This window comes from Streptomyces sp. ADI95-17 (genome assembly GCF_003846175.1).
GTDB classification, from domain to species: Bacteria; Actinomycetota; Actinomycetes; order Streptomycetales; family Streptomycetaceae; genus Streptomyces; species Streptomyces sanglieri.
Genome location: NZ_ML123049.1, coordinates 665,862 through 723,532, shown reverse-complemented (window position 1 = coordinate 723,532; position 57,671 = coordinate 665,862). Strand labels below are relative to the sequence as shown.

Here is a 57,671-nt window from a genome sequence, read left to right as displayed (position 1 = left end):
AACTGGCCAAGTACGACGTCCGGATGGTCGCCGCGGGCCACAACCAGCAGGCCGAATTCCGCCGGGGTGCCTTCGAACGGTCGGTGGAGATCAACAACCAGGGCACCTACGGGATCGACGGCGCCCACCCCGACTACAAGGTGCTGGACTTCACCGGGATCACGGACGATCCGCACACCCGCCGCAACGAGGACACCGGTCATGTCACCGGCGTCCACCGGCAGTTCGACATCGACGACGACAGCGCGCTGGTCAGCCCGGCACAGCACGGCGTGCACGGCTCGGCCGCCGGAGTCCCCGTCGAGGTGTACGCCGAGGACGACGGCCGCACCCCGGCCAGAGCCTTGGTGACCGTACGGGACCGCCGCGGGCACGTGGTGAAGCGGACGAGCCTGCGCTTCGGCCGGGAATCCGGCAGGCCCGGCATCGAGAACTGCTACACCCCGCCGGGCGGCAGGCCCGAGCCGTGCCCCGACGCACGCGGGGCATGGACCCGGGCGAGCGGCACACTGCACGGGCTGCGGCCCGGCACGTACACCGCGAGCACGACCGTGTACGACACCCGGGGCAAGGCGTTCCCCGCGCTTCCCGCGCTCCGGAGCACCTTCGACGTCGTACGGCAGTCGCAGCTCCCCGAGCCGAGGACCGGGCAGAACTGGCTCCGGCAGGGCGGTGACGAGGCCGGACGGTCCTCGTCCGCCGACGGGCCGGGCCCCGAGCTGGACCTGAAGTGGGCCCGGCACACCGGCGAGCAGTTCAACCTGAACGGCTCGGTGGTCGCGGACGGCAAGGTGATCGTCTCGTCCCGCGCGTTCGACTCGCCGTACAGCATGATGCTCGCCTACGACATCAGGTCCGGGCGGGAGATCTGGCGCACCTACCTGGACGGCGACGCCGAATCGGCGCCCACGCTCCACGACGGGCGGGTGTACCTGACGACCGGTGTCGGACGGATCTACGCACTGGACGTCCGGGACGGCCATGTCGCCTGGGAGTCGATCGACCGCGAGGAGCGGCACGGCGACACGGTGCGCCGTTACGGCCGCGCGGGCGGACCGGTCAGTGTCTTCGCGCTCACCGGGCAGGACCGCACGGTGGCCGTCTACCAGGACTGGGACACCGTCCGCTGCCGTGACGCGCGGACGGGCACCCTGCTGCCCGGCGGCTTCGGCGCCGCCGCCTCCTGGGGCCAGTCCCACAGCACCGCGGTGCGCGAGCCCGGCTCCGACACCGCCTATCTGCACTCCTCGTCGAGCAACACGGTCATCGCCATGGACCTGACGAGCTGCAAGCAGCTGTGGGCGAAGGACACCGCGGGCGACATCGACAGCCACTCGTCGCCCGTGCTCACCGACCCCGCGTCGGGCCCGGCGAAGCTGGTCACCTTCACCGCTTCCGGCGTCCGTGGGCACGACCCGCAGTCGGGTGCGGTGACCTGGGAGTCCAAGCTGGGCGGCGGCAGCACCTGCGAGCCGGGGCGCGCCCCGCTCAGCAGCCCGGCCGTCCGGGGCGACATCGCCTACGTGGCAGGGCGGGACGGTGTCGTACGCGCCTACGACACGAGCGCGGCCGATCCCTCGAAGCCGGTGTGGGAGACCAGGGCCGGCTATCTGCCCGGGGAGAGCCCGCTGGACGACAAGTGGCGGGTGGCCATGGGGTGTTCGGCGGGGGACGGTTCGCCGACGATGCATCCGCTGGTGACCGGGAAGCTGGTGTACGTGGGGACGTGGGACGGGCGGCTGCTCGTCCTGGACCGCGCCACCGGCCGGCAGCTCGCCGCGTACAACCTCGGCGCGGGCGTCGCGTCGGCCCTCTCCGTCAGCGGTGACTGGGTCTTCGTCCTCACGGACGACGGCACGGTCCACGCGCTGGCCTCGCGCCGGAACTGAGAGGAAGCACCACCGTGCGATCACTCCGCACCGGGGTGCTGCTCCTGCTGGCCGCCGTCCCCGCGCTGCTGTTCGGCAGCGCGGGGACGGCCCAGGCGCACCCCTTCGGCACACCCCCCGTCGTCCGGGTCGAGGCGACCGGCCCCTCCGCCGTGGAGGCGACCTGGTCCGCGCAGCAGGACGATGTCGCCGTCCTGCGGAAGCGCTCCGACGGCGATGTGACGGGCTATCTGCGCGCCCACATCGTCGTACGCCAGGACGGCAGCCCCTGCCGGACGGACCGGGTGGACGGCATGACCCTCCACTTCGCCTGCCCTAACCCGGTGGACCGGATCACACTGACGGTCACCGCGCTGACGGACATCGACCCCGCCTACCGGACGCTGTCGGTGACCGATCTGGGCGGCGGCGGGCTGCACACGGCGAAGGAGCCGACGCGCACACTGGCGCTGAAGTCCGAGGTGCGCGCCGACTCGCCCTCAGCGGGCGGGAGTTGGACCAGCGATCTCAGCTCGTTGCTCGACCGCGGGGTGGCCCTTCCCGTCGCGCTGCTCGTGGCGGCGGCCGTGGGCGCGCTGCACGCCTGCGCCCTCGGGCACGGCAAGTCGCTGGCCGCCGGATATCTGGTGGGCGGCCGGGGCAGACCGCGGGACGCGGTGTGGCTCGGGGGCATCGTCGCCGTGATGCACACGCTCTCGGTCGCCGCCCTGGCGATCGGCTGGTGGCTGGCGGCGAAGAACGCGCCGGACATGAAGGCGCTGACGGGATGGCTGCAACTGGCCGGTGCGCTGGTGGTGGCGGGGGTGGGCGTCAGCCTGCTGCGACGGAATCTGCGGCACCGAGGACACCACCATGCCCATCACCACGAGGGAGAGAACGAACACGGACACAGGCACGAACACGGACACGCGCACGATCACGGACATGGGCACAGCCACCACATTCCTGACGCCCCCTCGCTGCTCACCTGGCGGGGCCTGGTCCTACTCGGCGCCTCCGGCGGCCTGTTGCCCTCGCCGTCCGCCTTTCTGGTCCTGCTCACCGGGCTGCTCACGGGCAGGGTCGGCTTCGCCCTCGCGATGGTGGCCGCCTTCGGCTTGGGCATGGCCCTCACCCTGACGGGCGTCGGCCTGATCGTGCTGCGCGGCCGGGACGCACTGCTGAACCGCGTCTCCCGCTCCTCGCTGCTGCGTACCTGGACACCGAGGATCCCGCTGTTCGCCGCCTCGGCGGTGACGGCCGGAGGCGTGGTGGCCGCCGCGATCGCGATGGGACAACTCTCTGCGTAACACACTTAGGTTAGGCTAAGTTAAGCGAAATCGGAGATTCGGACGAACGACCAGGGTGGGGGCAGACATGGGACCGGTCGTCACGGAGTACGCGAGCGCACATCCGTCCGCGAGGCCGCATCTCCGGCGGGAGGAACCGCGAAGCGGCACGGTCGTCGTCAAGTTCGGCGGCAACGCCATGGTGGACGCGGAGCTGCAACGGACCTTCGCCCGGGACGTCGTGGAGTTGTGGCACACGGGCCTGCGCCCGGTCGTCGTCCACGGCGGCGGACCGCAGATCAGCTCGATGCTCGACCGCCTCGGCCTGGAGACCCGCTTCGAGGCGGGCCTGCGGGTCACCACTCCGGAGACCATGGAGGTGGTGCGCATGGTGCTGAGCGGCCGGGTCCAGCGGGAACTGGTCGGTCACATCAACACCCATGGGCCCTACGCCGTGGGCATGACCGGCGAGGACGCGCACACCATGACGGCGGTGCGGCGGCCGGCCCAGGTGGACGGCCGGGCGGTGGACATCGGCCTCGTCGGCGAAGTCGTGGACGTCAACCCGGGCATGGTGGGCACCCTCCTGGAGCAGGGACACATCCCGGTGGTCTCCCCCGTGGCGCGCGGCGAGGGCGGAGAGGTCTACAACGTCAACGCCGACCTGGCCGCGTCGGCACTCGCCGTGGCCCTCGACGCCGAGCGGCTGGTGATGCTCACCGATGTGGCCGGGCTGTACGCGGACTGGCCGCACAGCACCGAGGTGATAGAGCAGTTGACGGCCGATGCGCTGGACGATCTGCTGCCGGGTCTGGCAGGCGGAATGCTGCCGAAGATGGAGGGCTGCCTGCGGGCCGTCCGCGGCGGTGTGCGCAAGGCGCAGGTGCTCGACGGCCGCGTGCCGCACGCCGTGCTCCACGGCGTCCTCGGCGAGTCCGTCCCCGGCACCACCGTGGTTCCCGGCGACGGCCCGGACCACGGCGCCGACACCGCCTGACCCGGGCGCGAACCCGCGGTCAGAGGACCGTAGAGAGAATCCTCGCGTTGCGACGGGGGTCCAGGGACTCCACCCAGGACGTGGGCGCCGAACGCGCGGCCGTGGGCGCGAAACCGTACTGGACGAACAGGTCGCCGCCGCCGGTCGTCGCCGTGAACAGGGCGCCGAGCGACCGGGCGCGCGCCGTGGCCAGCGCGGCGCGCAGGAGCCCGGCGCCCACTCCGTACCCCTGCCGGTGCCCGGCCACGCAGAAGTTGTACAGAACACCCACGGCACCGCGCTCCTCCCCGGGGCCCGCCGGGTACACCCGCAGGCCGACGGCACCCTCGACGGGGCACCCCGGAGCCTGCGCCACGAGGAAGTCGGCCGCGTGGACGGCGTAGAGCGGGGCGGGCCGCTCCCGCAACGCCCCCGAACGCACGAAGGGCCGTGACAGTACGGCGAGTTCGGCAGCGTCCTCCGCACGGGCGGGACGCACGGAGTGCGTCGCTACGGGGAGCGCGGGGGGCAGCGGAGCCTGGCGCGACGGAGCGTGCCGCGGCGTGGCCGTGATCAAGACTTTCCTCACTCGGTTCACGACCGGAACCCGGCTCACGGCCGGGACTCGGTTCACGCCCCGGACTCGATTCATGCCCGGGACTCGATTCACGCCCGGGACTCGATTCACGATCGGAGATCTGCTCGTCGCGGTGCCGGTTCAGTCGGTGGCCGCCGCGAGGGACCGGGGGCGCAGATCGGTCCAGTGGGTCTCGATGTAGTCGAGGCAGGCTTCTCGGCCGTTCTCGTCGAAGGCGATCGTCCAGCCGCCGGGCACCTCGGCGAAGGAGGGCCAGAGCGAGTGCTGTCCCTCGTCGTTCACCAGGACCAGGAAACGGCCTTCGGGGTCGTCGAAAGGATTGGTGCTCATGTGTCGGGGCCTCCTCGGGGCCGACGGGCCGGTGACGGCGGCGTCGTGAGTGTGCGTCAGGGCTCGGCTGCGGGCGGGATCGGAGATGGAGGGAGCCAAGTCATTAGGTTAGGCTCACCTAATACGATCTGAGCCTAACCTCTTCCCCTTCCCTCTCACAAGGAGACGCCGATGCACCTGGTGAGCCCCTTCGCCGGGTTCGGACTGCCCGGCGAACCCGGCACCGACGAGTTCTGGGCGGCGGCCCGGACCCCCGTGTCGGTACCTGCCGAAGGCGGCGGCTGGCGGACCCTGTTCCTCTGGCGCGGCAGCGAGGCCCTCATCGACTTCGAGAGCTGGTCGCAGCCGGTCCCCCTGCGCCGGTGGGCCGGCACGGACTGCTGGTACGCCGAGGTGCGCATGCCCGCGCGGCTGCGGGTGACCTACCGGTTCATCGCGGGCGGCGCGGCCTGCGCCGACCCGTTCAACCCGGTCGGGGCCGGCGGCGACCGTTCCATCGCCGCGACCCCGGACGCCCCGGCCCAGCCGCACTGGCCGGCCGTGGGCGCCGACGACGTACTGCCGCTCCCCCGCACCCGGCTCCGCTGGGCGAGCGAGCGGCTCGGCGGGCGGCGCACCGTGCGCGTCCACCCGGTGGGCGGCGGCGGGCCGTTGGTCCTGCTGCTCGACGGGGACGACTGGCTGCATCTGCACCCGGCGATGACCGCGTTCGACTCGGCCGCCGCCGGCGGCGGGATGCCGCCCGTCACCCTGGTCTTCCTCCCGGCCAAGGACCGGCAGGCCGAATTCGGGTGCAGGCCCGAGCTGTGGGAGGCGGTCCGGGACGAACTGCTGCCGCTGGTCGCGGAGTCCGGCGTACCGGCCGACCCCACCCGGCTGGTGGTGGCCGGGCAGAGTCTGGGCGGGCTGAGCGCGCTGTACGCGGCGCTGGAGTTCCCGGACCTGGTCTCGCGGGTCGCCTGCCAGTCGCCGTCCTTCTGGTGGGCGCCGGGCGCGGAGGACCGGCCGGACCCGTTGGGCGGACCGGTCGGCGGCGCCGTCGCCGACCGGCTGCGGAGCAGCCCCGACCTGTCCGGTCTGCGCTGCGCGTTCGACGTCGGGGAGCACGAGACGCGGATGCTGCCACACTGCGAACTGACCGAGGCGCTGACCGAACGGGCCGGTGCGACGGTACGGGTGTCGCGGTCGGCCTCGGACCACGACCGGGCGGGCTGGCGCCACGCCCTGCTCAGGGACGTCGCCTGGGCTCTCGCCTGAGCGGCGGTGCCGGGGACGCACCGGAGGCACGTCCCCGGCACCGGCCTCTCAACGGGCCACGGCCAGGCAGTAGTTCTCGTCGCCGGCCAGGAGGTTGCGGTGGGTGTCCTCGGCGGTGATGACGCCCTCGTCCAGGACGAGCACCCGGTCCGCGGCGTCCAGGAGGGCCGGGCTGCTGGTGAGCACCACCGTGGTACGGCCTCGGCGCAGCTTCGCGACATTGCGGGCGATGAGCTGCTCGGTGACCGCGTCGACGGCCGTCGTCGGGTTGTGCAGGACCAGCACGTCGGAGTCGGCGGCCAGGGCGCGGGCCAGGGACAGCCGCTGCCGCTGTCCTCCGGAGAGGTTCGCCCCGCGGTCGCGGACCGCGTAGTCGAGACCGTCGCGGTGCAGGGCGACGACATCGGTGAGCATGGACGCCTCGACGGCCTCGGGGATCGTCCGGCTCGTTCCCGACGGGTCGATGTTGGTGCGGAGCGTGCCCGCGAAGATCTCCCCGTCGTACGGATTCACCAGCAGGTGCTCGCGGACCGCCTCGACCGACAGGTCCGCCATCGCCTGCCCGCCGACCCGCACCACTCCCTCGTACGCGTCGGGCGCGACGTTCACCGCGAGGACCGACGCCAGGTCGGCCGCCGCGCGCGGCTGGTAGGCGGCGATCGCCACGAACTCCCCGGCGGCCACCTCGAACTTGAGCCCGCTCAGGCCCCCGTACCGGACGCCGTCGACCGCCAGGCCGCCGCCCGCCGCCGGGCGCCGCGGACCCGGGGCCGTCACCGGCGGCGCGGAGAGCACCAGAGCCATCCGTTCGGCCGAAGCGCGCGCCATCATCACGTACTTGGGCATCTCCGAGAACATCTTGAGCGGTTCGATGATGAACTGCGCGAGGCCCACGGCCATGACGAGTTCCCCGATGGTGATCCGGCCGGCGAACGCCAGCCAGCCCGCCGTCAGGGACACGGCGGCGGCGAGGACCGCGTTGAGGGCCAGGGCGGTGCCCGCGTAGGTGCCGTTCACCCGGGCGACGGTGATCGCCTGGTGCTTCGCGTCCGTGCTGACCCTCCGGTAGGAGCCGAAGGCGGCGTGGTTGCCGCCGAAGCCGTGCAGCGGGCGCAGGCCGGTGATCAGGTCGGCGACCTTCGCGCCCGCCCTCGCCACCCTGGCCTGCTGTTCGCGGGTGCTGGCGCCGATCCGCTTCGACATCACGGCCAGGACCGACAGGATCGCGAAGGTCCCCACGACCACCAGCAGGCCGAGCCTGATGTCGGCCAGGCTCAGCGCGACCGCGGCGACCACCACCGCGACCAGGGAGCTGATCAGCAGCGGCACCACCTCGATGATGTCGGCGGTCTGGTCGGCGTCCTCGGTGGCGATGGTCAGCACTTCGCCGGACTTCAGGTCGATGTCCCTGGCCACCGGCTGGAGCCCGCAGGCGGCCACCCGCACCCGCCAGCGGTGCGCCTCGGTCGTGTTGGCCTTCTGCAGGACCCGCATGCCGAACCGCCACGACAGCGAGACCGTCGTGATGATCACGGCCAGCGCGCCGATCGACAGACCGAGCGCACCGAGGCTGCGGTCCTGCATCGTGTGCTCGACGATCAGGCCGAGCGCGATGGGGAAGGCCGTCTCCCCCGCCTGGTACAGGCCCATGAGGACGGTGCCCCGGACCATGGGGCCCACATTGCGGCGCAGCGCGGTCCGCAGGATCTCCGCCCCCGGCCGGGGGCGCTGCGTGTCAGGAGTTTTCATCAAGGTGGCGGGCAATCGCTTCCGGGGTTCGCAGGGTGAACAGATCACGGATCGTGATCACAGGACCGTATTCCCGGCGGAGCAGCCCGGTCAGCCGCACCGCCAGCATGGAGTGCCCGCCGAGGGACACGAAGTCGCTCACCGCGCTCACCTCGTCGTCGTCCAGGTCGAGTGCCTCGGCGAAGTACTCGCAGACCACGGTCTCGGTCCCGGTCTCCGGGCCGCGTTCGCCGGCCGTGGTCAGCGCGCCGAGCGGCCTGGCCTCCGGGAGTGCCTTGGTGTCGGCCTTCCCGTTCACGGTCAGCGGGATGCTGTCGACCTGGGCGTAGTGCGTCGGGCGCAGGAAGTCCGGCAGGGCCGCGCCCACTTCGCCGGCGACCCGTGCCAGGTCGGCGCCGTCCAGTACGAGATAGGCGGCCAGCCGGTACGCGCCGTCGACCTGCGGGTCGGGCTGGGCGACCGCGGCGGCGAAACGCACCGCCGGATGCGCCGCGAACACCGCCTCGACCTCGCCGGGTTCGACCCGGTGCCCGCGGATCTTGACCTGCTGGTCGGTGCGGCCCAGATAGGTCAGGTTCCCGTCGGCCCGGCGGGTCACCAGGTCCCCGGTGCGGTACATGCGCTCGCCGGGGGCGCCGAACGGGCAGGCGACGAAGCGGTGCGCGGTCTGGGCGCTCTGCCCGAGGTAGCCGCGCGCGATGCCGATGCCCGACACGTACAGCTCGCCGGGGACTCCGTCGGGCAGCGGTCGCAGCCACGGGTCCAGTACGTACACCTCGGTGTTGTCGATCGCCACGCCCACCACCGGGTCCTGGCATTCGAAGGTGCCGACGCCGAGAGTGTTGATGGTGTACTCGGTCGGCCCGTACAGGTTGTAGCCGACCGTCCCCTCGGTCCCGGCGAGCCGCTGCCAGAGCGTCGGGGTGACGGCCTCGCCGCCCAGCAGCACCAGTGCCGGGCGCCGTTCCGGGTTGTCGAGCAGGCCCTCGGCCACCAGTTGCTGGGCGTAGGTCGGGGTCACGTTGATGACGTCGATCGCGTGCTCCCGGCAGTACTCGACGAGCCGGGGGGCGTCGCGGCGCAGTTCCTCGTCGCAGATGTGGACCTCGTGGCCGTCGGCGAGCCACAGCAGTTCCTCCCACGACATGTCGAACGCGAACGACACGGTGTGGGCGATGCGGAAGACCCGGTGGCCGTGGTCGGCGAGGACCGGTTCGAAGATCCGCCGCTGGTGGTTGATCAGCATGTTGGTGAGCCCGGCGTACTCGGTCACCACGCCCTTGGGCTTCCCGGTCGAGCCGGAGGTGTAGATCGTGTACGCGGGGTGCCGCAGGCGGTCCGGGTCGTCCGGCGCGAACGTCACGTACGGATCGGCCGCGGGCAGCGGGCGGTCCAGCTCGATCAGGTCGCCGCTCAGCCGGGGCGACACCGCGCTCACGGTGAGGATCACCTCGGGCCGGGCGTCCGCGACGATCGCCGCGATCCGCTCGTCCGGGTGGTCCAGTTCCAGCGGTACGTAGGCGGCGCCGACGCGCAGCACGGCGAAGAGCGCCACGATCGAGTCGAGGGAACGCGGGATCGCGAGGCCCACGGCCGTCTCGGGGCCGATGCCGCGCGCGGCGAGCACCCCCGCCACCGCCCGGCTGCGTTCCTGGAGCCGGGCGAAGGTCAGCGCCGAGCCGTCGGCGACGACCGCGACCCGCTGCGGATCGCGGTCCGCCGCCCGGTCGAAGCGGTCGACGACGGTGTCGGTGCCGATGTCGGTGCGTACGGCGGGCCCGGGGGCCGGGGCAGGTCCCGGCAGCGCGCCCAGCCGGCCCGTGGACCGGGCCAGGTCCTCCAGCACCCGCAGGTACTCGTCGAGGAGACGGCGGGCGCCATCGGGGTCGTCGTCGCGGTGCTCCAGCTTGACCGTGAGCCGGTCGCCGGGCGTGACGACCCAGGTGAACGGGTAGTGCGTGGAGTCGTCGGCCCGCACCGAGGTGATGCCGTGCCGGGCGTTCATCTCGGCGAAGGCGTCCAGGTCCAGGAAGTTCTGGAGCACGAACAGGTTGTCGAACAGGGTGTCGTGGCCGCCGGCCCGCTGGATCTCGCCGAGCCCCAGGTGCTCGTGCTCCATCGCCTCGACCCGGGCCGCCTGTACGGCGGTCAGGTACCCGCCGACCGTGTCGTCGGGCCGGGCCCGTGTCCACATCGGCACCGTGTTGAGCAGCACGCCGACGATCCCGTCGTGGCCCTCGCCCTCCCGGCCCGAGACGGTCACGCCGAACACCGCGTCACCACGGCCCGTGCGGGCACCGAGCAGCAGGCCGAACGCGCCGGTCAGCACCGAGTTCAGGGTGACGCCGTGCACCCTGGCCGCCTCCCGCAGCAGATCGGAGAGTTCGGCGGACATCGTGTGCGTGAGGGCGCGCGGCAGCGCGTCGGAGAGGGCCGGGGCCGGTCCGGCGAGCAGGGTCGGACCGGACAGGCCGCCCAGATGTTCCGCCCAGAAGCGGTTCGACACCTCGGGGTCCTTGGCGTCGAGCGCCCGGGCGTACTCCTCGAAGCCCGGCACGGCCGGAGCCGCGACCGGCGGTTCGCCCGCCAGGACGGCCTCGTACGCGTCGAACAGGTCCCGCAGCACGATCTCGCGGGACCAGCCGTCCCAGAGCAGCAGGTGGTAGCTGAGCAGCAGGCCGTCCCGGCCGTCGGGCAGCCGCACCACGGTCAGCCGGATCAGCGGCGGCTCGCCCGGGTCGAAGCCCGACTCGCGGTCGCGGACGCGCAGCGCCTCGGCCTCGGCGTCCGTGGCGAGTTCGACGGTACGGACGCCGACCCGCCGGTCCGCCCCGAGGACCTGGACCGGGTTTCCGTCGTCGTCGGTGGTGAAGCCCGCGCCCACGGCCGGGTGGCGGCCGATCACGTACGCCATCGCCTCGGCCAGTGCGTCGGCGTCCAGGCGCCGGTCGAAGGTGAACCAGCTCTGCGCGACGTAGTGTCCGGCCGGGCCGGCCAGCTGGGCCTGGAAGAACAGGCCCCGCTGGAGCGGGGTGACCGGTGCCGTGCGCTCGGCCGTCGCGGAGGCGTCCGCGATGTGCTCCAGGGCGCCGAGCCAGTGCCCGGCGATCTCGTCGGGTATGCCCTCGGCGAGGGTGAACTCCGCGTGCAGGCTTCCGGTGGTGTCGTCGGTCCAGGCGTTGACCTCGACGGCGTACGGGCTGTCCTGTTCGCCGCCGGTGAGGCGCAGGGCCCCGGACTCGCCGCCCCGGCCGAGGTAGTTGAACAGCACCTGCGGGCGGGCGGTCAGCAGCGGGGCCGTCTGCGGGTTGAGGTACCTGAGCCGGCCGTAGGCGACGTGCCCGGACTCGTCCGGCTGGCGTTCGGCGACCTCGCGCGCCGCCGCGACGGGGTCGGTGTGCGCGGTCAGCCGCACCGGTGCGATGGCGGTGAACCAGCCGACGGTACGGGTGTAGTCGTGGTGTTCCAGGGCCGGGACCCGGCCGTGCCGCTCCAGGTCGATCGCGAGATCGGTGGGGGTGGGCTGGACGCGGGTCAGCGCGGTGCGCAGCGCGCCGCAGAGCAATTCGGTGAGGCCCACGCCGAGTGCGGCGGGGGCGGTGCGGGTCACCAGGTCGCTCGCCCGGGGGTCGAGTACGGCCGTGGTCGCGCGCAGGCCCCGGGCCACGGGCAGCGGTGCGGGCGCGCCGAGTGCGGTGATCCAGTGGCCGAGGCCGTCGGTCTCCTGGGCGGACCGGACGGCCAGCGCCTCGGCGTACTCGGCGTACGGCGTGGTCGGCGGTGCCAGGGGCGTGCCGCTCATCGCGGTGGTCAGGTCGTCGAGGAGGATCAGCCAGGACACCGCGTCGACGGCGAGGTGGTGCACGGTGACGACCAGGGTCCGGCTGGCCGCCAGCCAGGAGAACGCGATGACGTCCCCGGCTTCGGGGTCGAGCCGTCCGGCCGCCTCGTTCGCCGCGGCCGTCGCGTCGGCGGCGTCGGACGGTACGACGGTGACCTCGCGGGCGGGTTCGGTGCGCAGCGCCCACACGCCGTGCTCGGTACCCAGCCGCAGCCGGAGCACCGGGTGCGCGGCCACGACGGCGTCGGCGGCGCGCCGGACGTCGGCGAGACCGATGCCGTCGGCCACCGCCACCGCCCGGGCCTGGGCGAACCGGTCGAGCGATCCGCCCAGTTCACGCAGGCGCAGGACGATCGGGGTCGCCGGCAGCGGGCCGTCCTCGCGGTGGGACGCCGCGGGCACCGCCGTCCGCGGGGTGCGCGTGCCCAGGTGGGCGGCGAGGGCGCGCGGTGTCTTCAGCAGGAACACGTCGCGCGGTGCGATCGGCAGGCCGAGCGCCCTGGCCCGGTTGATCACGGTGATGGCGACGATGCTGTCGCCCCCGGCGCCGAAGAAGTCGGTGTCGGCGTCCACGGTGACGCCTGGCAGCGTCTCGGTGAAGATGCCGGTCAGCGCGGTGAGCGCGGTGTCGGCCGCGGCCACCGGTGCGGTGTCCGGTGCGGCCGGTGGCGTACCGTCCCCGGCGGCGCGTTCGGCCAGTGCCTTGCGGTCCAGCTTGCCGTTGACCGTCAGCGGCAGGGCGTCGACCGGCAGCACCCGGCCCGGCACCATGTGGACGGGCAGCCTGGCGGCCAGCAGGCCAGTGAGGTCGTCGGGCACCCGGCCCACGACGTGTGCGACGAGGTGGTCGCCGTCGTCCGCCACGGTGACGGCCGCGTCGACGACGCCGTCGAGTTCCCGGACCGCGGACTCCACTTCGCCCAGTTCGATGCGGAAGCCGTTGAGCTGCACCTGGTCGTCGGCCCGGCCGGTGAACTCCAGCTCCCCGTCGAGCGTGCGGCGGGCGAGGTCCCCCGTGTGGTACATGCGTGAGCCGTCGGACGCGAACGGGTCCGCCACGAACCGGCCCGCGGTGAGTCCCGGCCGGCCCAGGTAGCCGAGCGAGACCTGGTCACCGGCGACGTAGATGGCGCCGACCCGGCCCGGCGGCACCGGCCGCAGCCGGTCGTCGAGCAGATGGACGACCAGGCCGGGGACCGGACCGCCGATCGGGCTGACGTCGTCACCGGGGGCGAAGTCCTCGTCGGTCAGCACCCGGTGGGTGACATGGACGGTGGTCTCGGTGATGCCGTACATGTTGACCAGCTCGGGTGATCCGGTGCCGTACCGCTCGACCCAGCCGCGCAGCCGCCCGAGGTCCAGCGCCTCGCCGCCGAAGATGATCCGGCGCAGCGCGGTGACCGGTTCACCGGCGTGCCGGTCGGCCTCGATGAACCGGTGGAACGCCGACGGGGTCTGGTTGAGGACGGTCACCCCGCGCTCGCGGACCAGCCGGTGGAAGTCGACCGGGGAACGGGTCAGCGCGTACTCGGGCACCAGCAGCTCGCCGCCGTGCACCAGGGCGCCCCACAGCTCCCAGACCGCGAAGTCGAAGGAGAAGGAGTGGAACTGGACCCATACGTCGTCCGGGCCGAAGCCCATGTCGGGGGCGGTGTTGGCGAGGAGCGTCACCACCGCGGAGTGCGGGACGGCCACGCCCTTGGGCCGTCCGGTCGAGCCGGAGGTGTAGATCACGTACGCGGGGTCGTGCGGGGCGGCGCCGGGCCCGGTGGTGACCCGCGGCAGCTCGTCCCCCTGGACGAGCACCAGGGCCTTCACGTCCGCGCGGGCCAGCAGCCGGGTGAAGCGGTCCCGCTGTTCCCGGTCCACGAGCACGACCTGTGGGGCGGCGTCGGCGAGGATGTACTCCAGCCGCTCGTCCGGGTACGCCAGGTCCAGCGGCACGTACGCGCCGCCCGCGGTGACGGTCGCGACCAGGGCGACGACCTGCTCCACGGAGCGCGGGACGGCGACGGCGACCCGCTTGCCGGGGCCGGCCCCCGCCGCGCGCAGGACCGCCGCCAACTCGTTCCTGGCGTCGGCCAGTTCGCCGTAGGTCAGGGACCGGGTGGCACCGTCCAGGGCGCACTGGGTGACGGCGGTGGCCCCCGGATCGCGGTCTGCGGCGGCGTCGAACAGCTCGCCCAGGGTCGCCGGGGCGACCGGTGCCGGGCTCCGGACGGCGTCCGGGGCCGGGGCACCGGCCGGGGCGTCCGGGCGGTCCAGCAGACCGGTGAGGGTCTCGCCGAAGGTGCGCAGGATCGCCTCGGCGCCCGCCTCGCGCAGCAGCTCACCGTCGTAGATCAGGTTGAAGCGCGGCCTGCCGTCGGGCGTGCGCTCCACCACCAGCGTCAACGGGTAGTGCGGGGCACCCTCGTTGACGATCCCGCTGATGGTCAGGGTGTCGTCGTCGCCGCGGAGCGCGGCCACGTCGGTCGCGACGTCGAAGACCACCAGGGTGTCGAAGAGGGAGCCGGTGCCGGCCTGCCGGCCGATCCTGGCCAGTGAGACGTGCTGGTGCGCCAGCACCGTGCTCTGGTGTTCCCTCACCGTGGCCAGCAGTTCGCGCGCCGTGGTTCCGTCGGACCACCGGGCGCGCACGGGAACGGTGTTGATGAACAGGCCCACCATGTCCCCGATGCCGGGCAGTTCCGCGTCACGTCCGGAGACGGTGGAGCCGAAGACGACGTCGCGGGTGCGCAGGATGCCGCCCAGGGTCAGCGCCCACGCGCTGTGCACGGCCACGCTCAGGGGCACCCCGGCCGACCGTGCGGCGGCGTCGATGTCGTCGGCGGGCTCGACGGCGACGTCGGCGAACCGTTCGGAGGGGGTGTGCCCCTCGGCGACCAGCGAGGGGCCGGGCAGTCCGGCGAGTTCGCCGCGCCACACCCGGTCGCTCTCTTCCTGGTCGCGTCCGGCGAGCCAGCTCACGTAGTCGCGGTAGCCGCCGATGGGGTACACGGTGCCCGGCGCATGGTACTCGGCCAGCAGCGCGCGGAGCATCGGCGGTACGGACCAGCCGTCGGCGATGATGTGGTGCACGGTCTGCACCAGTACGTTGTGCCCGGAGCCGGCGCGGATGAGCGTGTACCGCATCAACGGCCCGGTGGCCAGGTCGAATCCGGCGCGGCGGTCCCGCTCGGCGTGCTCGCGGATCTCGTCGTCGGTGATGGCGGGGCGGTCCAGTGTGGTGAACGGCGCCGCCGTGCCGCTTTCGAGCACGGAGACGACCCGGCCGTCCGCGAGGGCGGTGAACCGGGCGGCCAGGTTGGGGTACAGCGTGAGCAGCCGGGTGGCCGCCGCCGCGAGCCGGCCGGCGTCCACGTCGCCGTCCAGCGTCAGCAGTTGCTGTTCGACGTAGCTGCCGGTCGCGTCGTCGTCGAAGACCGAGTGGAAGTACAGGCCCTCCTGGAGCGGCGTCAGCGGCAGAACGTCGCGCAGCGCCGGGCCGTCCAGGTCGTCGACGTCGGCCTGGGTGAGCTCCACCAGCGGGAAGTCGCTGGGGGTGTGGCCGCCCTCTTCGAGCGCGGCCAGGGTGGTCAGGGCGGACCGGAAGTACCGGCCGAGGGTGGTGATGTCCTCGTCGGTGAACATCCCCTCGGGCCAGGAGATGGTGGTGACCAGCCGGTACTCGCCGTCGGCGCCGGGTTCGGCGATCGCGTTGAACTCCAGGGCGCGCGGCAGCCGCATCCTCGGATCGCGCCTCTCACCCAACTGCCCGGTGGCGTGAGCGAGTTGCCAGTCGCCGCCGACGCCCGCGTCGAAGCGTCCGAGGTAGTTGAAGAGCACCTGCGGTGCGGGGGTGGTCGGCCCGGCCCCGGTCAGGTGGTGCAGGACGCCGTAGGAGATGCCGTTGCCCGGCACCCGGGCGAGGTCCTCCTTGACCGCCTTGAGGGCGGTGGCCAGGTACGCGGGTTCGGTGAGGTCGGCCGCCGTGCCGGGGTCCACGGTGACCGGGAACAGTGTGGTGAACCAGCCGACGGTACGGGACAGTTCGGGCTCGAAGCCGACGGCCTCGGCCACGACGCCTCCCTCGCGGCCGTGTCCCTCCAGCTCGATGTGGGCGAAGGTCTGGTCCTGGCCGCGGTCGCGGCGCCACCGGGCGAGGGTGACGGCGAGCGCGGTGAGCAGTACGTCGTTGACGCCCGCATGGAACCTCGCGGGGACGGCGCCCAGCAGCGCGGCCGTGTCCCCGGGCCCGATGCCGACGGTCCTGGTCCGCTCCCGGGCGACGGTGTCGGCCCCGGTGAGCGCACGTCTGCCCAGCGGGGCGTCCGCGCCCGGCAGCGGCCGCTCGAAGTGAGTGCGGTCCGCGTCGAAGTCCGCGCGTTCCAGCAACTGGGTCCAACGCCTGAACGACGTGCCCACCCGCGGCAGTTCGACCGGGGCGCCCGAGACGTACCGGCCCCATGCCGTGGCCAGGTCGTCCATCAGGATCCGCCAGGACACACCGTCGATCACGACATGGTGGGCGACCAGGACCAGCTGCCGCGCCTCGCGGCGCCACACCGCACGCAGCATCACGCCGTGGTCCGGGTCGAGCCCCTCGGTGGCGAGCGCGACACACTCCTGAACCGGGCGGTCGCTCTCCTGCCACCCCACGACGGCCCGGCCGGCCTCCGGGATCTCGAAGCCCCAGCGCTCGCCCCGCACCAGTTCGGCACGGAGCATGTAGTGCCGCCCCAGCAGCGCGGCGAGGATCTCGTCGAGCGCCTCGGCGGTCAGCTCCGCCGGGGTGTTGAGCACGACGGACTGCACGAAGCCGTCGATGGCGTCGGTGGTCCGGCCGAGCCACTGCACGATCGGCGATCCCACGACGGGGCCGGTCGCGACATCGCCGTGGTCCGCGGCGGAGACGTCCTCGCGGCTCGCCACCGCGGCCAGCGCCCCGAGGGCGCTGTGCGTGAAGATCTGCCGCGCGGTGACGTAGAGCCCGGCGTCCCGCAGTGCGCCGAGCAGCGAGATGGCCAGGATGCTGTCGCCGCCGAGCTGGAAGAAGTCCTGGTCGACACCGGCCTGTTCGAGCCGCAGCACCGACGCGACGGCCGCGCACACCGCCCGTTCGTTCTCGGTGACGGGCGCCACTACGGAGCCGGTGCCGATCACGGGCTCCGGCAGGGCTCCCCGGTCGAGCTTGCCGTTCGCGGTGAGCGGGAACTCCGGCATCACGACGAGGTGGGCGGGCACCATGTACTCGACCATGTGCCCGGCGGCCCACGCCTTGACGTCGTCCGCCCGCAGGTCCTCGTGACCGGCGGCGGGGATCACGTACCCCACCAGGTAGGTGCCGCCCGCGGTGTTCTTCTTCGCGACGACGCAGGTGTGCCGCACCCCGGGGTGTTCCGCGAGGCCGGCCTCGACGTCCTCGATCTCCAGCCGCATGCCGCGGATCTTGACCTGGTTGTCGGCGCGGCCGAGGAAGTCCAGCGATCCGTCCGGGGCGAACCGGGCCAGGTCACCGGTCCGGTACAGCCTGGACCCGTCGGAGGCGAAGGGGTTCGCCACGAACCGGGACGCCGTCAGGCCGGGTGCGTTGACGTAGCCGCGCCCCAGGAGGAGCCCGCCCGCGTACAGCTCGCCGCCGACCCCGACCGGCACCGGGCGCAGCTCGTCGTCGAGGACGTACAGCTGGGTGTTGGGGTTGGCCCTGCCGATCGATGTCGACAGCCGTTCGGCCTCGCCCCGGTAGATGACGTGGGAGACGCCGATGGTCGTCTCGGCCGGGCCGTAGCCGTGGTACAGCGGGATGTCGAGCTGGGTGCGGAACCGCTCGTACAGCTCGGGGGTCAGCACCTCGCCGCCGCACCACACGTGGCGCAGGCTGTCCAGGCAGCCGGAGTCGCCCGCGATCTCCAGGAGTACGTCCAGCATCGACGAGACCAGGTAGGTGAAGGTGACCCGGTGCTCGGCGATCACGCTCAGCAGGTGGTGCGGGTCGCGTTCGCCGCCGGGCCGCAGGATCACCAGCCGGCCGCCGGACACCAGCGGCAGGAAGATCTCGTTGATGGAGATGTCGAAGGAGAGCGGCGCCTTGAACAGCGAGGCGTCGTCGTGGCCGAAGCCGAGGATCTCCTCGACCTGCCACAGCAGGCGCTCGCTGATCGCCTCGTGCCGGATCATGGCGCCCTTGGGCCGCCCGGTCGAACCGGACGTGAAGATCACATAGGCCAGGGCCGTACCGGGGATGTCCGCCTCCGGACCCTCGGCCGGGTGTTCGCCGAACTTCCAGTCGCCGAGATCGACGGCCACGGCGTCGGGTTCGCCCTGGCCGCGCTCGCCCGAGTCGTCGAGCTGCAGTACGACGCGGGCGTCCTCGACGACGACGGCGCGGCGCGCGGCAGGCCACTGCGGGTCGAGCGGCACGAACGCGCCCTTCGCCCGCAGCACGGCGAGGAGCCCGACGACCATCTCGGCCGAGCGGCCCAGCGAGATCCCGACGACCTGCTCGGCACCGAGTCCGCGCGAGATCAGATGGTGGGCCAACTGGGCGGAATACTCATCCACTTGACGGTAGGTCAATGAGCGGCGCTCATCGACGACCGCGACGGCGTCCGGCCTGCTGCGGGCCTGTTCGCGGAACATCTCCACGACGGTCGGGCGGGCCCGGTCGGCCCGGGTGTCGTTCCACTCGGCCAGGGCTTCGATCCGCGCCGCCGGGCCGGACGGGCCGATGGTGCCGACGGGCCGGTCCGGGAAGTCGGCCAGGTCGTCCAGTGCTAGCTGTGCGTCGGCGAGGACCGCGCCGGCCGGGACGGTGATGCTCCGGCCGTCCTCACCGGCCTCCCAGCCCGCGCTGCCGGCACCGCCGTTGTCGACCCAGCCGAGCACGTCGGTGAACTGCGTGCCCGGGGTGAGGTCAAGGCCCTCGGGGGCGGCGCCGGTCGCCCAGTACGCCAGTGCGATGGCGCACGCTCCGGCTATGGTCCGGTCACCGTAGTCGCCGGCCCGCCGGCGTACGGCGGTCAGGCGGGCGGGAGAGAGCAGCACGCGAGGGGCGCTCGGTTCCATCATCGACGACTCAGCATCCTTCCAGGGTACGAAAGTTGGCCCGACCTGAATTCAGGCTTGCCTAACTGCCCTCGCGCCAGGCGCGCCACAGGCGTGCGTACTGGCCGCCCAGAGCCACCAGTTCCCCGTGCGTTCCCTCCTCCACCACCCGTCCCTCGGACAGCACGGCGATCCGGTCCGCCGCCATCGCCTGGGTCAGCCGGTGTGCCACGAACAGCGTGGTCCGGCCCGAGCAGGCGGCCAGCACGGCCCGTTCGAGTTCGGCGGCGCCCTCGCTGCCCGCCTCCGCGGTCGACTCGTCGAGCACCACCACCGGGGCACGGCCCAACACCAGCCGGGCCAGGGCGATCTGGGCGACCTTGGTGACATCGAGGCGCTCGCCGCCCTCGCCGACCATGGTGTTCAGCCCGTCGGGCAGCAGTTCCACCCACTCGCCGGCGCCGACCGTGCGCAGGGCGTCCAGCAGCCGCTCGTCGCTCGCGCCGGGCGCGGCGAGCCGCAGGTCCTCGGCGAGCGGACCGGAGAAGACGTGGGTCTCCTGCGTCAGGATGCTCACCAGGGCCCGCGCCCCGGCCTCGTCCAGACCGGCGAGGTCCTGCGATCCGATGCGCACCGACCCGGTCTGCGGCGTGCCCGTGCCGGCGACGAGGGCGGCCAGGGTCGACTTGCCCGCGCCCGTCGCGCCCACCAGGGCGAGTGAACCCCCGGCCGGGATGGACAGGTTCACCTCCCGCAGGACCGGTTCGTCGCTGCCCGGATAGCTGAAGGTCAGTCCCTCCACCGTCACCGGATACGCCCCGGGGTCCGCCTGCGCGACGGACACGTCGCCCACCAGCCGGTCCTCCGCGGGCTCCCCCAGCACCCCGACCAGGCGGGTGAGGCTCGCGCCCGACTTCTGTGCCTCGTCGAAGGTGAACATGATGGCGCCCAGCGGGGTGAACAGCCGGTGGAACATCAGCGGGGCCGCGGACACCTCGCCCAGACTGGCGGCGTCGGCCTCCAGCAGGGCGTATCCCACCACGATGATGAGGACCAGTCCGATGAACTCGGCGCGGTTCTCCCGGCCGACGAACCGCCCGAAGAACCGGAACACCTCGACGCCGAGATCGCGCACCCGCCACGACTCCTCGGTGACCTTCTCGCGGACGGCGCCCTCCAGGCGGTACGCCCGTACGGTGTCGATCCCGTTGAGACCGCTGATCAGCGCCTGCGCACGGTCGGCCTGGGCCGCCCGCTGCTTGCGGTAGAGCGGTGCGGAGCGGGGCAGGTACCACCGCAGGGCCAGCGCGTACGCGGGCAGTGCGCCGGCGCCGGCCAGGCCGAGCCGCCAGTCCAGTCCGAACATGCCGACCGTGGCGATGACGACCAGCACGCCCGCCGAGAAGACGGTGGGGACGGCCGCCCTGATGCCTCTGGACAGCACGGCCACGTCGTCACCGACCCGGGACAGCACATCGCCCCGGCCGACCTGTTCGACACGTGCGCTCGGCATCCCGAGCACCGCACGGACGGCGCCCTCCCGCAGCCGGGCGAGCAGATCCGCGCCCAGCCGCCCGATCAGATACGTCGAAAGCGCGGTGGCCACCGCGCCGAGCAGCGCGGCGGCCCCCATCAGCACCCCGACCGTGACCAGCACGGAGCGCGATTCGCCCTCGACGACCCCGTCGACCACCTGGCCCAGCAGGAGCACGGGAAGCACCTGGAGCGCCGCCCCGGCCACCGTGGTGAGCACGGTGGAGGCTGTCAGCCACGGGGCGCGGCGGCAGTGCGCCACGACCCACGCGGTGGCCTCGCCCCCGGTCGCCGTGCGCAGGGTTGCGGGGGCGACGGGGGCGTCTGTGGCACTCACACGAAGACCAAATCTCTCCGGGGACGGGGCAGTCCGGTCGGCATTGCTACTTGACCGACTCGACGAGCTCGTCGATCGCGTACGGCAGGGAGAGCAGGGTTCCCTGGGACATGGCGGCACCGACCGCCGGGCCCTCGCTGTCCAGCAGGTACGAGACCTTGCCGTTCTTGACGGCGGGCAGGTTGTTGAACAGCTCGAACTTCTTCAGCGCGTCCGTGTCCGCCTTGTCGTTGATGACGACGATGCGGTCGACGTCGACCAGGTCGATGCGCTCGGGGGACAGCACGGTGAAGAACTTGCCGTCCGCGACCGAGTCGATCTCGGTCTGGTACTTGAAGCCGGTGCCCGTCACCAGCCGGCCGCGCACGTCGGTGGAGGTGAACGGCGCGACGGAGTCCTTGTACCAGGACAGCGCCACGGCGGTCTGCTTCGCGAACTCCGGGTGCGCCTTCGCGGCCGCGCCGAGCTTGTCCTGGATGCCCTGCACCAGCTCGGCGCCCTCGGCCTCCTTGCCCAGCGCCTTGGCGATGTGCACCGCGTTGTCCTGCCACGGCGCGCTGAAGGGCTCCTTCTCGCCCTTGGTGCGGCCCACCGTCGGAGCGATCTTGGAGAGCTTCTCGTAGGCGGCCTTGTCGATCTCGGAGTAGACCGCGATGATCAGGTCCGGCCGCAGCGAGGCGATCTTCTCGTAATTGGGGCCCGAGTCACCGTTGTTCATGATGACCTCGGGGCGGGTGTCGCCCCACTTGTCCTTGACCCAGGGCCACTGGGTGTTGATGTCGGGGGACTTGCCCGCCGGGTTCGGGTACTGGTCCACCATGCCGACCGGCTTGATCCCGAGGGCCAGGATGGCCTGGTCGTCCGTGTAGCCCACGGAGACGACGCGCTTGGGGGCCTTGGTGATCTCCGTGGATCCGAATGCGTGTTCAACGGTGACCGGGAACGCGCCGGAGGAGGCGGCCGGAGCGTCCTCGTTCTTCTTGTCCGCCGAATCGGAACCGCACCCCGCGAGGAGGCCGACGCCGAGAGTCGCGGCGGACAGTATCGCCGCCACCCGCCGCCAGGGCTTCACTCGCGTCGTTCGATGGAGAAGCATCCGGAATCCCTTGCTTTCACGCAGTCCACTGCACCTCAATGTAAGGGCAGCCAAACCTTACCCTGCTCAAGTGAGGTCAGCCTAGCCTAACTTTTGAACTTTCCCCCGCCGGGCATCACTTGGGCCGAGCCCCCGGAACGCCGCGTTCTACGGGGCGAGCCGGACGTGCGTACGCCCGATCGGCACGATGAGCGGCCGGTCGCCCACCGGGTCGTCGATGACCGTGGCCTGCAGCCCGAACGCCTCGTGCAGCAACTCGGCGGTGATCACATCGCGCGGGTGCCCCTGCGCCAGGATGGAGCCGGCCCGCATCACGATCAGGTTGTCGCTGTAACGCGTCGCCAGATTGAGGTCGTGCAGCACCATGACCACCGTGCACCCGGACTCGTGCAGATCGTCGACCAGGTCGAGCACGTCTATCGCGTGCGCGAGGTCCAGATACGTGGTCGGCTCGTCCAGCAGCAGCAGATCGGTGCCCTGGGCCAGGGTCATGGAGATCCAGACGCGTTGGCGCTGTCCGCCGGAGAGCGAGTCGACCGGACGGTCGGCCAGTTCGGACACCCCGGTCATGGCCAGTGCGCGTTCCACCACGCCGGCGTCGTCCGAGGACCACTGCCGCAGCCAGCTCTGGTGCGGGTGGCGTCCCCTGGCGACCAGGTCGGCCACGGTCAGCCCCTCCGGCGCGACCGGCGCCTGCGGGAGCAGACCCAGTTTCTTCGCCACGTCCCTGGTCCGGAGGCTGCCGATGTCCTCGCCGTCCAGCACGACCGTTCCCGAGGACGGCTTGAGCAGCCGGGTCAGGGTGCGCAACAGGGTGGACTTCCCACAGCCGTTGGGACCGATGATCGTGGTGATCACCCCCGGGGGTATCACCACGTCGAGGTCGTCGATGACCGTCCGGCCGCCGTATCCGACCGTGACGCCCCTGGCCGCCAGCCGCGGGACGTCCTTGACCCCGGCGTCGGTCCCGGTGGTGAACTGAGCGGCCACGAGCCCCCCTTGTATAGATCTGTTCTGCATTCATACCGCCTACCTGAGGTTTGCCCGCACCAGCAGGTAGATGAGGAAGGGCCCGCCGATCGCGGCGGTGACCACGCCGACCGGGAGGGTGATCGGCAGCGCCGTGCGCGCGACCAGGTCCGAGCCGATCAGCAGCACCGCGCCGACCAGACCGGAGGCCACCATCGGCGGCGTCGGGAACCTCGCCAGACGCATCGCCACCTGCGGCGCCACCAGGGCGACGAACGGGACCGGGCCGGCCGCGCTCACCGCCAGGGCGGCCAGCAGGACCGCGCACAGCAGCAGGACGGCCCGCACCCCGGAGTACCGGACGCCGAGGCCGGCGGCGACCTCGTCGCCGAGGTGCATCGGCTTGAACTGGAAGGCGACGGCGGCCACGAGGACGACGAGGACGAGCGTGCCCCAGAACGCCACCCGGACCTCGTCCCACGACCGGCCGTCCAGCGAACCGACCAGCCACGACTGGGCCCTGGCCACGTCCCTGATGTCGGCGGAGACCAGCAGCCAGGTCGTGATCGCCTCCATCACGGCGCTCACCGAGATGCCGATGAGGATGAGCCGGAAGCCGTCGATCCCGCGCCGCCAGGCCAGGAAGTACACCAGCAGACCGGTGCCGAGACCGCCCGCGAGCGCCGCCGCGGGCAGGCCCACCGAGCCGACGACCGCCGCCGCGGTGCCGCCCGACGCCGTCACCAGGAGGACCGCGACCGCGCCGGCTCCCCCGGTGATGCCCAGGATGTCCGGGCTGGCGAGCGGATTGCGTGCGACGGACTGGGTGATCGCCCCGGACATCCCCAGCGCGAACCCCACGACCAGACCGGCCAGGGCGCGCGGCATCCGCAAGTCCATGATCACGAACTCGTCGACCTGTTCGCCCCGGCCGAGGATGGTGGCGATCACCCGGGGCAGCCCGATGGAGAAGTCCCCGACGCCGATGGAGACACAGAAGATCAGGAAGGCCGCCGCCGCCAGCAGCAGGGTGACCAGGACGAGCCAGGGCCGCCATACGAACGACACATGGCCGAGCCGTACGCCCGGCGCCACCGATGGGTTCATGTCCGTCCCGTTCATGCGCTCTTGAACTTTCCTCGCCACACGAGAACCGCGAAGAACGGGGCGCCGAGGAGCGCGACCACGACACCCGCGTCCAACTCGCCCGGCCGCACCACCAGTCGGCCCGCGATGTCGCAGACCAGCAGGACGACGGAGCCGAGCAGCCCCGCGTACGGCACCAGCCAGCGGTAGTCCGGGCCGGTCAGGTAGCGGGCCACGTGGGCCACCATGAGGCCGAGGAACGCGATGGGGCCGCACGCCGCCGTGGCCGCGCCCGCCAGCAGGGTGATGGCGACGATGCCGATGGTCCGGCTCAGCGCGATGTTCACGCCCAGCCCCCGTGCCACGTCGTCGCCCAGGTTGAGCAGGTTGAGGGCGGGCAGGGTGATCAGGGCCAGCACCAGTCCGACCGCGATGAACGCGGTGACCGGCCGGATGACGTCGAATCCGACACCGGCCACGGAGCCCGAGTTCCACAACCGCAGCGCGTTCAGCGACTTCTGGTCGGAGAGCGCGACCGCGGTGGTCATCGCCGCGAGGAAGACCGTGAGCCCCTGCCCGGCCAGGGCGAGCGTCAGCGGGTTGCCCGCGCCCCGGCCGATGCTCGCCAGGCCGAAGACGACGACACCGGCGACCGCCGCTCCGAGGAAGGCGAACCAGACGTACTGGAACGGGTCGGCGAACCCGAACACCGCGATCACCGACACCACGGCGAACGAGGCGCCGGCGTTGACCCCCAACAGGCCGGTGTCGGCTATGGGGTTGCGGGTGTACCCCTGGATCAGCGCTCCGCCGACCCCCAGGGCGAGGCCCGCCACGATCGACAGCACCGTCCGGGGCACCCGGACGGTGTGCACGATGAGCCTGATCTCGGTGAGCCGCCGGTCGGCCTCGGGCGCCGTGAACAGCCCGTGCCAGACCTCGGCGGGGCTCAGCGCACGCGCGCCGACGGCCAGCGACACCGCCGCCGCGATCACCAGGACGGCCAAGAGCGCGCCCAGACCCAGGACCCGCCGCCGACGGGCCTCCGTCGTACCCCCGGGTGCGGGGCGCTCAACTGCAATCGTGCGCATGTCGACGTTCGTCATCCCTCATGGTCCGCCGGGGCGGCACGGCCAGCCCCGGACCTCACGCGTGCGTACCGGTACCGTCGGCGACCGGCCGGGCCTCGTCGGAGGCGGACTTGACTCCCCGGTCGAGGAGCGAGTCGAGGATCTCACCCACCCGTATCGCGGTGTTGGACAGGAGGGACGTGGTGATGCCGTGGGTGTGCTCGGTGCCGCCCTGGAGGTAGATCCCGCAGCGCAGTCCGGGGTCGGTCGCTATCCGGTAGTCGCGCTCGACGCGTACCCGGCCCGCGTCGTCGCGCAGGCAGCGGTCGGCGACCTCGCCGAGCAGGCCGAGCGGATCGGCGGGGCTGTAGCCGGTGGCGAACACCACGACATCGGCGTCCAGGAGCGTCTCCTCGCCCGTGACGAGGGAGTTCACCGCGGTACGGACGCCGTCGGGCGTCTCCTGGACCCCGGTGACCCGGGAGACGTTGATGAAGCGCAGCCGTTCGGTGCCGAGGACCTTCTCCTGGTACATCTGCCGGTACAGATCGTCGATCAGGTCGATGTCCACCACGGAGTAGTTGGTGTTGCCGTGGTAGGCCATCAGCCGGTTCTTCACGCTCTCGGGCGCGGCGAAGTAGTCGTCGACCGCACCCGGGTCGAAGATCCGGTTGGCGAAGCTGCTGTCGTCGGCGGGGCTGTAGCCGTAGCGGGAGAAGACCGCGCAGACCTCGGCCTCGGGGAAGCGGCGGTGCAGGTAGGCGACGTTCTCGGCGGCGCTCTGGCCGGCGCCCACGACGACGAACCGTGAGGGCGAGGTGCCTTCCAGCGCGTCGACCTTCCGCAGCAGATCGGAGTTGTGCCAGACCCGCTCGCCCCGCTCCACACCCTCCGGCATCAGCGGGCGCAGCCCCGTTCCGATGACGAGGTTGCGGGCCCGGTGGACCGAGAGGCCCTCCGCCGAGCGGACGGTCACGTCCAGGTACTCCACGACGCCGTCGTGGACGAAAGGTGTGACGGAGACGACCTCGTGACCGTAGGAGACCATGTCGTCGACCTTGGCCGCGGCCCACTCGAAGTAGTCGTGGAACTCGACCCGCAGCGGGAAGAGGTTCTTGTGGTTGATGAAGTCGATCAGCCGGCCCTTGCTCTGCAGATAGCAGAGGAAGCTGTACTCGCTGGACGGGTTCCGGAGCGTCACCAGGTCCTTGAGGAAGGACACCTGCATGGTGGCGTCGTCGATCAGCATGCCGCGGTGCCAGCCGAAGCTCTGCTGCTGCTCGAAGAAGTGGGCGGTGACGGACTCCTGCCTGCCGACGCGGGTGTTGTGCTCGCTCAGCGCGATCGCCATGGCCACATTGGAGGGGCCGAAGCCGATTCCGATCAGGTCATGGACCAGTGGTGCGTCGCCAGGAAGAACCGGTGACATGTCACTCCCATCGTGCGGGAAATCCGCCTGTCAGGCGTAGGAAAGATACGAGAGGCGGGCATGCCGAGCAGGCCACCCGACCAAACTTAGGTGAGCCTAAGCTAATCACGCGACGTTGTCGATAGGCGCCCCGTCACGGAGTGCGCCCGACCGCCTGACGCATCGTCAACCAAGGCCCGAAATAGCCCTGTTGCAAACTAAGGTAAGCCTTGCTTTACTTGCTGCCGGTCTATCCCTGCTCTGAGGAGGAACCCCATGCGGGTCGTCATGTTCGGTTACCAGACCTGGGGGCACCGCACCCTGCAAGCCCTCCTGGACTCCGAGCACAGTGTGGAACTGGTCGTGACGCACCCCAAGAGCGAGCATGCGTACGAGAAGATCTGGAGCGACTCGGTGGCCGACCTCGCCGAGGAGCACGGCGTCCCGGTGCTGATACGCAACCGCCCCGACGACGACGAGCTGTTCGAGCGCCTCAAGGAGGCCGATCCGGACATCATCGTCGCCAACAACTGGCGCACCTGGATCCCGCCGCACATCTTCGGCCTCCCGCGCCACGGCACGCTGAACGTCCACGACTCACTGCTGCCGAAGTACGCCGGATTCTCCCCGCTGATCTGGGCCCTGATCAACGGCGAGTCCGAAGTGGGCGTCACCGCGCACATGATGGACGACGACCTCGACGCCGGCGACATCGTCCGGCAGGAGGCGGTTCCGGTCGGACCGACGGACACCGCCACGGACCTCTTCCACAAGACCGTCGACCTCATCGCCCCGGTCACCATCGGCGCACTCGGCCTGATCGCCTCCGGGCAGAGCGAGTTCACCAAGCAGGACCGCTCCCTGGCCAGCTTCTTCCACAAGCGGTCTGCCGAGGACATCCGCATGGACTGGAGCTGGCCGGCCGAGGACCTCGAACGCCTGGTCCGCGCCCAGTCGGAGCCGTACCCCAGCGCCTTCACCTTCCACCGCGGCAAGCGGCTCGAAGTCCTCGCCTCGGTGGTGTCCCAGGGCCGTTACGGCGGTACGCCCGGCCGGATCTTCTACCGCGAGGGCGAGGGCGTGGTGATCGTCGCCGGAGCCGACGCCCGCACCGGCCGCAACCACGGCCTGGCCATCACCCGGGTACGGACCGAGGACGGCCGGGAGCTGCCCGCGACGGAGTACTTCACCTCCATGGGCGGCTACCTCACAAACCGGCCCTGACACGGACGGGCCGACGGAGTGGTCTCCGCCGGCCCGCTCGATGCATTACTGACGCAATGTCAGAAGGGCTTGGTCGGCAGGTACTTGCCGTCCATGGTGATGACCGCGCGCTCGCCGCCCTCGGGGTCGGCGACCTTCTTGACGTCCAGCTTGAAGTTGATCGCGGAGATGATGCCGTCGCCGAACTGCTCGTGGACCAGGGCCTTGAGGGTGGTGCCGTAGACCTGGAGCATCTCGTAGAAGCGGTAGATGGTCGGGTCGGTGGGGATGCCGCCGGGGATCGAGCCGCGGGTGGGGATGGTCCGCAGGAGCATCGCCGCGTCCTCGTCCAGGCCGAGAAGCTCGGCGACGGCGTCGGCGGAGGCCGCCGGGAGAGCGTGCTGGCCGAGGACCGCGGCAGTGACGAACGCGACCGACAGCTCGGCGGCGTCCGCGATCTGCTGCCACGACAGGTCCTTGCGGGTCTTGGCCTCGACGGCGGCGGCGGCGAGCAGCTGGCGGGCGGTGGGGTCGAACTGGGCGTGCGTCATGAGAGGGATTCCTTTCGGTGCACCGGCCCCGGGAAGCGGCCGGGAGGTCATGGTGGTGGGGGGTGTTGTGTGGTGGGGGGTGTTGTGTGGTGGGGGGTGTTGTGGTGGTGGGGGGTGTTGTGGTGGTGGTCAGGCCGCGAGGGCGGCGGCCCTGCCGGTGGTGTCGAGTTCCTCGACGGTTCCGGTGGGAATGTCGTACACCCAGCCGCGCAGTGTGACCGCGTTCGCGGCGCTCGCCCGGGCCACCGAGGGGTGGGTCGCCAGGTTCGCGAGCTGGGCACGCACGTTCTCGCGCACCAGCGCCGCCACGCCCCGGTCGTCGGCGGCGATGCGGGCGACCGAGGCGTCGGCGTGGCGCAGCCAGTGGGCGATCGCGGGTGCGCCGGACAGGTCGTGGTGCGCGGCCAGTGCGGTCATCGCGCCACAGGCCGAGTGCCCGCACACCACGATCTCCTTCACGCCGAGGACGGCAACGGCGTACTCGATGCTGGCCGCGATGCCGTCCGGTGCGGGGGTGTAGGCGGGGACGAGGTTTCCGGCGGTGCGGACGACGAACAGCTCGCCCGGCTCGCTGCTGGTGATCAGCTCCGGGACCACGCGGGCGTCCGAACAGCTGATGAACAGCGTCGACGGCCGGTGGCTGTCGGCCAGGTGGGCGAAGAGCTCCGCCTTTGCCGGGAAGACATCGCGCTGGAAAATCCCGACACCTTCGGCGAGGTCGTACATGGTCACTCCTTTCGGTGGCTGCCGGCCCCGTTGGACTGACGTGTTCCACCATGCACGACCAGGCTCTATAGAGTCCAAGACTCGATATCGATACCATTCATCGATGACATCTATGGTGCGTTGCCTACGGTGCCCTGCCGCGCATGTGTCCTGCCCCGTGTGTGCCCGGCCCGTGGTGTCCGGCCCGTCTGTGCTGCGCGGCGACGGCGACGCGAGCGGACCGGCCGGGTCCTCATGACCCGGCCGGTCCGCTCGTCGTCCGCGCCCGTGGGCGCGGCGCCGGGATCAGCCGACGGTGAGGACCCGCCAGTCGCGTACGCCGATGTCGGCGGGCGTGCCGTCGAGGATCCTGGCGGTGCGTGTCGCGGGTTCGAGGGTGACGGTCGCGAGGCTGGCCCAGCGCTGACCGAGCGGCAGGTCCGGGTCGGGCAGGCAGGTCACCGGGGGCTCGCCCGCCCCGGTGACGAGGAAGTCCGCGAGCTCGTCGGCCGTGGTCGGCGGCTGCCTGCGGGCGAGGCGGTCGTGGACGAAGTCGTAGCGCTCGCCCGAATCGGGCTGGTAGAGCCAGGTCTTCTCGCCGGTGGCCGGCGTCGGCGTCAGGAAGTGGTTCGTGCGCAGCAGCGTGCCGTTCTCGGGGCGCATCTCGAAGATGCCGACGGGGCTCATGTCGAGCAGCACGGCGTCCCTCTCGTCGAAGAGCGCGAACGATCCGGACGAGGCGAGGGGCGCGCCGCGGATGATCTCGACGGCCTCGGCGACGCTGCCCGCCTCTTCGAGGACGATCGCCGCGAGGACATGGACGGGGATGCCGCCGATGCCGTCGTCGACATGGCCGAGGATGTTGAAGTGCAGGGCGAGACCGGCGCTGTTGACGCCGATCTTGCCGAGTATGCCGTTCTCGGTGAGGCCGACGAAGTCATGGGTGCCGCCGCGCGACTCCAGCGTGTGCCACATGCCGTTGAGCTCGACGTGCCAGTCCCATGTCTGGACGCCGAACGTGCCCGAGGCGCCGTCACGGCGCACGATCGTGGTGCACTCCCCCGGCGGCACGGCGACGCTGCGGGCCAGGATCTCGGTCCGGGCGTTGAGGGCGGCAACGCGCCACTCCTCGGTCCCGGCGCCCCGGGCCATGCCCGAGATCTCGGTACGGGCCGCGGGCCGGAAGCCGCCGATCGCGTCGAGGGCGCGCTCGGCGTCCTCCCGTACCTGTGCGGCGGTGATGCCGCCGAGCGCGAAGAGCCGGTCGTACACCTCGATCGCGGCGGGGATGCCTTCGCGGAGCTGCTCGCCACGGGCGACGCCGCGCTCGTACGGGTCGGTGGCGGCGGCCTTGATGTGCGGGCGGTGTTCGGGGCGCGGTATGGACATGAGGGTCACCGGTTTCCTTCTGTGCTGTTCAGGTGGAGCTGCACCGCGCCACCGACCACCGTCGCGAGGACGGGGTTGCCGGGCTGTGCGTCGGGGGTGAGGTCGAGCGGGTTCGCGGCGAAGACCGTGAGATCGGCGAGGTGGCCCGGCACGATCCGGCCGAGTTCGTGCGAGGCTCCGGCGGCGTGCGCGGCCGCCGCGGTCATGCCGGTGTAGGCCTCCCGGGCGGTGATCGCCTGGCCGGGCTGGACGGGTGCGGTGTCCGGTTCCTCGACCGGGCGTCGCAGCTGGCAGTCGGCGAGGCCGATGCGCGGATCGCCGGGGCCGATGGGCCAGTCCGAGCCGAGTGCCACGACGGCACCGTGGTCCAGCAGGTCGCGGGTGCGCCAGCCGTGGGCGACGCGGTCGGGGCCGATCCGCCGCGACCAGTTGTCCGTGGCATCGGCCCGGGTGTGCCGGGTGCCGTGCACGGGCTGGAGGCTTGCCACGACGTCGAGTTCGGCGAACCGTCCGAGGAGGTCGTCGGGGACGGACTCGATGTGTTCGATGCGGTGGGGGGCGCGGCCGGCCGGCCCGACCTCCTCGATGACGTCGAGTGCGTACCGGACGGCCTGGTCGCCGATGGCGTGGGTCGCGGTCGGGATGCCGCGTTCGGTGAAGAACCGCATGGCGGCCCGGTAGGCGTCGAGGTCGCGCCAGAGCGGCTCGCGGTTCTCGCCGTGGATGTCCGGCCGGTCGAACCACGCCGTGCCGTTGTCCGCCGTGCCGTCGAGCATGAACTTCGCGCCCTCAACGTGCCAGCGCCGCCCGCGCCGGCCCTGCTGGTCGGCGATGTCCTGCCACACCTCGGGGGCCGAGTCGGCCGGCACCAGCGGGGAGCAGCGGATGCGCAGCGGCAGTTCCCCGTGTTCCTCGATGTGCCGGTACACGGATTCGGAGGGGTCGGTGAAGTCGAGCGCGTGCAGTCCGGTCAGCCCGCCGCGCGCGAGGGTGTCGAGCTGGTGGCGCACGTACCCGGCGGCGGTGTCCACCGGCACCTCGGGATAGTTGGCGAACACCAGGTCCATGGCCTGGAGTTCGACCACGTAGCCGGTCGGGCGGCCGTCGGGTCCGACCTCGACGGACGAGGCGTCGGTGAACGTCTCGCGGCCGGTGAGACCGATGAGTTCGACCGCCCGGGGGCTCACGACGAGCGCGTGCGCGTCCCGCGTCATCAGCGAGACCGGCCGGCCGGGGAACGGGCCGGCGAGCACGGTTCCGGTGGGGTCGCCGTCGAAGACGTTGACATCGAGGTCGAAGCCGGTGATCCAGCCGTCCGCCGGCCGTCCCTGTGCGGCGTCGGCCAGGCGGCTGAACACCTGGTCGAGCGTCGAGGCACCGGAGAGGTCCACGCCGCTGCCGATCTCGATCGACCCCCACACCGGATGGGCGTGGACGTCGGTGAGGCCCGGCAGGATCGTGGCGCCCGGGAACGCGTGGACGACCGTGCCGGGGCCGCGCATCGGTTCGAGGTCCGGGGCGGTGCCGATCGCGAGGATGCGGCCGTCGCGGATCGCGATCGCGATCGCGGTCGCCCGCGGGTCGAGAGCCTCGTCGGTCTGCGGGGCGGGAGACTCCTCGGCGAGTGTCTCTACGTGGTCGGCCGTCACGATGACATCGGCGTACACGGGTTTCCTTCCGGTGGTGCTGTTGCGTGGGGGCGGGCGGCGGGGACCGTCAGGGGCGGGGAACGGTCCGCAGGGTGCGGGCGGCGGCCCAGTAGACGACGGCGGCGACCACCATGCCGGCCGGGATCGACAGATCGACATCGCCCATGACCCGCGCGAGCGGGGCGGTCCAGAAGGTGGTGTTCACCCACATCAGGGCGGCGACGCCGCCGCTGACCAGCGCGAGGATGCCGGACCAGTGGACACCGCGGTGGTACCAGAACGGCCCGCCGCGTTCCTCTCCGATCAGGTCCGCCCCGTTGTAGCGGTTGCGCCGCATGACGAGGTCGGTCACGGCCACCGCCATGGCCGGGCCGGTCACGACGACCACGAGCTGGAGCATGGTGTTGACGCTGGTCAGGAAGTCCCAGACGAGGATCGCGTACAGCGTCATGGCCGTGCCGAGGACGCCGATGGTCAGGACGGCGGGGATACGTGCGAGGCGGACACCGACCGACTGGATCGACAGGCTTGCGCTGTAGGCCGTCATTCCGTTGTTCGCCATGGTGTTGACGACCACCGCGATGACGAAGACGGGGACGAACCAGCCCGGCAGAATGCCCTCCAGCGCGGCCTGCGGGTCGGTCATGTCGAGCGTGGTGGCGGCGAGGGCTCCGACCGTGGTGAACAGGACGCTGGGCACGTACGCGCCCAGCGCCGTCCAGCCGGCGACGGCGAACGGGCTGCTGTCGCGCGGCAGGTAGCGGGCCAGGTCGGGGCTGTTGCTGTACGAGAGCGGAGTGGAGGCGATGATGGCGAAGCCGACGCCGATCGCGGCGGCCAGCGCACCGCCCTTGAGGGGCTCCGCCGGGGCGTAGGACCAGTCGGTCCCGGCGAGCACATATCCCGTGACCACGACGAACACGACGGTCAGCAGGACGCTGAGCGCGGTGTAGAGGCGGACGATCGTCGCGTATCCGTAGATGGCGATCAGCAGCGTCGCAGCGGCGATCAGGACGATGACGGTCGCGTGGACGGCCGCGTTGTCCGGCAGGCCCATCCGGGTGGCCAGTCCGATGCCCGCGACCGAGGCGGCCGACCAGTTCAGGGCGAGGTAGGCCGCGGCGATGAGCCAGCCGGTCAGGACGAGCACGAACTTGTTGCCGACGACGCCGTGGAACGCGCGTGAGATGACCGACCCACTGGTGCCGGCCGCCGGACCGCCGGCCGCGATGACGCCCGTACAGATCCACAGCAGGTTCCCGGCCAGGATGATGCCGACGGCCTGCGGGAGCGTGAGTCCCATGAGGATCAGCGTGGCGCCGACGACGAGGCTCAGATAGCTGACGTTCGGCGCTGCCCAGACCGCGAAGAGCTGTCGTGGGCGACCGCCGCGCTCGTCGGCGGGGATCAGGTCGATCCCGCGGGTCTCCAGCTGCCCCGAGCGCTCGGAGCCTTGCCCTTCGAGGGCTCCTGCGGCGGTGGTGGGTTGTGTCGTCATCGAGGCCTCTCGGATGTCCAGGCGACGCTGCCTTTATTGGGCACATGGCCAACAACTTATTGGTCACCGATCCAATAACCTTTGTTCCATGACGTCAAGACCTCGGCCTAAGCAATCCAGGAAACTGCCCGAGCAGCGCCGCGCGGAGATACTGCGGACCGCCGCCCGCATCGGACTGGAGGAGGGACTGGAGCGGATCACGCTGCGCCGCGTCGCCGACGCCCTGGGTGTCCGCCCCGGCCTGATCAGCCACTACTTCCCGGTCGCGGACCATCTTCTGAGCGAGGCGTTCGCCTTCGCGGCCACGACGGAACGCGGGTCGCTCCTGCCGTCGGACGAGGAGGAGCTGCCGCCCGTGGAGCGGCTGGCGCGCTTCCTGGTACGCCTGACGGACGGCGACTACCGGGACCTGAGCCGCCTGTGGCTCAACGCACGGCACCTCAGCAGGTTCAAGGACACGCTGCGCGAGGCCGTGGGCGCGCAGGAGTCACAGACGCGCGCCGAGTTGGTCGCCCTGGTCGGCAAGGGCGTCCGGGCCGGAGAGTTCACGACCGACGACGAGGTCAGGGCGGCCCTGCACATCCTCATCACGGTCGACGGGCTGGGGGCGTACGCGAACGACGACGCGCCGCAGGAGGGCCCGGACTACGGCGATGCGGCCATCGAGACGGCCGAGGCCCGGCTCGGCCTGGCGCCGGGGACACTGCGCGCCCGCGCGCTGCCGGCCAGGACCGCCGCCGGGTGAGGCGGGCGAGCGGCACAGCGTGCCGGGGCGGGACCCGCGCTCAGGGGGTCGCCGCGGAGACGACGTACACGACGGGGTTCATCGGGTCGGTCATGTTCACCATGATGTCCTGGGTGGGACGCGGGTCCTTGTTGGTGTGCCTGGTGCCCGCCCATTCGACCCCGGGGCCGAACTCCCAGCCCGAGACCTTCCGGTCGCGTTCCCCGATGGTCACCTTGCCGGGCTCCAGGTCGGAGCGCCCGCTGCCCATCCGGCCGAGGAAGCGGTCGAGCCCGGCGGACGTGGTGCGGAACTCCACGTAGAGCCGGCTGGCCTTCCAGTTGTTGGTCTCGTAGTACTGCACGTCCAGGGAGTTTCCGGGCATCGGCAGCTCGAAGATCCGCCGCTGCATCCGGGACGGCCAGCCCTCCCGGAGCCCCTGCGCGGAGGCCTCGGCCTCCTTGTTCTGCCCGGCGCGGCGGCTCTGCCCGGCGGAGATCAGCAGATAGCCGGCCGGGATGCCGATGAGCAGCACGATGATGGTCGCCGTGATCAGCCTGCGGCGGATCATCCGGCGCCGGTCCTGCGGCGGCCGGCCGTCGTCGGACGGCGTGGACTGACGCGGCAGGACGGGGTGCTCGGCTGCGGTCATGTGTCTGGGGATCCCTAGGAGGTGCGGGTGTTGCGCGTATTGCGGATGGTGCTCGCGGCCTGGTCGTAGATCTGGGCGTACCGCTCGTACCGCTCGACCCGGCGGCGGTTGGCACGGCGGAATCTGCGGGCCACCAGCCGGGCGAGGTCGGCCGCGCCGACCATACCCGCCTCCGGGCCGAGCTGGGCCTTGGCGATCCGGGCCTCGGGACGGTAGCCGCGGCCGGTGAGATGGCGTTTGAAGGCGTCCCGGGCCGGGCCGATGAGCAGGTCGTCGGCGGCGCTGACGCCGCCCCCGATGACGAAGCAGGAGGGGTCGAGCGCGGCGGCCAGATTGGCGATGCCCACGCCCAGCCACTGGCCGATGTCCTGGAGGAGCTCGACGCACATCGCGTCGCCCTCGCGGGCCAGTTCGGTGATGAGGGGCCCGGTGATGTCGGGGATGTTGCCCTTGACCCGCTCGATGATCCCGTGCGCCACCGGGGAATCCGCGGCGGCCAGCTCCTTGGCCTCCCGCACCAGGGCGTTGCCGGAGCTGTACTGCTCCCAGCAGCCGCGGTTCCCGCAGGGGCAGCGGTGCCCGCCGGGCACCACCTGCATGTGGCCGAACTCACCGGCGACGCCGTACTTGCCGCGCTTGACCTGGCCGTCCTCCAGGATCGCGCCGCCGATGCCGGTGCCGAGCGTGATCATGACGAGGTGGTCCTCGCCGCGGCCCGCGCCGAACCGCCACTCCGCCCAGGCGGCGGTGTTGGCGTCGTTGTCGACCATGACCGGGACGACGAGGCGGGAGGCGAGGGCGTCGCGCAGCGGTTCGTCGCGCCAGGCGAGGTGCGGGGCGAAGAGCACCTTGGAGCGGTCCGCGTCGACCCAGCCGGCCGCGCCGATGCCGACGGCGTGCACATCGTGCCGGTCGGAGAGGTCCAGGACCAGCTCGACGATGGTGTCCTCGACGACCTTGGGGCTCTTGGACTTGTCCGGCGTCTCGGTGCGCAGCTGCTCCAGGATGTTGCCGTCGGCGTCGACGACGCCCGCCATCACCTTCGTACCGCCGATGTCGATCCCGACGGTGGGTACCCGCGGTGCCGTGAGGTGCGAGCGCCGCTCCCGGGTGCCCACCGTCCGAAGGACGGTGGCGCGGGCGGAGCCGCGGTGTGTGAAGTCGCGGTACGTGCTCATCGTCCCTGCGGGGTCTGGGGGAGCCGGAGGCGGTGCACCCGGCGGCGGACTGCGCCCGTCGGGCTCGATTCTGCCACTGCCGGGGCACCGGGGCTGGCGGACCGGTGGGTACGGGGCCGCTGCCGGCGGACGCTACTCGGCGTCGCCGGTGACCGGATGGCCGCCGAGATGCGTCGGAGCGGGCGCCCGCTCCAGCTCGTGGCTGAGCTCCTCCAGCTCGCTGCCGCCCGCCATCTGACGGGTCAGCTCGTCCAGGGTGATGGACTCCTTGGTGTGGCTGCCGGACATGGCGCCCCGCTTCAGCAGGACGAAACGGTCCCCGACGAGATACGCGTGGTGCGGGTTGTGCGTGATGAGGACCACGCCGAGACCCGCGTCGCGGGCGGCCGCGACGTACTTGAGCACCACCCCGGACTGCTTCACGCCGAGCGCGGCGGTGGGCTCGTCCAGGACGAGGACCTTGGCGCCGAAGTAGACGGCCCGCGCGATGGCCACGCACTGGCGCTCGCCGCCGGAGAGGGTGCCGATCGGCTGGTCGACGTCGCGCAGGTCGATGCCCATGCGCAGCAGCTCGGAGCGGGTCGTCTCGCGCATCAGCCGCACGTCGAGGCGCTTGAAGGGGCCGGCGCCGGTGGTCGGCTCGGAGCCGAGGAAGAAGTTGCGCCAGACCGGCATCAGGGGGACGACGGCCAGGTCCTGGTAGACCGTGGCGATGCCGCGGTCCAGGGCGTCGCGCGGGTTGGCGAGGGTGGTCTCCTCGCCGTCGATGAGGAAGGTCCCGGCGTCGTGCCGGTGCAGCCCCGCGATGATCTTGATCAGGGTGGACTTGCCGGCGCCGTTGTCGCCGAGCACGCAGGAGATCTCGCCCGCGTGGACCTCCAGCGAGACGTCCGTCAGGGCCTTGATGTTGCCGTAGAACTTGCTGACGTGGTCCAGCTCGACGAGCGCCCGGTGGGGCGCCTCCCGGTCGGCCGGTGCCTTGGGGGCCGTCATTTCGTCGCCTCCGCGCGCTTGCGTACCCATGCGTTGAGCAGGGTGGCCAGGAGCAGCATGGCTCCGAGGAAGAACTTGAACCAGTCCGGGTTCCACTCCGCGTACACGATGCCCTTGCTGGTCATGCCGAAGATGAAGGCGCCGACCGCGGAGCCGATCGCCGAGCCGTAGCCGCCGGTGATCAGACAGCCGCCGATGACGGCCGCGATGATGTAGATCAGCTCGTTGCCGACGCCCTCGCCGGACTGCACCACGTCGAAGGAGAACAGCAGGTGCTGGCCGGAGACCCAGGCGGCGAAGGCGACCCCGAGGTAGAGGCCGATCTTGGTACGGATCACCGGGACACCGACCGCGCGGGCCGCGTCGGCCTCGCCGCCGACCGCGAAGATCCAGTTGCCGAAGCGGGTACGGAGCAGGATCCAGGTGGCGATCGCGACGAGGACCGCCCACCACAGGATGGTGACCTTGAACTCGACGCCGCCGACCGTCCACTGCGAGGCGAAGACCTTGCGGGCCGAGTCGAAGCCCTCCATGTCCCCGATGGCCTTGGTGGACACGGTCCCGCTGATCAGCTTGGTGAAGCCCAGATTGAGGCCGGTCAGCATCAGGAACGTACCGAGCGTGATGATGAAGCTCGGCAGTTTCGTGCGGGTCAGCATGAAGCCGTTGAACGCCCCGACGGCCAGGGTGACCAGCAGCGAGACGAAGACGCCGACCCAGACGTTGGCGGTCATCTGGTAGCTGAACATCGACGAGACCAGCGCGGAGCTGGTGACGAGCACACCGGCGGAGAGGTCGAACTCGCCGCCGATCATCAGCAGCGCCACCGGCGCGGCCATGATCCCGATCGTCGAGGCCGCGTACAGCACGGTGCCGAGGCTGGAGGCGCGCAGGAAGCTGTCGGCGACGACCGAGAAGAAGATGAAGACGGCCGCGGCGCCGACCACCGAGCCGAGCTCGGGACGGCCGAGCAGCCTGCGCAGCGGTGAGGTGCGCATCAGCCGCTCGTCGGTCCCGGCCGGGGCGGACGGTCCGGCAACCGTGCTCATCGGGTCCCCCGCTTCGTGTACTGGGCGAGTTCGGCGGCGTCCTTGGAGGTGATGATCTGCGGTCCGGTCAGGACCGGGCGGCCACCGCCGAGCACATTGCCGTTGTAGCGGTAGAGCCAGAGCAGGTCGACGGCCTCGTACCCCTGGAGGTAGGGCTGCTGGTCGACCGCGAAGCCGAGGGTCTTGTCCTGAAGGGCCGTGGCGACCTTGGCGTTCAGGTCGAAGGTGTCGATCTCGGCCTTGCTGCCCGCGGTCCTCTTCGCCTTGACGGCGGCGTCCGCGAACGGCGCGCCGAGCGTGACGACCGCGTCGATGTCCTTGTCGGCCTGGAGCTTCGCCTCGATGGACGCCTGGACGTCGGGCATGTTGGTGCCCTCGACGTACAGGTTCTGCAGCTGACCGTCGAAGGTCTTCTTCGCTCCGGCGCAGCGCTGCTCGTGGCCGACGTTGCCCTGTTCGTGCAGGATGCAGAGCGCCTTCTTGCGGCCCCGCGTGTTGAGCTCCTCGCCGACCGCCTCGCCCGCGATGGACTCGTCCTGGCCGATGTGGGTGAGGGCGCCGAACCGCTTGGACTCCGCGGAGCCCGAGTTCACCGTGATCACCGGGATTCCGGCCCTGGTGGCCTTGGTCACGACGTCCTTCATCGCGTCGGGCTTGGCGAGGGTGACGATCAGCCCGTCGACCTTCTGGTCGATGGCGGCCTGCACCAGCTGTGCCTGCTGCTGCGCCTCGTCGTTGTGCGAGTACAGGAACTTGATGTTGTCCTTGACGGCCGCCTGCTCGGCGCCCCGCTGGACGATGTCCCAGAAGGTGTCGCCGTCGCCCGAGTGGGTGACCATCGCGAAGGTCCAGCGGGGTGTGTCCACCGCGGCCCGGCCCTCGGCGGCGGCCCGGGCCGCGCGCTCCTCCGCCCGCTTGCCACCGGTGCTGCTGCATCCCACGAGGGAAGCCCCGAGCACCGCCGCAAGCACGGCGCCCATCGCACGTACCCCTGTCCGAACCCTTGCCACGACGCCGTGCCCTTCTTGTGCTGCTCGCTGTGCTGCTTGGAGGGGCCGGGGATGGTGTACTCCCGGCCCGGCTGGCCAAGTATCCCCGAGCGGTCGCCGGCGCCGCCCGGCAGGGGCGGGACGCGTGTGTCGGCGCCGGGTGGGCGCGGCGGTGCGCGGGAGGTTCACCGGGTACCGCGCGCGGTGTACTTCTCCAGCTGCGGCACGTCCTTCGCGGTGACGATCGCCGGGCCGGTGAGCACCGGCTTTCCACCGCCGACGACGTTGCCGTTGGTCCGGTTCAGCCAGAGTTCGTCGACGGCGAGATAGCCCTGGAGGTAGGGCTGCTGGTCGACGGCGAAGCCGACCTCCCGGGCCTTCAGCCGCTCGACGACCTCGGCGTTCAGATCGAAGGTGTCGACCTCGGCCGTGCTGCCGGAGCCCTCCTTGGCCTTGACCGAGGCGGCGGCGAACGGGGCGCCCAGGGTGACGACCGCGTCGATGTCCTTGCCGGCCTGGAGCTTCGCCTCGATCGAGGAGGTGGCGGCCGGCATGTTGGTGCCCTCGACGTTCAGGTTCTCGACCTCGCCGCCGAAGGTCTTGCGCACCCCGGCGCAGCGCTCCTCCAGCGACACGTTGCCCTGCTCGTGGATGACGCAGAGTGCCTTCTTGCGGCCCCGTGCGTCGAGCTCGTCGCCGACGGCCTCGCCCGCGACCTGCTCGTCCTGCCCGATGTGCCCGAGCGCGCCGATCTCCTTCGAGAACTGCGCGCCCGAGTTGATGGTCACCACGGGTATGCCGGCCTTCACGGCCTTGGCGACGACGTCCTTGACGGCCTCCGGCTTGGCGAGGGTGACGATCAGCCCGTCGACCTTCTGGTCGATGGCGGCCTGCACCAGCTGGGCCTGCTCCTTGCCCTCCTTGTTCGCGGAGTACAGGAACTCGGCGTTGTCCTTGGCCGCCGCCTGTTTCGCGCCGCTCTGCACGATGTCCCAGAAGGTGTCGCCCTCCCCCGAGTGCGTGACCATCGCGATCTTCATCCGGGGCGTGCCGGCGGCCGCGCCGGCGCCGCCCCGCGCGGGCTTCTCCTCGGCGCTCCGGCCGCCGGAGCCGCTGCAGCCGGTGGCGGTGAGCCCGATGCCGAGGGCCACGGCGGTGATCAGGGTTGCTGCCTTGCGAGAGGTACGCATGGTGGGTCCGCTTTCTCTCCCGGCCGCCCGAGTGCGGCTGGAGGAGTTCTAGCGGTGGTCGTACGCGGCGTCAACGGGGCCGGGCGGCCGTCGTCACCGTACGAGCAGCTGGAAGTCGAAGGTGTAGCGGGAGGCCCGGTAGATGTGGGAGCCGAACTCGACCGCCCGCCCGGTGTCGTCGAAGGTGGTGCGCTCCATCGTCAGCAGGGCGGCCCCTTCGGCCTCGGCGAGCCCTGCCGCCTCCTCGGCGGTGGCGAGCCGGGCGCCGACGGTCTGGCGGGCGCTGTGCAGGGTGATTCCGGCGCCGCGCATCAGCCGGTACAGGCCGGTGGCCTCCAGCCGCGCGGTGTCCAGGTCGAGGATCCCGGGCGGCAGGTGGTTGCGCAGGAGTGCCAGCGGCTCGCCGTGCGCGTACCGCAGCCGCTCGACGAGGTGTACGTCGGTGCCTTCGGCGACCGCGAGGGCTTCGGCCACCGCCGCGTCGGCGGGCTCCACGGTGTTGCGCAGGACGCGGGTCGTGGGGTGCCCGCCCGCCGCCTCCAGGTCGTCGTAGAGGCTGCTCAGTTCGAGCGGGCGCCTGACCCTGCTGTGCACCACCTGGGTGCCGACGCCGCGACGGCGCACCATCAGCCCCTTGTCGACCAGCGACTGGATGGCCTGGCGGACCGTGGGCCGGGACAGGCCGAGCCGTGCCGCCAGCTCGATCTCGTTGCCGAGGAGGCTGCCGGGGGCGAGCCGGCCCTGCTCGATGGCGGCCTCCAGCTGCTGGGCGAGCTGGAAGTAGAGCGGGATCGGGCTGGAGCGGTCCACGCCGAGTTCGAGTGCGGCCGGGTCGGTGGTGGGTTTGGGCACGCGTGGAGGGTATCCCTGACGTCAGAAACTCCGGAAGTCCGGTCGTCCTGTTGTCCGGACAGCATGACCAACGAACAAGGGGCACCTTGTCAGGACATATGGTTGACAGCGCAGCCGGTGGGCGGCACGTTGGGTCCATGCGCATCGGACTCATCGGCACCGGCCGGATCGGTTCCTTCCACGCGGGCGTGCTGGCCCGCCATCCCGAGGTGGACGCCCTGGTGGTGACGGACACCGACGGGACTCGGGCGGCGGAGGTCGCCGAGCGTGTCGGTGCGACGGCGGTCCCGGGTGCGGCCGAGGTGTTCGGCGCGGGGGTGGACGCGGTGGTGATCGCCTCGGCCACCTCGGCGCACGCGGAGCTGATCGGCCGGGCGGCGGGGGCCGGGCTCCCGGCGTTCTGCGAGAAGCCGATCGCGCTGGACCTGCCGGGGACCTCGGCCGCGCTGCGCGAGGTCGACCGGGCCGGGAGCGTGCTCCAGCTGGGCTTCATGCGCAGGTTCGACGCGGGTTACCGGGCGGCCCGGGCCGCCGTGCGGGCCGGTGCGCTGGGCCGGCTGCACACCGTGCGGGCGGTGACGATGGACCCCGCCCCGCCGCCCGCCGCGTATCTGCCGCTCTCCGGGGGGCTGTACCGGGACTGTCTGGTCCATGACTTCGACATGCTGCGGTGGGTGACGGGCCGTGAGGTGACGGAGGTGTACGCCGCCGGGTCGGACGCCGGGCCCGGGATGTTCCGGGCGGCCGACGACGTCGACACGGCGGCGGTGCTGCTGACCCTGGACGACGGCACCCTGGCCACGGCGGCGGCCACCCGTTGCAACGGCGCCGGTTACGACGTACGGATGGAGCTGGCGGGCGAGCTGGACCAGATCACGGTCGGCCTGGACGGCCGCACACCGCTCACCTCGGCCGAACCGCAGGGCCCCCCGGCCCCCTCCTCGCCCTGGCCCGGTTTCCTGGAGCGGTTCGCTCCGGCGTACGAGGCCGAACTGGACGCGTTCGTAGGGGTGGTGCGGGGCGAGCGGCCCAACCCGTGCGACGGCCGGGAGGCGTTGTCCGCGCTGCTGATCGCGGAGGCGTGCGAGGTCTCCCGCCGGGAGCGGCGCCCGGTGGCGGTCGCGGAGATCGCCGCCGGCGCGGCGGGGCCCTCCGCGTAGCGCCCCGCCGCGCCCGTCTCCGGGTCGAGTCCGTTCAGTCCGGGGCGCCTCGGCTCACCATCGGACCGGCAGCCCGCGCACCCCGCGGATCAGCATCCCGGGAATCCAGTCCAGCTCCCCCGCCCCCGGGTCCCTGGCGAGGGAGGGGCAGCGCTCCAGCAGCGTACGGATCGCGATCCGGCCCTCCATCCGGGCCAGCGGCGCACCCACGCAGAAGTGGGCGCCGTGCCCGAAGGCCAGGTGGCCCCGGGCGTCGCGGCGGATGTCGAAGGTGTCCGGTTGCGGATAGCGCGCCCGGTCCCGGTCGGCGCCGGCCAGGGAGACCAGGACCGGGGCGCCCGCCGGGACGGTCCGCTGCCCGATCTCGACCTGCTCGCGCGGGTAGCGGAACGTGGCGTTCTCCACCGGCCCGTCGTAGCGCAGCATCTCCTCGACCGCACCGCCGGTCAGCTCCGGGTCGTCGCGGAGGGCGGCCAGTTGGCCGGGGTGGTCGAGCAGCGCCCGTACCCCGTTGGCGATCAGGTTGACCGTGGTCTCGTGGCCCGCGACGAGCAGCAGGAAGGCCATGCCCACGAGTTCGTCGGGCGACAGCCGGTCCCCTTCCTCGTCACGTGTCCGGACCAGCGCGCTCATCAGGTCGTCGCCGGGCGAGCACCGCTTGTCCTCGATGAGTTCGCGCAGGTACTCGCTCATGGCGCGGACCGCTTCCATCTCCTGGAGCGGCGAGGCCGGGGTGATGACGCCGTTGGACAGTCCGCGGAAGGCGTCGCGGTCCAGGTCCGGCACCCCGATCAGTTCGCAGATGACGGTCATCGGCAGCGGGAAGGCCAGCGCGTCGACGAGATCGGCGCGGCCGGCGGGCACCATCGCGTCGAGGAGTTCGTCGGTGATCTGCTGGACGCGAGGGCGCAGCGCCTCGACCCGGCGGGCGGTGAACTCCCGGGCGACGAGCTTGCGCAGCCGGGTGTGGTGGGGTGCGTCCAGCTCCAGCATGTTGAGGAAGATGGGGTCGCTCTCGGTGGGTGCGCCCGGCAGGCCCCGCCAGTCCTTGGCGAACCGCGGGTCGGCGAGGGTGGCGCGGGCCTCGTCGTACCCCACCACCAGCCAGACGCGCTCGAACTCGTCGGTGCGGACGGTGTGCACCGGGCCCGCGGCGCGCAGCTTCTCGTAGTACGGATACGGGTTCGCGGTGAAGTCCGCGATCCCGCTCAGATCGACATCGACCTCGGCACGGTCACTGGCATCGGACATGGGATCGCCCCTCCCGGTCTGACGGCCCGCTCGGCTCGATCGCTTCGGGCCGACCGGTTCACCCTATGTCGCCGGCTCCGTGCCGTCATCGTCGAGCAGGCCCGCGTCATGCACCAACAGCGCGATCTGGACACGGTTGTTGAAGCCGAACCTGGCCAGGATCCGGGACACCTGGGTCTTCACGGTCGCCACGCTGAGGTAGAGCGCGGCGGCGATCTCGGCGTTGGAACGGCCGCGTGCGACGGCGATCGCGACCTCGCGTTCCCGCTCGGCGAGTGCGGCGACCCGCGCCCGTGCCCGGTCGGCGCGGTCCGCCCGGTCGTCACGGCCGGTGCGGGGCCCGGCCCCGGCCGCACGGGCCATGAGCTGACGCGTCACCGCGGGCGACAGCACCGGATCACCGGCCGCCACCCGTCGTACCGCGTCGACGATCCGCGCCGGCGGGGTGTCCTTCAGTACGAAACCGGCCGCTCCGGCACGGATGGCCCGCAACACCTGTTCGTCGGCGTGGAACGTCGTCAGGACGATGATCTCCGGGGCGTCGGGCCGGGTGCGCAGCGACTCGGTCGCGGTCAGCCCGTCCATGCCCGGCATCCGGATGTCCATCAGCACCACGTCGGGACGCAGCCGGTCGACGAGTCCGGCGACCTCCGTGCCGTCCGCCCCCTCCCCCACGATGTCGATGTCGTCGGCGCCGCCGAGCATGAGGGTGAGCCCGGCGCGTACGAGCGGGTCGTCGTCGACGATGATCAGCCGGACGGGCTGCGCCGCGGGGTCCATCGGGGTCGGGGTGGTCATGGCGACCACCGTAGCCAGGCCCGGAGACCGGCCGTGCCGGGGCCCCGGGTGCCCGCGGCGGTCAGGCCGGCCACGGCAGCGAGGCCCGGACCCGGAAACCGCCGTCGGGTTCCGGCCCGTGGTCGAGGCTGCCCCCGGCCAGAGTGGCGCGCTCCGTGAGGCCGATGAGTCCCTGGCCGGAGCCGGGGACCTGCTCGAAGGGCTCGGTTGGCGCCGGATTGCGCACCTCGACGGTGAGTCCCTCGCCCGGGGCGCCGGTGACCGTGACGGTGACCTCGGTGCCGGGTGCGTGCTTGCGGGCGTTGGTCAGGCCCTCCTGGGCGATGCGGTAGACGGTGCGGCCGGTGGCGGCGGGGGCCGCGCCGGGGTCGTCGACGCGGTTGACGAGGGTGACCTTCATGCCGGCCAGCCGGGACTCGTCGATCAGTGAGTCCAGCGTGGCGAGGGTGGGCTGCGGCCGGTCGCCGTCGCTCTCGCCCGGGCTGCGCAGGACCCCGATGATCTCGCGGAGGTCCTGGAGCGCCTCGTGCGCGCTGTCCCGGATGACCCCGGCGGCGCGGGCCACCTCGGCCTTCGGTGCGTCGGGGCGGAATTCGAGGGCGCCGGCGTGGACGCTGAGCAGGGTCAGCCGGTGGGCGAGGACGTCGTGCATCTCGCGGGCGATGGCCTCGCGGGCGAGCCGCTGCGCCTGTTCGGCGCGGAGCCCGGCCTCGGTCTCGGCCCGGTGGGCCCGCTCGCGCAGGGTGACGACGAGCTGCCGCCTGGACCGTACGGCCATGCCCCAGCTGATCACCAGCAGCAGCAGCAGCGCCCCGATGACCGTGGCCTCGACGAACGAGGTGCCCGGGTCGGGACGCAGATACGGCTGTACCGGGGTGAGGACCAGGGCGAGCGCCCCGACGGCCGCCACGGGCCGGAACGGGCGGTGCACGGCCACGCCGAACAGCGCGACGAGCATGGCCCCCGCCGCGACCGGCTCGATCGCGGAGACCAGGACCAGGCCCACCGCGATGCCGAACGGCCACCGCCGCCGCACCCACAGCGCACAGCAGGCCAGGGCACCGACCACGATGTCGGCGAGCAGGACGCCGTCGGGGGTGGTGGGGTCGGCCTCGATCGTCGCGACCGTGACCATGCCCACCGCGACCGCGCAGAGGAATGCCGTCAGGTCGACGGCCCAGTCCCGCACGGTGCGTCGCGCGCGGCCGCGCCGGTCGCCGGGCAGCTCGGGGTCGGCCATCGCCGAGGGCAGCAGCCAGCGGTATTCCGTACGGGTCATGCCACAAAACTACCGAGGCCGGGCGGGTGATCCCGGCCGTGCGGAGGCGACCGGCGACCAAAGTCGCGAAAGACGAGACTTTCGGACGGGCGGCGCGAGGACGGCGGCCGCCGGCCGGCTCAGGGAGCGGCCGGGGTGACCGCGCGGCGGCCCCAGGCGGTGCCGGCCAGGACGAGCACCGCGCCCACCGCGCCGAGGACGCCGAGCCGCTCGCCGCCGATCGCGATGCCCGCGGCGGCGGCCCACAGCGGTTCCGTGCCGAGCAGCAGGCCGACCCGGGACGGCGAGGTGCGGCGCACGGACCACATCTGCACGAAGAAGGCGAAGAGCGTGCAGAAGAAGGAGAGGAACAGCAGCCCGCCCCATTCCCGGACGCCGAATCCGGCGGCCACCGTCCACGGTGCCTCGCCGGTGCCGGGAACGGCCGACAGCAGGGCGAAGACGGCGACGGCGCTGCCCAGCTGGACCGTGGTCAGCGACAGCGAGTCGGCGCCCCGCACCGACTTGATGCGGGCCATCAGCAGCACGTGCACGGTACGGGCGAGTGCGGCCACCAGCATCAGCAGATCGCCGGCCGAGGGGCTGGTGAATCCGCCGCCCTGGGTCAGCAGCACCACTCCGGCGACCGAGAGCGCGGCGGCGGCGAGGAAGGCGCGGGGCGGCCGGACACGTGTCACGGCGGCCTCGGCGAGCGGGGTGAAGATCATCGTGAGGCTGATGACGAGCCCCGCGTTGGTCGCCGAGGTGTGCACGACGCCGTACGTCTCCACCAGGAAGATCGCGCTGAGGACGAGCCCCAGCAGGCCGGCCCCCCGCCACTGTGCCGCGCCGAGCGCCCGCAGCCTGCGCCGTCCGGCCACGGCCAGCACGGGCAGTACGACGGCGAACCGCAGCACGAGCACGGCGAGGACGGTCTGGGCGGTGGTGATGCCCTTGGCCGCCAGGTAGCTCGAACCCCAGACGACCGCGACAAGCAGCACGGGCAGATCGGTGAGCCAGGCGCGGCGGGACGGGGCGAGGGCGGGCACGGCGATCGAGGACACCTGGCTGCTTCTCCTGGTTCTCCACAGCGGGAACGGTGTGGAGACCTCGACGGCTCGCACGCGGAGCGATCACCGTACCGGGCGCGGCCCGGCCCGGAACACCCCTTCCGGAGCGCCGCTCCGGGACGTCCCGGCCTGCTCAGTTCTCCGGGGGGAAGCTGCTGAACTCGGCCGGGCCGGCGGGCCGGTAGGTGTGGACCGAGATTCCGCTGCGGGTCTCCCGCGCCCCGATCCGCTCGAAGGCGGTCGGCTGCCCGCCCTCCGGGAAGAGCCGGTGTCCCCGGCCCAGCACCACCGGGTAGACGAGCAGGTTGTACTCGTCGATCAGGCCGTGCGCCATCAGTGACCGGGCGAGTGCCCCGCTGCCGTGGATCTGGAGCTCGCCGCCCTCCGTCCGCTCCTTGAGGCGGGCGACCTCCCCGGCGACGTCCGTGGAGATGACGGTCGTGTTGTGCCACTCGGGCGATTCCAGGGTGGTCGAGACGACGTACTTGGGGCGGGCGTTGAGGCTGCCGGCGATCCGGTGCCCGGGGTCGGTCACCTTGGGCCAGTGCGCGGCGAAGATGTCGTACGTGCGGCGGCCCAGGAGGAAGGCCGCCGACCGGTCGAACTGCTCCTCGATGAACTGCCGCATGCCCTCGTCCGCGAACGGCACGGTCCAGCCGCCGTACTCGAAGCCGCCGCTGCGGTCCTCGTCGGGCCCGCCCGGCGCCTGCATGACGCCGTCGAGCGACAGGAAGGTGGTGAGAGTCAGCTTGGCCATGGTCCTTCTCCTGTGTTCCGGTCCAACGATGGTCTTTCTCCTGTGACCCCGCTGCCACCCGGAACTCATCGGTGCGCGCCGGCCGGGCCGTGGGGAGGGCGCCTCACCCAGGGGTCCGATTCCCGCCGGTGACGGCCGGGCGCAGCGACTTTGCTGGTGCGTGTCGGGGCACCGGCCCGGACACCACCGACCGACGAAGGAACCGTCATGACCAGCACCATCACCGGCACGACCCGTACCGCACTCGTCACCGGGGGCAGCCGCGGCATCGGCGCCGCGACGGCCCTGCGGCTCGCCCGGGAGGGCGTCGACGTGGCACTGACGTACGTACAGGACGAGGCGGCCGCCCACGAGGTCGTGGCGAGGATCCGCTCGTACGGCCGACGGGGCATCGCCCTGCGCGTGGACTCGGCCGACCCCGAAGCGGTCCCGGCGGCCGTGGCCGACGCCGCGCAGGCGCTGGGCCGGCTGGACATCCTGGTCAACAACGCGGGGATCGGCGTCCTGGGCCCCATCGGCACTCTCACCCCGGCCGATGTGGACCGGGTGCTCGCGGTGAATGTGCGGGCGGTGTTCCTGGCCTGCCGCGCGGCGGCGGGGCTGATGGAGCACGGTGGCCGCATCGTCTCCATCGGTACGGCCCTGAGCCGGCACGCGGGCGGTCCCGGCTCCACTCTCTACGCGATGAGCAAGTCGGCGCTGGCCGGTCTCACCAAGCCGCTCGCCCGTGAGCTCGGCCCGCGCGGCATCACGGTCAATCTGGTGCAGCCCGGTCCGGTCGACACGGACCTCAACCCGGCCGACGGCCCCTTCGCCTCCGGCCAGCGTGCGGCGACGGCCCTGGACCGTTTCGGCACCACGGACGAAGTGGCTTCCCTCGTCGCCTACTTGGCCGGTGAGGAGGCGGCGTACATCACCGGTACGGAGGTGGTGGTGGACGGCGGCCACGCGGCCTGACCGGGGCCGCGCCGGAACAGCTGCGGAGCCCTCACCGCGAGCGCGGGGTGACCTCCGCCATCCGGGACCAGCCCTCGCCCGGCACCTCCACGTTGATGATCTCGGGGGTCTCGGCGACCAGGTCCGCCATCAGGTCCATGGCCGCCGCGAAGTGCTCGGACTTCACGTGGGCGGCACCGGCCTCGGGGGAGGCGAAGGCCTCCAGCAGGACGAACTGGTCGGGGTTCTCCACGCTGTACGACCACTCGAAGAACACGTTCCCCGGCTCCTGCCGGGTGGCCAGGGTGAAGGGCTCGACGGCCGGGAGCCAGTTGTCCCGCTCGTCGCTGCGGACGGTGAACTTGACGGCGATGAAGATCATGCGTCCAGGGTCGCATATGCCCTGGACGCGGACTCATCGGGCACACCCGGATGGCGTCGGACGGGCCGGACACCGGCCCGTCCGACGTCGGGCTACCCGCCCAGCTCGCGGTGGCGGGCGGCCAGCCGTGCGGCGCCCCGCTCGGTGGGTGAGCCGAAGAGCCGGAGCCGGGAGATCCCGCCGTCCGGGAAGATGTCGATCCGGACGTGCGTGGCCAGGGCCGCCTCCGGCAGGACGAAGCGGTGGTCGGTGTCGGGCTGCAGCCGGGTCCGGGGCAGCACCTCGGTCCACTCGCCGCTCTCGCCGTCGCGGGCGAAGAGGCTCGCCCAGCCCGCCGAGTTGCCCTTCAGGTACGCGGTGTCGATCTCGACGGCGCGGATCTCCGCCTGCTCGACGAGCCGGTAGCGGATCCAGTCGTTGCCCCTGTCGCGCCGGCGCCGGGTCTCCCAGCCGTCGTCCATCTTGCGGGACCGGCCGGGCTGGATGGTGTTGGTGGCCGGGGAGTAGAAGCGGTCGGAGGCGTCCTCCACCGTGCCGCCGTTCTCCAGGGCGACCAGGTCGAAGGTGCCGAGGGCGGCCAGCCAGTCGGGATCGGGGGTGACCTCGCCGTACACCCGGAGGCGGGCTATCCCGCCGTCGGGGTGCTGGTTGACCCGCAGATGGGTGACGCGCTGCCCGGCCCCGACCACGAAGCCGTTGGCCGCGTGCCCGCCGACCGCCGTACGGGGGACGAGCGTCGTCCACTTCACCTCGGGCGCGAGCAGTTCCCCGGGCGAGGGGGAGCCGGGCACGCAGGCCGCCTCGACGGAGACCGCCTGCGGGTAGTTGCCGCGGAAGTGCGCGGTGTCGACGACGATGCCGCGTACGACTCCGGGGACCCCGAGCCGTACCAGCGCCCAGTCGTGGTCCTCGTCCGCGGGGTGCGGCACGTCCGCGCTCGCACCCCGGCGGCGCCGGGTCTCCCAGCCGTCCATGATCTTGCCCTTGTGGCCGAAGCGCTCGGGGTCGAACTCGGCGGGCTCCGGCCTGAGCAGGTTCTCGCGCTCGGCGAAGAACTCGTCGTTGGCAGCGATCACGCCCGCGCCGAGCCGCCGGTCGGCGAGGTCGACGAGGCCGGTGAAGGGGAAGTCGGCGGTGCGGTAGTCGGCGTACGGGTCGCCGCCGCCGTACGGGTTCGCGTCACCGGTGAAGCGGGCTGTCGCGGTCATGGTCAGTGGTTCCTTTCGAGGAGGCGGCCGGTGGGTTCGCCGACGGTGCCTTCGGCCGCTATCCGTACGCCGCGCAGCCAGGTCGACTTCACGACGCCGTACAGGGTCCTGCCTGCATAGGCGGTGACCTGGTTGCGGTGGAAGAGTTCGGCGGGGTCGACGGTGAACGTGTCGTCCGGGGCGAGCACCGCGAAGTCCGCGTCCCGGCCGGCCTCGATGGCGCCCTTGCGGGTCAGTCCGGCCAGTTCGGCGGGGGCGGCCGACATCCAGCGGGCGACGTCGTCGAGCGAGTGGCCGCGCCTGCGGGCCTCGGTCCAGATGGCGGGCAGCCCCAGCTGGAGCGAGGAGATCCCGCCCCAGGCGGAGGCGAAGTCCGGCGTCTTGAGGTCGGTGGTGCACGGCGAGTGGTCGGAGACGATGCAGTCGATCGTCCCGTCGGCCAGCCCCTCCCACAGCGCGTCCTGGTTGGCCGCCTCACGGATCGGCGGGCAGCACTTGAACTCCGTCGCGCCGTCCGGGACTTCCTCGGCGGTGAGGGTCAGGAAGTGCGGGCAGGACTCCACGGTGACCCGGACGCCCTCACGCCTGGCGGCGGCGATCATCGGCAGGGCGTCGCTGGAGGACAGGTGCAGGACGTGGACGCGGGCGTTCAGCCGCCTGGCGTGCGCGATCAGTCCCTCGATCGCGGTGTTCTCGGCGTCGCGCGGCCGGGAGGCGAGGAAGTCGGCGTACGCGGGCCCGCCGTGCTGCGGGGCTTCGGCCAGGTGGTGCGGGTCCTCGGCGTGCACGATCAGCAGCCCGCCGAAGCCGGCGATCTCCGCCATGGACCGGGCCAGCTGCTCCTGGCCGAGCTCCGGGAACTCCTCGACGCCGGAGGGCGACAGGAAGCACTTGAAGCCGAACACCCCGGCCTCGTACAGCGGACGCAGGTCCTTCACGTTGGACGGGATCGCGCCGCCCCAGAAGCCGGTGTCGATGTGCGCCTTGGGGGCGGCCACCCGCTGCTTGGTGCGCAGGTGGTCGACGGTGGTGGTCGGCGGGAGGGAGTTGAGCGGCATGTCGAGCAGGGTGGTGATGCCGCCGGCCGCCGCCGCGCGGGTGGCGGTGTGGAAGCCTTCCCACTCCGTGCGGCCCGGGTCGTTCACATGGACATGGGTGTCGACGATCCCGGGCAGCAGGACATCGTCGCCGAAGTCCTCCAGCCGGGCACCGGCCGGCACCTCGGCGTCGTACGGCAGGACGGCGTCGATTCTCCCGTCGGCGACGGCGACCGCTGCGGGGCGCGTCCCGTCCGGAGTGACCACACGCGTCGAGCGCAGTACCAGTTCCACGTCCGCACCGGACACCCGTGCTCCTCACTTCGGTCTTTCGAACGCTGATGAATTCAACGAACTGTTGAAGGAGTCTTCACTCGGGATTCGAGCCCGTCAAGACCCCACCCTCCTCGCCGGGCGGCCGTCGGGCCACTCCGGGGCCACAACTGGAGATTTCCACAAAGTAAAAGTCTCATTTCGGAGAGCGGAACGTAACATGGGACCAGTGCCGGCCCTGAGATCTGCCCGGCCGACTGCCGACACCGGGACAAACGGGCTCTGACCGGCCAGGACGCCGTACCCCGAGCAGTGCGCCGATCGGGAACCGCCCGGTAGGCTGCAGGGTGCCTCGCCGGGCGGGGCACCAGCTCTTCCGCCTCGAAAGGACCGTTGACGTGCCGCCGTCCCACGCCAGCACATCCGACTCCAAGCCCGCCGCTCCCAGCGGTGGTGTGCAGTCCCTTGAGCGTGCCTTCGATCTGCTGGAACGGATGGCGGACGCGGGGGGTGAGGTCGGGCTGAGCGAGCTCTCCGCGAGCAGCGGGCTGCCGCTGCCCACCATTCACCGCCTGATGCGCACGCTGGTGCTCTGCGGATACGTACGCCAGCAGCCCAACCGGCGCTACGCGCTGGGCCCCCGGCTGATCCGGCTCGGCGAGTCCGCGTCCCGGCTCCTGGGCACCTGGGCCCGCCCGTATCTCGCGCGGCTGGTCGAGGAGACCGGCGAGACCGCGAACATGGCGCTGCTCGACGGCGACGAGATCGTGTACGTGGCGCAGGTGCCGTCCAAGCACTCGATGCGCATGTTCACCGAGGTGGGCCGCCGGGTGCTCCCCCACTCCACCGGGGTCGGCAAGGCGCTGCTGGCACACACGCCGCCGGAGGAGGTGCGGGCGCTGCTCGCCCGTACCGGGATGCCCGCCGCCACCGAGAAGACGATCACCACCCCCGACGGCTTCCTCGACGCGCTGGAGCAGGTCCGCCGGGTCGGCTACGCGGTCGACGACAACGAGCAGGAGATCGGGGTGCGCTGCCTGGCGGTCTCCGTACCGAACTCGCCCACCTCGGCCGCGATCTCGATCTCCGGCCCGGCGGGCCGGGTGACGGACGCGGCGACGGAACGGATCGTGCCGATCCTCCAGCAGGCCGCCGAGGAACTCTCCGACGCACTGGCGAGCAGCGGTTCCACCGGCTGAGACACCGGGAGGGGGCGGCCGGCGGCCACCCCCTCCCGGTACGTCCCCCGCGTCTCAGACCGGTTCCGGCACCGTCAGGCGGCCGTCGTCCATCCGGACCGTTCGGTCCGCCCGGTCCAGATGGGCCAGGTCGTGGGTGACCAGCACCGTGGCCGTCGACCGCTCCCGGGTCAGCGCGAGCAGCAGGTCCAGCACCGCCGCGCCCCGCTCGTGGTCGAGCGCGCTGGTCGGCTCGTCGACCAGCAGCACCGCCGGATCGTTCATCAGGGCCCGCGCGATGTTGATCCGCTGCCGCTGCCCGCCCGACAGCTGGTGGGGCCTGCGTCCGGCCTGGTCCGCCAGGCCGACCGCGTCCAGCAGTTCCAGCGCCCGGCCGCGGGCCGCGCGTACGGCGCCGCCCGAGAGATGGGCCATCACCTGGAGCTGTTCGGCCGCCGTGAGCGACGGCAGCAGATTGGGCTGCTGGAAGACGATGCCGATGCGCTCGCGGCGCAGCCGCGCCTGCTGCTTGCGGCCGAGGCCGGCGGTCTCCGTGCCGGCGACGACCACCCGGCCGCTGTCCGGGGTGACCAGGGTCGCGGCCACCGCGAGCAGGCTGGACTTGCCGGAGCCGGACGGTCCGACGACCGCGGTGAGCGAACCCGCCGGTACGTCCAGCGAGATCCGGTCGAGGGCGGTGAGCCGGCCGTCGCCGTCGGGGTAGGTGAGGGTGACGTCGGCGAGGGTGAGGGTCATCGGGCACTCCCGAGTGCGGTGAGCGGGTCGACGGCGGTGATCCGCCGGATGGACAGGGCCGCCCCGAGGGCACCGAGGACGATCATGACGGCCGCCGGGACCAGCACGGTCGCCGCGTCGAGGACGAAGGGCACGGCCCCGCCGCTGATCAGGGCGCCGATGCCGGAGGCGAGCGCGGTGCCCACGCCCGTCCCGATGGCGAGCATCACGACGGCCTGCCCGAGCGCGTCGCGCAGCAGGTACCGGGTGGAGGCGCCGAGCGCCTTGAGCACGGCGACGTCGCCGCTGCGCTGGATCGTCCAGACGGTGAAGAAGGCGCCGATGACCAGGGCGGAGATGGCGAAGAGGAAGCCGCGCATCAGCTGGAGCGAGCCGTTCTCGGCCTGGTAGGAGCCGATGGCGGTGAGGGAGCCGTCGAGCGAGAGCGTGCTGGTGCCGGTCGCCCGGTCGCCCGCGGCGAGGTCGGCGCCGCCGGTGGTGGTCAGGGCGATCACCGTGGCGTGCCGGGCCGGGCCCCCACCGTCCGCGCCGAACCGCTGCCAGTCGTCGAGCGAGGTCCACACGACGGGCGTGTGGCTGTACGAGGCGTCCCCCGCGACGGCCTCGACGGTGACCTCGGTGGCACCGAGCCGCAGCCGGTCACCGGCCCCCGCCGCCAGGTCGTCGGCGGCCTGCCGGGACAGCACCACCTTCCCCGCCCCGACCCGGGCTCCGCCGGTGGGCGCCAGGTCCCCGTCCGGCTCGATCCCGAACGCCGACACGGCGGCCGTGCGCTCCCCCCGGTCCGCGACGGCGTTGAGCGTGCGGATGCCGAGCGGCTCCGCGCCGCTCACCCCGGGCCGCTTCGCCCAGCTCCGCCAGGCGTCCTCCTTCACGACCGAGTCGGTGAAGGACACGGACCGGCCGTCGGGCGGGGCGGCGAACGCGAGGTGGTCGGCGTTCAGCCCGGTGACGGCCGAGGTGTTCTCCCGGGCCAGGCCGGCGGTGAGGCCGGACAACAGACCCACGAGCAGCGTGATCAGCACCACGACCGAGCCCATGAGCGCGAACCGGCCCTTGGCGAACCGGAGATCTCTCCATGCGACGAACATGCTCCCAGCCTCGGCCGCCGGGCGCCCGGAAACATCGCTCGGCGGTGGGGCCCGACATCAACCTTTCGATTGACCGGCCCCCGGCACCCCCCGTCTACGCTGGACGAATCATGGATTCCCGCGCCCATCCCCCGGTCGCCGCCGCGCTGCGGCTGTGTCTGCACGCGCTGCTGGTGGGGCTGCTGGCACTGGCGGCGGTACGGGCCGTCGGCGACGGCACCCACGCGGCGGCGGTCGTCGCGGTCAGCTGTCTGATGGCCGCCGTCTACGCGGCGGGCGCACTCGCCCCCGCCGTGCAGCCCCGCACCCGCGCGGGCGCGCTGTGGCTGGCGGCGCTGGGCGCCGTGTGGCTGGCGCTGCTCGTCCTGTCGCCGGAGGCCCTGTGGGTGGCCTTCCCGCTGTACTTCCTGCAACTGCACCTGCTGCCGACCCGCTGGGCGCTGCCCGCCGTCGCGCTCACCGCGGCCGCCGCCATCGCCTGCTTCGTGCTGCACGGCGAGCCCGTCACACCGGGCACCTTCATCGGTCCGCTGCTCGGGGCGGCGGTGGCGGTCGCGACGGTCCTCGGGTACGAGGCGCTGTTCCGGGAGAGCGAACGGCGCCGGGAGCTCATCGAGGAGCTGATGTCGACCCGGGCGGAGCTGGCCGCGGCGGAACGCACCGCGGGCACGCTCGCCGAACGTGAGCGGCTGGCCCGCGAGATCCACGACACCCTCGCCCAGGGCCTGTCCAGCATCCAGTTGCTGCTGCGCGCCGCCGAACGCACCCTGCCCGCCGACGCCCCCGCCACCCCGCACGTCCGCCGGGCCCGCGAGGCCGCCCAGGACAACCTCGCCGAGGCCCGCCGCTTCGTCCGCGCCCTGTCGCCGCCGGACCTGGAGAACGGCTCCCTGGCGGCCGCCCTGGAACGCCTCTCGTCCCGCACCACGGGCCCCGGCCTCACGGTGCAGTTCGCGGTGAGCGGCACACCGGTGGAGCTGCCCACCCCGTACGAGGTGGCGCTGCTGCGCACCGCCCAGTCCGCGCTGGCCAATACGGTGCGGCACGCCGGGGCCGGGCGCGCGGAGATCACCCTCAGCTTCATGGACACCTCGGTGTCGCTGGACGTCGTCGACGACGGCCGGGGGTTCGTCCCGGGCCGCGGCCCGGTCGTCGCGGACCAGGACGCCGGGGGCTTCGGGCTGCCCGCGATGCGGGCGCGCGCCCGTTCCCTGGGCGGCACGCTCAGTGTCGAATCCGCCCCCGGTCAGGGCACCGCCGTCGCCCTCACCCTTCCGCTCCCGATCCCCGACGGCCGGCCAGGACAGGACGCCGCATGACCACCCCCGACCCCATCAGGCTGCTGCTCGCCGACGACCACCCCGTGGTACGGGCGGGGCTGCGCGCCGTGCTCGACTCCGAACCCGGTTTCCGGGTGGTCGCCGAGGCGGCCACGGCCGAGCGGGCCGTCTCGCTCGCCGCGACCGGCGGGTTCGACGTCGTCCTCATGGACCTCCAGTTCGGCGCGGGCATGCACGGATCGCAGGCCACCGCGGCGATCACCGCGCAGCCGGGCGCGCCCCGCGTCCTGATCCTCACCACGTACGACTCGGACGCCGACATCCTGGCCGCCGTCGAGGCGGGCGCCGCCGGCTATCTGCTCAAGGACGCCCCGCCGGAGGAGCTGGCGGCGGCGGTACGCACGGCCGCGGCGGGCCGGTCGGCGCTGGCGCCGGCCGTCGCGCACCGCCTGATGGACCGCATGCGCACCCCCGCGGAAGCCCTGACCAAGCGCGAACTGGAGGTACTGCAACTGGTCGGCGAGGGGCTGTCGAACCTGCAGATCAGCAAGCGGCTCTTCCTCAGCCAGGCGACGGTGAAGTCCCATCTGGTGCACATCTACGCCAAGCTGGGCGTGGACTCGCGCACCTCGGCGGTCGCGGCGGCGACGGCCCGCAGGCTCATCCGCCGCTGACCCCGTCGCCCCGCCGCCGGGTCACCGGTCAGCCGCGCGGCGGCTCACCGAAGAGGTCGACGGCCACCCGTACGTCCCTGAGCGCGGACGCCAGTGCGCTCACGGAGCCGATCGCGCCGGCGATCAGCAGCAGTGAACGGCGCAGCCGCGGAATCTCGGGGACACCGCTCGCCGCCATCGCGTCCAGCGCGGCCAGTTCGTCCTCGGCGATCCCCCGGTCCGGGAATTCGCGCGGATGCCCGGCCAGCTCGCGGCGGAGCCGGGAGACGGCCGTACGCAGCTCCGTCACCCTCGGGTCCTCGCTGCCGGTCACCCGCGTCTGCCCCACGCTTCGCAACAAAGCACTCCCCCTCGCACATCCTTGTGCCAGTGTTCCGACCGGTCCCCACACCATTGGTCAAGTGTCCGGGCGTGCGCGCAAGTTAACGCCATGACAGCTGCCGAGCGCCACTCCGCGGACGGAATTCGGGGTGTCCCGTAAGGGTGATCTGTGTGGATCCCGGTGGACGGCGTTCCCGCCCGCACCCGTCTCAGCTTGCTTGCGCGAAGGGTGTGCAAAGGGAGTACGAGGGGTGCGAGAGGTGCACGTCCGGGGCGTGCCGGGGTATCCAGACCGCATGACTGCGACAACACCGACCCCGAAGGTCGCCGGGCTGCTGCTGGCCGCGGGCGGCGGCCGGCGGCTCGGCGGGCGGCCCAAGGCACTGCTCGAACACCATGGCCGGCCACTGGTCGAGCACGCGGTGCGGGTACTGCGGGACGGCGGCTGCGGCCCCGTCCATGTGGTGCTGGGCGCGTCGGCCGAGCGGGTACGGGCCAGGGCCGATCTCACCGGCTGCCCGGTCACCGTCAACCCCGGGTGGGCCGAGGGCATGGGCTCGTCGCTGCGGGCGGGGCTCGGGGCGCTGGCGGCCACGGGGGCGGACGCGGCGCTCGTCCTCCTGGTCGATCAGCCGGGGATCGGTGCGGACGCGGTGGCCCGGGTGCGTTCGGCGTACCGCTCCCGGTCGGGGATCGCGGCCGCCGCCTACGGCGGGGAACGGGGCCATCCGGTGCTGTTCGGGGCGGAGCTGTGGGCGGAGATCGCGGCGGGGGCGGTGGGTGACCAGGGTGCCCGGGCGTACCTGCGGGCGCACCGCGATGCGATCACGCTCGTCGAGTGTTCCGATGTGGCTCAGGCGTACGACATCGACACGGTGGAGGACCTGAGACACCTCGGGTGACCGGGCTGGCACGCTGCGCCAGCACCGGGCCACTTCTGTCGACCCGGAGAATCTCGACATCAACAAACCATTGAACTTCCACCATGAGGAAACTACTATCCACTGGTCAGAAGCCCTCTGCACCTCGGACGGCTTCCACGCCCGTATCCCGGAGCCCTGGCACGCCGTGCCATTTCAGGCGACCCGGCGGCCGTGAGACGCCGCCCGCACCGCCCGCTGAAGGAGTGACAGCTCATGTCCGCACCAGCGCCGTCCCCGCTGGCCATCGTCGATGCCGAGCCCCT

The 57,671-nt window shown here is 72.1% G+C and carries 46 protein-coding genes (2 of these 46 cut by a window edge); 13 read left to right on the top strand and 33 right to left on the bottom strand.

Annotation, left to right across the window (positions count from 1 at the left end; genetic code table 11):
- The 3 genes from EES42_RS29930 to argB all read left to right on the top strand — a co-directional run.
- On the top strand, positions 1-1,889 hold the 3' portion of the coding sequence (locus EES42_RS29930; protein WP_241196655.1) for an outer membrane protein assembly factor BamB family protein. 1,474 nt of this gene lie to the left of the window's left edge; 1,889 of the gene's 3,363 nt are visible here — the last part of the coding sequence; its start codon lies beyond the left edge, outside the window; the stop codon is at positions 1,887-1,889.
- Between the two features lie 14 nt (positions 1,890-1,903).
- Complete coding sequence (locus EES42_RS29925) at positions 1,904-3,178, top strand: hypothetical protein (RefSeq protein ID WP_241196654.1); 1,275 nt, start codon at positions 1,904-1,906, stop codon at positions 3,176-3,178.
- Between the two features lie 67 nt (positions 3,179-3,245).
- Positions 3,246-4,154: an acetylglutamate kinase gene (gene argB / locus EES42_RS29920; protein WP_124721395.1), complete on the top strand. Its 909-nt coding sequence runs from the start codon at positions 3,246-3,248 to the stop codon at positions 4,152-4,154.
- A gap of 19 nt (positions 4,155-4,173) precedes the next feature.
- Here argB and EES42_RS29915 read toward each other — a convergent pair whose 3' ends face one another.
- Both EES42_RS29915 and EES42_RS29910 read right to left on the bottom strand, forming a co-directional pair.
- Positions 4,174-4,632: a GNAT family N-acetyltransferase gene (locus EES42_RS29915; protein WP_241196653.1), complete on the bottom strand. Its 459-nt coding sequence runs from the start codon at positions 4,630-4,632 to the stop codon at positions 4,174-4,176.
- A gap of 219 nt (positions 4,633-4,851) precedes the next feature.
- On the bottom strand, positions 4,852-5,061 hold the full coding sequence (locus EES42_RS29910; protein WP_124721394.1) for an MbtH family protein: 210 nt from the start codon (positions 5,059-5,061) through the stop codon (positions 4,852-4,854).
- A gap of 171 nt (positions 5,062-5,232) precedes the next feature.
- Here EES42_RS29910 and EES42_RS29905 point away from each other — a divergent pair, with 171 nt between their 5' ends.
- Complete coding sequence (locus tag EES42_RS29905; RefSeq protein ID WP_124721393.1) at positions 5,233-6,318, top strand: alpha/beta hydrolase-fold protein; 1,086 nt, start codon at positions 5,233-5,235, stop codon at positions 6,316-6,318.
- Positions 6,319-6,366: 48 nt separating this feature from the next.
- On the opposite strand, the gene EES42_RS29900 is transcribed toward EES42_RS29905, so the two are convergent.
- From EES42_RS29900 to EES42_RS29865, 8 genes are all read right to left on the bottom strand, one after another.
- Positions 6,367-8,067, bottom strand: a complete 1,701-nt coding sequence (locus tag EES42_RS29900) for an ABC transporter ATP-binding protein (RefSeq protein WP_124721392.1) — start codon at positions 8,065-8,067, stop codon at positions 6,367-6,369.
- Complete coding sequence (locus EES42_RS29895; protein WP_124721391.1) at positions 8,054-18,958, bottom strand: non-ribosomal peptide synthetase; 10,905 nt, start codon at positions 18,956-18,958, stop codon at positions 8,054-8,056. The genes EES42_RS29900 and EES42_RS29895 overlap by 14 nt, the downstream gene beginning before the upstream one ends.
- 58 nt (positions 18,959-19,016) lie before the next feature.
- Complete coding sequence (locus tag EES42_RS29890; protein ID WP_124721390.1) at positions 19,017-20,804, bottom strand: ABC transporter ATP-binding protein; 1,788 nt, start codon at positions 20,802-20,804, stop codon at positions 19,017-19,019.
- 46 nt (positions 20,805-20,850) lie between these two features.
- Positions 20,851-21,900: an iron-siderophore ABC transporter substrate-binding protein gene (locus tag EES42_RS29885; RefSeq protein WP_124721389.1), complete on the bottom strand. Its 1,050-nt coding sequence runs from the start codon at positions 21,898-21,900 to the stop codon at positions 20,851-20,853.
- A gap of 147 nt (positions 21,901-22,047) precedes the next feature.
- Positions 22,048-22,890, bottom strand: a complete 843-nt coding sequence (locus tag EES42_RS29880; protein WP_124721388.1) for an ABC transporter ATP-binding protein — start codon at positions 22,888-22,890, stop codon at positions 22,048-22,050.
- Positions 22,891-22,929: 39 nt separating this feature from the next.
- Positions 22,930-23,991 (bottom strand): FecCD family ABC transporter permease, encoded by a 1,062-nt coding sequence (locus EES42_RS29875; protein WP_124721387.1) that lies wholly within the window; start codon positions 23,989-23,991, stop codon positions 22,930-22,932.
- Complete coding sequence (locus EES42_RS29870) at positions 23,988-25,046, bottom strand: FecCD family ABC transporter permease (protein ID WP_124721386.1); 1,059 nt, start codon at positions 25,044-25,046, stop codon at positions 23,988-23,990. Before EES42_RS29870 ends, EES42_RS29875 begins: the two co-directional genes overlap by 4 nt.
- A 55-nt stretch (positions 25,047-25,101) precedes the next feature.
- Positions 25,102-26,454: a lysine N(6)-hydroxylase/L-ornithine N(5)-oxygenase family protein gene (locus EES42_RS29865; RefSeq protein ID WP_124721385.1), complete on the bottom strand. Its 1,353-nt coding sequence runs from the start codon at positions 26,452-26,454 to the stop codon at positions 25,102-25,104.
- A gap of 255 nt (positions 26,455-26,709) precedes the next feature.
- Between EES42_RS29865 and EES42_RS29860 the strand changes: the two genes are divergently transcribed.
- Entirely contained in the window at positions 26,710-27,657 is a 948-nt protein-coding gene (locus EES42_RS29860; RefSeq protein WP_124721384.1) for a methionyl-tRNA formyltransferase, read from the top strand.
- 59 nt (positions 27,658-27,716) lie between these two features.
- On the opposite strand, the gene cynS is transcribed toward EES42_RS29860, so the two are convergent.
- From cynS to EES42_RS29835, 5 genes are all read right to left on the bottom strand, one after another.
- Positions 27,717-28,187: a cyanase gene (gene cynS / locus EES42_RS29855; protein WP_124721383.1), complete on the bottom strand. Its 471-nt coding sequence runs from the start codon at positions 28,185-28,187 to the stop codon at positions 27,717-27,719.
- 129 nt (positions 28,188-28,316) lie between these two features.
- Complete coding sequence (locus EES42_RS29850) at positions 28,317-28,913, bottom strand: carbonic anhydrase (RefSeq protein ID WP_124721382.1); 597 nt, start codon at positions 28,911-28,913, stop codon at positions 28,317-28,319.
- A 285-nt stretch (positions 28,914-29,198) separates the two neighbouring features.
- Positions 29,199-30,281: a C45 family autoproteolytic acyltransferase/hydolase gene (locus EES42_RS29845; protein WP_241196652.1), complete on the bottom strand. Its 1,083-nt coding sequence runs from the start codon at positions 30,279-30,281 to the stop codon at positions 29,199-29,201.
- Between the two features lie 5 nt (positions 30,282-30,286).
- Positions 30,287-31,948 (bottom strand): amidohydrolase, encoded by a 1,662-nt coding sequence (locus tag EES42_RS29840; protein WP_241196651.1) that lies wholly within the window; start codon positions 31,946-31,948, stop codon positions 30,287-30,289.
- Positions 31,949-31,997: 49 nt separating this feature from the next.
- A complete protein-coding gene (locus EES42_RS29835) occupies positions 31,998-33,428 on the bottom strand; it encodes a purine-cytosine permease family protein (RefSeq protein WP_124721379.1) in 1,431 nt (476 codons plus the stop codon).
- 88 nt (positions 33,429-33,516) lie between these two features.
- Here EES42_RS29835 and EES42_RS29830 point away from each other — a divergent pair, with 88 nt between their 5' ends.
- Positions 33,517-34,173 (top strand): TetR/AcrR family transcriptional regulator, encoded by a 657-nt coding sequence (locus EES42_RS29830; RefSeq protein WP_164495362.1) that lies wholly within the window; start codon positions 33,517-33,519, stop codon positions 34,171-34,173.
- A gap of 40 nt (positions 34,174-34,213) precedes the next feature.
- On the opposite strand, the gene EES42_RS29825 is transcribed toward EES42_RS29830, so the two are convergent.
- The 7 genes from EES42_RS29825 to EES42_RS29795 form a co-directional block, all read right to left on the bottom strand.
- Positions 34,214-34,804 (bottom strand): hypothetical protein, encoded by a 591-nt coding sequence (locus EES42_RS29825; RefSeq protein ID WP_124721378.1) that lies wholly within the window; start codon positions 34,802-34,804, stop codon positions 34,214-34,216.
- Between the two features lie 14 nt (positions 34,805-34,818).
- Complete coding sequence (locus EES42_RS29820; RefSeq protein ID WP_124721377.1) at positions 34,819-35,982, bottom strand: ROK family glucokinase; 1,164 nt, start codon at positions 35,980-35,982, stop codon at positions 34,819-34,821.
- A gap of 132 nt (positions 35,983-36,114) precedes the next feature.
- The gene (locus tag EES42_RS29815; protein WP_124721376.1) at positions 36,115-36,975 is read right to left on the bottom strand and encodes an ATP-binding cassette domain-containing protein; all 861 of its coding nucleotides are present in this window, start codon (positions 36,973-36,975) and stop codon (positions 36,115-36,117) included.
- On the bottom strand, positions 36,972-38,024 hold the full coding sequence (locus EES42_RS29810) for an ABC transporter permease (protein ID WP_124721375.1): 1,053 nt from the start codon (positions 38,022-38,024) through the stop codon (positions 36,972-36,974). Before EES42_RS29810 ends, EES42_RS29815 begins: the two co-directional genes overlap by 4 nt.
- Positions 38,021-39,004: a sugar ABC transporter substrate-binding protein gene (locus EES42_RS29805; RefSeq protein WP_124721374.1), complete on the bottom strand. Its 984-nt coding sequence runs from the start codon at positions 39,002-39,004 to the stop codon at positions 38,021-38,023. Before EES42_RS29805 ends, EES42_RS29810 begins: the two co-directional genes overlap by 4 nt.
- 194 nt (positions 39,005-39,198) lie before the next feature.
- Positions 39,199-40,203 carry a sugar ABC transporter substrate-binding protein gene (locus EES42_RS29800; RefSeq protein ID WP_124721373.1) on the bottom strand — a complete coding sequence of 335 codons (1,005 nt, stop codon included), beginning with the start codon at positions 40,201-40,203 and terminating at the stop codon, positions 39,199-39,201.
- Positions 40,204-40,296: 93 nt separating this feature from the next.
- Positions 40,297-41,055 carry a GntR family transcriptional regulator gene (locus EES42_RS29795; RefSeq protein ID WP_124721372.1) on the bottom strand — a complete coding sequence of 253 codons (759 nt, stop codon included), beginning with the start codon at positions 41,053-41,055 and terminating at the stop codon, positions 40,297-40,299.
- Positions 41,056-41,192: 137 nt separating this feature from the next.
- On the opposite strand from EES42_RS29795, the gene EES42_RS29790 reads away from it, so the two are divergent.
- Positions 41,193-42,215: a Gfo/Idh/MocA family protein gene (locus tag EES42_RS29790; RefSeq protein ID WP_124721371.1), complete on the top strand. Its 1,023-nt coding sequence runs from the start codon at positions 41,193-41,195 to the stop codon at positions 42,213-42,215.
- A gap of 54 nt (positions 42,216-42,269) precedes the next feature.
- On the opposite strand, the gene EES42_RS29785 is transcribed toward EES42_RS29790, so the two are convergent.
- The 5 genes from EES42_RS29785 to EES42_RS29765 all read right to left on the bottom strand — a co-directional run bounded on the left by EES42_RS29785 (position 42,270) and on the right by EES42_RS29765 (position 47,349).
- On the bottom strand, positions 42,270-43,466 hold the full coding sequence (locus EES42_RS29785; RefSeq protein ID WP_124721370.1) for a cytochrome P450 family protein: 1,197 nt from the start codon (positions 43,464-43,466) through the stop codon (positions 42,270-42,272).
- A gap of 63 nt (positions 43,467-43,529) precedes the next feature.
- Positions 43,530-44,264, bottom strand: a complete 735-nt coding sequence (locus EES42_RS29780; RefSeq protein WP_124721369.1) for a response regulator transcription factor — start codon at positions 44,262-44,264, stop codon at positions 43,530-43,532.
- A 61-nt stretch (positions 44,265-44,325) separates the two neighbouring features.
- Positions 44,326-45,543 carry a sensor histidine kinase gene (locus EES42_RS29775; protein ID WP_124721368.1) on the bottom strand — a complete coding sequence of 406 codons (1,218 nt, stop codon included), beginning with the start codon at positions 45,541-45,543 and terminating at the stop codon, positions 44,326-44,328.
- A 119-nt stretch (positions 45,544-45,662) separates the two neighbouring features.
- Positions 45,663-46,586 (bottom strand): DMT family transporter, encoded by a 924-nt coding sequence (locus tag EES42_RS29770; RefSeq protein WP_124721367.1) that lies wholly within the window; start codon positions 46,584-46,586, stop codon positions 45,663-45,665.
- Positions 46,587-46,725: 139 nt separating this feature from the next.
- A complete protein-coding gene (locus EES42_RS29765; protein WP_124721366.1) occupies positions 46,726-47,349 on the bottom strand; it encodes a dihydrofolate reductase family protein in 624 nt (207 codons plus the stop codon).
- A gap of 207 nt (positions 47,350-47,556) precedes the next feature.
- On the opposite strand from EES42_RS29765, the gene EES42_RS29760 reads away from it, so the two are divergent.
- On the top strand, positions 47,557-48,306 hold the full coding sequence (locus tag EES42_RS29760) for an SDR family NAD(P)-dependent oxidoreductase (protein ID WP_124721365.1): 750 nt from the start codon (positions 47,557-47,559) through the stop codon (positions 48,304-48,306).
- A gap of 31 nt (positions 48,307-48,337) precedes the next feature.
- Here the strand turns inward: EES42_RS29760 and EES42_RS29755 are convergent, their stop codons facing one another.
- The 3 genes from EES42_RS29755 to allB all read right to left on the bottom strand — a co-directional run bounded on the left by EES42_RS29755 (position 48,338) and on the right by allB (position 51,221).
- On the bottom strand, positions 48,338-48,667 hold the full coding sequence (locus EES42_RS29755) for a putative quinol monooxygenase (RefSeq protein WP_124721364.1): 330 nt from the start codon (positions 48,665-48,667) through the stop codon (positions 48,338-48,340).
- Between the two features lie 92 nt (positions 48,668-48,759).
- A complete protein-coding gene (gene alc, locus EES42_RS29750; protein WP_124721363.1) occupies positions 48,760-49,875 on the bottom strand; it encodes an allantoicase in 1,116 nt (371 codons plus the stop codon).
- Between the two features lie 2 nt (positions 49,876-49,877).
- Positions 49,878-51,221: an allantoinase AllB gene (allB, locus tag EES42_RS29745; RefSeq protein ID WP_124721362.1), complete on the bottom strand. Its 1,344-nt coding sequence runs from the start codon at positions 51,219-51,221 to the stop codon at positions 49,878-49,880.
- A 362-nt stretch (positions 51,222-51,583) separates the two neighbouring features.
- Here allB and EES42_RS29740 point away from each other — a divergent pair, with 362 nt between their 5' ends.
- Positions 51,584-52,384 (top strand): IclR family transcriptional regulator, encoded by an 801-nt coding sequence (locus EES42_RS29740; RefSeq protein WP_124721361.1) that lies wholly within the window; start codon positions 51,584-51,586, stop codon positions 52,382-52,384.
- Between the two features lie 54 nt (positions 52,385-52,438).
- Here EES42_RS29740 and EES42_RS29735 read toward each other — a convergent pair whose 3' ends face one another.
- Both EES42_RS29735 and EES42_RS29730 read right to left on the bottom strand, forming a co-directional pair.
- The gene (locus EES42_RS29735; RefSeq protein ID WP_124721360.1) at positions 52,439-53,119 is read right to left on the bottom strand and encodes an ABC transporter ATP-binding protein; all 681 of its coding nucleotides are present in this window, start codon (positions 53,117-53,119) and stop codon (positions 52,439-52,441) included.
- A complete protein-coding gene (locus EES42_RS29730) occupies positions 53,116-54,210 on the bottom strand; it encodes an ABC transporter permease (RefSeq protein WP_124721359.1) in 1,095 nt (364 codons plus the stop codon). Before EES42_RS29730 ends, EES42_RS29735 begins: the two co-directional genes overlap by 4 nt.
- A gap of 110 nt (positions 54,211-54,320) precedes the next feature.
- Here EES42_RS29730 and EES42_RS29725 point away from each other — a divergent pair, with 110 nt between their 5' ends.
- Positions 54,321-55,529, top strand: coding sequence for a sensor histidine kinase (locus EES42_RS29725; protein ID WP_124721358.1), 1,209 nt, complete (start codon positions 54,321-54,323; stop codon positions 55,527-55,529).
- Positions 55,526-56,164: a response regulator gene (locus tag EES42_RS29720; RefSeq protein WP_124721357.1), complete on the top strand. Its 639-nt coding sequence runs from the start codon at positions 55,526-55,528 to the stop codon at positions 56,162-56,164. The genes EES42_RS29725 and EES42_RS29720 overlap by 4 nt, the downstream gene beginning before the upstream one ends.
- A 28-nt stretch (positions 56,165-56,192) precedes the next feature.
- Here the strand turns inward: EES42_RS29720 and EES42_RS29715 are convergent, their stop codons facing one another.
- A complete protein-coding gene (locus EES42_RS29715; protein ID WP_241196650.1) occupies positions 56,193-56,492 on the bottom strand; it encodes a DUF5955 family protein in 300 nt (99 codons plus the stop codon).
- Positions 56,493-56,781: 289 nt separating this feature from the next.
- On the opposite strand from EES42_RS29715, the gene EES42_RS29710 reads away from it, so the two are divergent.
- Both EES42_RS29710 and aceB read left to right on the top strand, forming a co-directional pair.
- Positions 56,782-57,387: a nucleotidyltransferase family protein gene (locus EES42_RS29710; protein ID WP_124721355.1), complete on the top strand. Its 606-nt coding sequence runs from the start codon at positions 56,782-56,784 to the stop codon at positions 57,385-57,387.
- A gap of 234 nt (positions 57,388-57,621) precedes the next feature.
- Positions 57,622-57,671: the 5' end (the start) of a malate synthase A gene (aceB, locus tag EES42_RS29705; protein ID WP_124721354.1), read on the top strand. It continues 1,570 nt past the right edge of the window; only the first 50 of its 1,620 coding nucleotides appear in the window; its start codon is at positions 57,622-57,624; its stop codon lies off the right edge, out of view.

Bases quoted from the DNA above. Each gene is read 5' to 3' on its own strand.
- argB (WP_124721395.1), top strand. From the start codon at position 3,246: ATGGGACCGGTCGTCACGGAGTACGCGAGCGCACATCCGTCCGCGAGG.
- EES42_RS29910 (WP_124721394.1), bottom strand. From the start codon at position 5,061: ATGAGCACCAATCCTTTCGACGACCCCGAAGGCCGTTTCCTGGTCCTG.
- EES42_RS29905 (WP_124721393.1), top strand. From the start codon at position 5,233: ATGCACCTGGTGAGCCCCTTCGCCGGGTTCGGACTGCCCGGCGAACCC.
- EES42_RS29900 (WP_124721392.1), bottom strand. From the start codon at position 8,067: ATGAAAACTCCTGACACGCAGCGCCCCCGGCCGGGGGCGGAGATCCTG.
- EES42_RS29895 (WP_124721391.1), bottom strand. From the start codon at position 18,958: ATGATGGAACCGAGCGCCCCTCGCGTGCTGCTCTCTCCCGCCCGCCTG.
- EES42_RS29885 (WP_124721389.1), bottom strand. From the start codon at position 21,900: ATGCTTCTCCATCGAACGACGCGAGTGAAGCCCTGGCGGCGGGTGGCG.
- EES42_RS29875 (WP_124721387.1), bottom strand. From the start codon at position 23,991: ATGAACGGGACGGACATGAACCCATCGGTGGCGCCGGGCGTACGGCTC.
- EES42_RS29870 (WP_124721386.1), bottom strand. From the start codon at position 25,046: ATGCGCACGATTGCAGTTGAGCGCCCCGCACCCGGGGGTACGACGGAG.
- EES42_RS29865 (WP_124721385.1), bottom strand. From the start codon at position 26,454: ATGTCACCGGTTCTTCCTGGCGACGCACCACTGGTCCATGACCTGATC.
- EES42_RS29860 (WP_124721384.1), top strand. From the start codon at position 26,710: ATGCGGGTCGTCATGTTCGGTTACCAGACCTGGGGGCACCGCACCCTG.
- cynS (WP_124721383.1), bottom strand. From the start codon at position 28,187: ATGACGCACGCCCAGTTCGACCCCACCGCCCGCCAGCTGCTCGCCGCC.
- EES42_RS29850 (WP_124721382.1), bottom strand. From the start codon at position 28,913: ATGTACGACCTCGCCGAAGGTGTCGGGATTTTCCAGCGCGATGTCTTC.
- EES42_RS29845 (WP_241196652.1), bottom strand. From the start codon at position 30,281: ATGTCCATACCGCGCCCCGAACACCGCCCGCACATCAAGGCCGCCGCC.
- EES42_RS29835 (WP_124721379.1), bottom strand. From the start codon at position 33,428: ATGACGACACAACCCACCACCGCCGCAGGAGCCCTCGAAGGGCAAGGC.
- EES42_RS29830 (WP_164495362.1), top strand. From the start codon at position 33,517: ATGACGTCAAGACCTCGGCCTAAGCAATCCAGGAAACTGCCCGAGCAG.
- EES42_RS29825 (WP_124721378.1), bottom strand. From the start codon at position 34,804: ATGACCGCAGCCGAGCACCCCGTCCTGCCGCGTCAGTCCACGCCGTCC.
- EES42_RS29820 (WP_124721377.1), bottom strand. From the start codon at position 35,982: ATGAGCACGTACCGCGACTTCACACACCGCGGCTCCGCCCGCGCCACC.
- EES42_RS29815 (WP_124721376.1), bottom strand. From the start codon at position 36,975: ATGACGGCCCCCAAGGCACCGGCCGACCGGGAGGCGCCCCACCGGGCG.
- EES42_RS29810 (WP_124721375.1), bottom strand. From the start codon at position 38,024: ATGAGCACGGTTGCCGGACCGTCCGCCCCGGCCGGGACCGACGAGCGG.
- EES42_RS29805 (WP_124721374.1), bottom strand. From the start codon at position 39,004: ATGGGCGCCGTGCTTGCGGCGGTGCTCGGGGCTTCCCTCGTGGGATGC.
- EES42_RS29800 (WP_124721373.1), bottom strand. From the start codon at position 40,203: ATGCGTACCTCTCGCAAGGCAGCAACCCTGATCACCGCCGTGGCCCTC.
- EES42_RS29790 (WP_124721371.1), top strand. From the start codon at position 41,193: ATGCGCATCGGACTCATCGGCACCGGCCGGATCGGTTCCTTCCACGCG.
- EES42_RS29785 (WP_124721370.1), bottom strand. From the start codon at position 43,466: ATGTCCGATGCCAGTGACCGTGCCGAGGTCGATGTCGATCTGAGCGGG.
- EES42_RS29780 (WP_124721369.1), bottom strand. From the start codon at position 44,264: ATGACCACCCCGACCCCGATGGACCCCGCGGCGCAGCCCGTCCGGCTG.
- EES42_RS29775 (WP_124721368.1), bottom strand. From the start codon at position 45,543: ATGACCCGTACGGAATACCGCTGGCTGCTGCCCTCGGCGATGGCCGAC.
- EES42_RS29765 (WP_124721366.1), bottom strand. From the start codon at position 47,349: ATGGCCAAGCTGACTCTCACCACCTTCCTGTCGCTCGACGGCGTCATG.
- EES42_RS29760 (WP_124721365.1), top strand. From the start codon at position 47,557: ATGACCAGCACCATCACCGGCACGACCCGTACCGCACTCGTCACCGGG.
- EES42_RS29755 (WP_124721364.1), bottom strand. From the start codon at position 48,667: ATGATCTTCATCGCCGTCAAGTTCACCGTCCGCAGCGACGAGCGGGAC.
- alc (WP_124721363.1), bottom strand. From the start codon at position 49,875: ATGACCGCGACAGCCCGCTTCACCGGTGACGCGAACCCGTACGGCGGC.
- EES42_RS29735 (WP_124721360.1), bottom strand. From the start codon at position 53,119: ATGACCCTCACCCTCGCCGACGTCACCCTCACCTACCCCGACGGCGAC.
- EES42_RS29730 (WP_124721359.1), bottom strand. From the start codon at position 54,210: ATGTTCGTCGCATGGAGAGATCTCCGGTTCGCCAAGGGCCGGTTCGCG.
- EES42_RS29725 (WP_124721358.1), top strand. From the start codon at position 54,321: ATGGATTCCCGCGCCCATCCCCCGGTCGCCGCCGCGCTGCGGCTGTGT.
- EES42_RS29720 (WP_124721357.1), top strand. From the start codon at position 55,526: ATGACCACCCCCGACCCCATCAGGCTGCTGCTCGCCGACGACCACCCC.
- EES42_RS29710 (WP_124721355.1), top strand. From the start codon at position 56,782: ATGACTGCGACAACACCGACCCCGAAGGTCGCCGGGCTGCTGCTGGCC.